Annotated in this window: 59 protein-coding genes (1 of these 59 cut by a window edge); 38 read left to right on the forward strand and 21 right to left on the reverse strand. The window is 68.3% G+C overall.

Annotated features, from left to right (window positions below; all coding sequences use genetic code 11):
* The 4 genes from BN977_RS15340 to BN977_RS15355 form a co-directional block, all read left to right on the forward strand.
* Window positions 1–260 (forward strand): DUF732 domain-containing protein (locus BN977_RS15340; protein ID WP_036399362.1); only part of this gene is annotated, 260 nt, incomplete at its 5' end.
* A gap of 14 nt (window positions 261–274) precedes the next feature.
* Window positions 275–724 carry a DUF5078 domain-containing protein gene (locus BN977_RS15345; RefSeq protein WP_036395511.1) on the forward strand — a complete coding sequence of 150 codons (450 nt, stop codon included), beginning with the start codon at window positions 275–277 and terminating at the stop codon, window positions 722–724.
* A 101-nt stretch (window positions 725–825) separates the two neighbouring features.
* Window positions 826–2073 carry an MCE family protein gene (locus BN977_RS15350; protein WP_036399364.1) on the forward strand — a complete coding sequence of 416 codons (1248 nt, stop codon included), beginning with the start codon at window positions 826–828 and terminating at the stop codon, window positions 2071–2073.
* A gap of 27 nt (window positions 2074–2100) precedes the next feature.
* Window positions 2101–2685, forward strand: coding sequence for a hypothetical protein (locus tag BN977_RS15355; RefSeq protein ID WP_131590138.1), 585 nt, complete (start codon window positions 2101–2103; stop codon window positions 2683–2685).
* 11 nt (window positions 2686–2696) lie between these two features.
* On the opposite strand, the gene BN977_RS15360 is transcribed toward BN977_RS15355, so the two are convergent.
* Window positions 2697–4526: a flavin-containing monooxygenase gene (locus BN977_RS15360; protein WP_036399370.1), complete on the reverse strand. Its 1830-nt coding sequence runs from the start codon at window positions 4524–4526 to the stop codon at window positions 2697–2699.
* A 131-nt stretch (window positions 4527–4657) separates the two neighbouring features.
* On the opposite strand from BN977_RS15360, the gene BN977_RS15365 reads away from it, so the two are divergent.
* Genes BN977_RS15365 through BN977_RS15375 form a run of 3 tightly spaced genes read left to right on the forward strand, consistent with a single transcriptional unit; the run spans window position 4658 to window position 7878 of the window.
* The gene (locus BN977_RS15365) at window positions 4658–5743 is read left to right on the forward strand and encodes a 2,3-butanediol dehydrogenase (protein WP_036399373.1); all 1086 of its coding nucleotides are present in this window, start codon (window positions 4658–4660) and stop codon (window positions 5741–5743) included.
* Window positions 5744–5754: 11 nt separating this feature from the next.
* The gene (locus BN977_RS15370; RefSeq protein WP_036399375.1) at window positions 5755–6552 is read left to right on the forward strand and encodes an acetoin reductase; all 798 of its coding nucleotides are present in this window, start codon (window positions 5755–5757) and stop codon (window positions 6550–6552) included.
* A gap of 45 nt (window positions 6553–6597) precedes the next feature.
* Window positions 6598–7878, forward strand: coding sequence for a helix-turn-helix domain-containing protein (locus BN977_RS15375; RefSeq protein ID WP_109790216.1), 1281 nt, complete (start codon window positions 6598–6600; stop codon window positions 7876–7878).
* A gap of 7 nt (window positions 7879–7885) precedes the next feature.
* Here BN977_RS15375 and BN977_RS15380 read toward each other — a convergent pair whose 3' ends face one another.
* Together BN977_RS15380 and ygiD are read right to left on the reverse strand one after the other, a co-directional pair.
* The gene (locus tag BN977_RS15380; protein WP_036400246.1) at window positions 7886–8674 is read right to left on the reverse strand and encodes a serine hydrolase; all 789 of its coding nucleotides are present in this window, start codon (window positions 8672–8674) and stop codon (window positions 7886–7888) included.
* 38 nt (window positions 8675–8712) lie between these two features.
* Window positions 8713–9474 carry a 4,5-DOPA-extradiol-dioxygenase gene (ygiD, locus tag BN977_RS15385; RefSeq protein ID WP_036399380.1) on the reverse strand — a complete coding sequence of 254 codons (762 nt, stop codon included), beginning with the start codon at window positions 9472–9474 and terminating at the stop codon, window positions 8713–8715.
* A gap of 128 nt (window positions 9475–9602) precedes the next feature.
* On the opposite strand from ygiD, the gene BN977_RS15390 reads away from it, so the two are divergent.
* Window positions 9603–10943 (forward strand): FAD-dependent oxidoreductase, encoded by a 1341-nt coding sequence (locus BN977_RS15390; protein ID WP_024451800.1) that lies wholly within the window; start codon window positions 9603–9605, stop codon window positions 10941–10943.
* Here the strand turns inward: BN977_RS15390 and BN977_RS15395 are convergent.
* Complete coding sequence (locus tag BN977_RS15395; protein WP_036399382.1) at window positions 10940–11587, reverse strand: polysaccharide deacetylase family protein; 648 nt, start codon at window positions 11585–11587, stop codon at window positions 10940–10942. The two genes, BN977_RS15390 and BN977_RS15395, sit on opposite strands and share 4 nt — an antisense overlap.
* The gene (locus BN977_RS15400) at window positions 11584–12258 is read right to left on the reverse strand and encodes a TetR/AcrR family transcriptional regulator (protein WP_234709613.1); all 675 of its coding nucleotides are present in this window, start codon (window positions 12256–12258) and stop codon (window positions 11584–11586) included. The genes BN977_RS15395 and BN977_RS15400 overlap by 4 nt, the downstream gene beginning before the upstream one ends.
* Before the next feature lie 51 nt (window positions 12259–12309).
* Between BN977_RS15400 and BN977_RS15405 the strand changes: the two genes are divergently transcribed.
* Genes BN977_RS15405 through BN977_RS15420 form a run of 4 tightly spaced genes read left to right on the forward strand, consistent with a single transcriptional unit; the run spans window position 12310 to window position 15097 of the window.
* A complete protein-coding gene (locus BN977_RS15405; protein ID WP_036399384.1) occupies window positions 12310–12963 on the forward strand; it encodes a hypothetical protein in 654 nt (217 codons plus the stop codon).
* Between the two features lie 45 nt (window positions 12964–13008).
* The gene (locus BN977_RS15410) at window positions 13009–13860 is read left to right on the forward strand and encodes an alpha/beta hydrolase (protein ID WP_051561568.1); all 852 of its coding nucleotides are present in this window, start codon (window positions 13009–13011) and stop codon (window positions 13858–13860) included.
* Between the two features lie 11 nt (window positions 13861–13871).
* A complete protein-coding gene (locus tag BN977_RS15415; RefSeq protein WP_036399386.1) occupies window positions 13872–14735 on the forward strand; it encodes a fumarylacetoacetate hydrolase family protein in 864 nt (287 codons plus the stop codon).
* A 32-nt stretch (window positions 14736–14767) separates the two neighbouring features.
* Window positions 14768–15097, forward strand: coding sequence for a DoxX family protein (locus BN977_RS15420; RefSeq protein ID WP_165576337.1), 330 nt, complete (start codon window positions 14768–14770; stop codon window positions 15095–15097).
* Window positions 15098–15163: 66 nt separating this feature from the next.
* On the opposite strand, the gene BN977_RS15425 is transcribed toward BN977_RS15420, so the two are convergent.
* A complete protein-coding gene (locus tag BN977_RS15425; protein ID WP_206666851.1) occupies window positions 15164–15787 on the reverse strand; it encodes a TetR/AcrR family transcriptional regulator in 624 nt (207 codons plus the stop codon).
* Window positions 15788–15897: 110 nt separating this feature from the next.
* Between BN977_RS15425 and BN977_RS15430 the strand changes: the two genes are divergently transcribed.
* Genes BN977_RS15430 through BN977_RS15440 form a run of 3 tightly spaced genes read left to right on the forward strand, consistent with a single transcriptional unit; the run spans window position 15898 to window position 19237 of the window.
* Window positions 15898–16728, forward strand: coding sequence for an alpha/beta fold hydrolase (locus BN977_RS15430; protein ID WP_036399391.1), 831 nt, complete (start codon window positions 15898–15900; stop codon window positions 16726–16728).
* A complete protein-coding gene (locus BN977_RS15435) occupies window positions 16725–17627 on the forward strand; it encodes an alpha/beta fold hydrolase (protein ID WP_024451809.1) in 903 nt (300 codons plus the stop codon). Before BN977_RS15430 ends, BN977_RS15435 begins: the two co-directional genes overlap by 4 nt.
* Entirely contained in the window at window positions 17624–19237 is a 1614-nt protein-coding gene (locus tag BN977_RS15440) for an FAD-dependent monooxygenase (RefSeq protein ID WP_024451810.1), read from the forward strand. Before BN977_RS15435 ends, BN977_RS15440 begins: the two co-directional genes overlap by 4 nt.
* 32 nt (window positions 19238–19269) lie before the next feature.
* On the opposite strand, the gene BN977_RS15445 is transcribed toward BN977_RS15440, so the two are convergent.
* A complete protein-coding gene (locus BN977_RS15445) occupies window positions 19270–20703 on the reverse strand; it encodes an amidohydrolase family protein (RefSeq protein WP_084172574.1) in 1434 nt (477 codons plus the stop codon).
* 138 nt (window positions 20704–20841) lie between these two features.
* Window positions 20842–21603, reverse strand: a complete 762-nt coding sequence (locus BN977_RS15450; protein WP_036399393.1) for an alpha/beta hydrolase family protein — start codon at window positions 21601–21603, stop codon at window positions 20842–20844.
* Window positions 21604–21649: 46 nt separating this feature from the next.
* On the opposite strand from BN977_RS15450, the gene BN977_RS15455 reads away from it, so the two are divergent.
* Entirely contained in the window at window positions 21650–22537 is an 888-nt protein-coding gene (locus BN977_RS15455) for a mycobacterial-type methylenetetrahydrofolate reductase (protein ID WP_024451813.1), read from the forward strand.
* Window positions 22538–22540: 3 nt separating this feature from the next.
* On the opposite strand, the gene BN977_RS15460 is transcribed toward BN977_RS15455, so the two are convergent.
* Window positions 22541–23032, reverse strand: a complete 492-nt coding sequence (locus BN977_RS15460) for a hypothetical protein (RefSeq protein ID WP_051561572.1) — start codon at window positions 23030–23032, stop codon at window positions 22541–22543.
* Between the two features lie 86 nt (window positions 23033–23118).
* Here BN977_RS15460 and hrpA point away from each other — a divergent pair, with 86 nt between their 5' ends.
* Complete coding sequence (gene hrpA, locus BN977_RS15465; protein WP_109790217.1) at window positions 23119–27057, forward strand: ATP-dependent RNA helicase HrpA; 3939 nt, start codon at window positions 23119–23121, stop codon at window positions 27055–27057.
* Between the two features lie 10 nt (window positions 27058–27067).
* Here the strand turns inward: hrpA and BN977_RS15470 are convergent, their stop codons facing one another.
* Window positions 27068–27511 (reverse strand): DUF4383 domain-containing protein, encoded by a 444-nt coding sequence (locus BN977_RS15470; RefSeq protein WP_036399395.1) that lies wholly within the window; start codon window positions 27509–27511, stop codon window positions 27068–27070.
* A gap of 86 nt (window positions 27512–27597) precedes the next feature.
* On the opposite strand from BN977_RS15470, the gene BN977_RS15475 reads away from it, so the two are divergent.
* On the forward strand, window positions 27598–28689 hold the full coding sequence (locus BN977_RS15475) for an FAD-dependent oxidoreductase (protein ID WP_024451817.1): 1092 nt from the start codon (window positions 27598–27600) through the stop codon (window positions 28687–28689).
* 3 nt (window positions 28690–28692) lie between these two features.
* On the opposite strand, the gene BN977_RS15480 is transcribed toward BN977_RS15475, so the two are convergent.
* The 6 genes from BN977_RS15480 to BN977_RS15505 are packed head-to-tail and all read right to left on the reverse strand — an operon-like array spanning window position 28693 to window position 35025.
* The gene (locus BN977_RS15480; protein WP_024451818.1) at window positions 28693–29463 is read right to left on the reverse strand and encodes a DeoR/GlpR family DNA-binding transcription regulator; all 771 of its coding nucleotides are present in this window, start codon (window positions 29461–29463) and stop codon (window positions 28693–28695) included.
* Between the two features lie 4 nt (window positions 29464–29467).
* Entirely contained in the window at window positions 29468–30478 is a 1011-nt protein-coding gene (gene pdxA / locus BN977_RS33275) for a 4-hydroxythreonine-4-phosphate dehydrogenase PdxA (protein WP_036399397.1), read from the reverse strand.
* Window positions 30475–31584 (reverse strand): four-carbon acid sugar kinase family protein, encoded by a 1110-nt coding sequence (locus BN977_RS33280; RefSeq protein ID WP_165576338.1) that lies wholly within the window; start codon window positions 31582–31584, stop codon window positions 30475–30477. Before BN977_RS33280 ends, pdxA begins: the two co-directional genes overlap by 4 nt.
* Complete coding sequence (locus tag BN977_RS15495; protein ID WP_109790236.1) at window positions 31581–32258, reverse strand: SDR family NAD(P)-dependent oxidoreductase; 678 nt, start codon at window positions 32256–32258, stop codon at window positions 31581–31583. Before BN977_RS15495 ends, BN977_RS33280 begins: the two co-directional genes overlap by 4 nt.
* Complete coding sequence (locus BN977_RS15500) at window positions 32255–33439, reverse strand: sialidase family protein (protein WP_234709614.1); 1185 nt, start codon at window positions 33437–33439, stop codon at window positions 32255–32257. The genes BN977_RS15495 and BN977_RS15500 overlap by 4 nt, the downstream gene beginning before the upstream one ends.
* A 2-nt stretch (window positions 33440–33441) precedes the next feature.
* Entirely contained in the window at window positions 33442–35025 is a 1584-nt protein-coding gene (locus tag BN977_RS15505; RefSeq protein ID WP_407661196.1) for an ABC transporter substrate-binding protein, read from the reverse strand.
* Window positions 35026–35245: 220 nt separating this feature from the next.
* Between BN977_RS15505 and BN977_RS15510 the strand changes: the two genes are divergently transcribed.
* The 12 genes from BN977_RS15510 (at window position 35246) to BN977_RS15565 (ending at window position 45008) form a co-directional block, all read left to right on the forward strand.
* A complete protein-coding gene (locus BN977_RS15510) occupies window positions 35246–36181 on the forward strand; it encodes an ABC transporter permease (RefSeq protein ID WP_036400273.1) in 936 nt (311 codons plus the stop codon).
* The gene (locus BN977_RS15515; protein WP_036399406.1) at window positions 36178–37131 is read left to right on the forward strand and encodes an ABC transporter permease; all 954 of its coding nucleotides are present in this window, start codon (window positions 36178–36180) and stop codon (window positions 37129–37131) included. Before BN977_RS15510 ends, BN977_RS15515 begins: the two co-directional genes overlap by 4 nt.
* A 1-nt stretch (window position 37132) precedes the next feature.
* Window positions 37133–37945: an ABC transporter ATP-binding protein gene (locus BN977_RS15520; RefSeq protein WP_051561576.1), complete on the forward strand. Its 813-nt coding sequence runs from the start codon at window positions 37133–37135 to the stop codon at window positions 37943–37945.
* A complete protein-coding gene (locus tag BN977_RS15525; RefSeq protein ID WP_062660444.1) occupies window positions 37942–38769 on the forward strand; it encodes an ATP-binding cassette domain-containing protein in 828 nt (275 codons plus the stop codon). The genes BN977_RS15520 and BN977_RS15525 overlap by 4 nt, the downstream gene beginning before the upstream one ends.
* Window positions 38769–39725: an aldo/keto reductase gene (locus tag BN977_RS15530; RefSeq protein ID WP_234709616.1), complete on the forward strand. Its 957-nt coding sequence runs from the start codon at window positions 38769–38771 to the stop codon at window positions 39723–39725. The genes BN977_RS15525 and BN977_RS15530 overlap by 1 nt, the downstream gene beginning before the upstream one ends.
* A gap of 7 nt (window positions 39726–39732) precedes the next feature.
* On the forward strand, window positions 39733–40497 hold the full coding sequence (locus BN977_RS15535) for an HpcH/HpaI aldolase family protein (protein WP_036399411.1): 765 nt from the start codon (window positions 39733–39735) through the stop codon (window positions 40495–40497).
* Between the two features lie 46 nt (window positions 40498–40543).
* Entirely contained in the window at window positions 40544–40984 is a 441-nt protein-coding gene (locus BN977_RS15540; RefSeq protein WP_036399413.1) for a PPOX class F420-dependent oxidoreductase, read from the forward strand.
* 29 nt (window positions 40985–41013) lie between these two features.
* Entirely contained in the window at window positions 41014–41433 is a 420-nt protein-coding gene (locus tag BN977_RS15545; protein WP_036399415.1) for an SRPBCC family protein, read from the forward strand.
* A 147-nt stretch (window positions 41434–41580) separates the two neighbouring features.
* On the forward strand, window positions 41581–42648 hold the full coding sequence (locus BN977_RS15550; protein ID WP_234709617.1) for an ABC transporter substrate-binding protein: 1068 nt from the start codon (window positions 41581–41583) through the stop codon (window positions 42646–42648).
* Window positions 42645–43469 (forward strand): ABC transporter permease, encoded by an 825-nt coding sequence (locus BN977_RS15555; RefSeq protein WP_051561577.1) that lies wholly within the window; start codon window positions 42645–42647, stop codon window positions 43467–43469. Before BN977_RS15550 ends, BN977_RS15555 begins: the two co-directional genes overlap by 4 nt.
* Window positions 43466–44239: an ABC transporter permease gene (locus BN977_RS15560; RefSeq protein ID WP_024451834.1), complete on the forward strand. Its 774-nt coding sequence runs from the start codon at window positions 43466–43468 to the stop codon at window positions 44237–44239. The genes BN977_RS15555 and BN977_RS15560 overlap by 4 nt, the downstream gene beginning before the upstream one ends.
* A gap of 16 nt (window positions 44240–44255) precedes the next feature.
* Window positions 44256–45008 carry an ABC transporter ATP-binding protein gene (locus BN977_RS15565; protein ID WP_036399417.1) on the forward strand — a complete coding sequence of 251 codons (753 nt, stop codon included), beginning with the start codon at window positions 44256–44258 and terminating at the stop codon, window positions 45006–45008.
* On the opposite strand, the gene lipE is transcribed toward BN977_RS15565, so the two are convergent.
* The 4 genes from lipE to BN977_RS15585 form a co-directional block, all read right to left on the reverse strand.
* Window positions 45005–46252, reverse strand: a complete 1248-nt coding sequence (gene lipE / locus BN977_RS15570) for a lipase LipE (RefSeq protein ID WP_036399420.1) — start codon at window positions 46250–46252, stop codon at window positions 45005–45007. The genes BN977_RS15565 and lipE overlap by 4 nt on opposite strands.
* Window positions 46249–46725, reverse strand: coding sequence for a peroxynitrite isomerase (locus tag BN977_RS15575; RefSeq protein WP_036399422.1), 477 nt, complete (start codon window positions 46723–46725; stop codon window positions 46249–46251). Before BN977_RS15575 ends, lipE begins: the two co-directional genes overlap by 4 nt.
* Before the next feature lie 186 nt (window positions 46726–46911).
* Window positions 46912–48294: an aspartate aminotransferase family protein gene (locus BN977_RS15580; protein WP_036399424.1), complete on the reverse strand. Its 1383-nt coding sequence runs from the start codon at window positions 48292–48294 to the stop codon at window positions 46912–46914.
* Between the two features lie 13 nt (window positions 48295–48307).
* Window positions 48308–49801: a CoA-acylating methylmalonate-semialdehyde dehydrogenase gene (locus BN977_RS15585; RefSeq protein WP_036399426.1), complete on the reverse strand. Its 1494-nt coding sequence runs from the start codon at window positions 49799–49801 to the stop codon at window positions 48308–48310.
* 107 nt (window positions 49802–49908) lie between these two features.
* Here BN977_RS15585 and BN977_RS15590 point away from each other — a divergent pair, with 107 nt between their 5' ends.
* The 4 genes from BN977_RS15590 (at window position 49909) to BN977_RS15600 (ending at window position 53049) form a co-directional block, all read left to right on the forward strand.
* The gene (locus BN977_RS15590; protein WP_036399428.1) at window positions 49909–51528 is read left to right on the forward strand and encodes a PucR family transcriptional regulator; all 1620 of its coding nucleotides are present in this window, start codon (window positions 49909–49911) and stop codon (window positions 51526–51528) included.
* Between the two features lie 78 nt (window positions 51529–51606).
* On the forward strand, window positions 51607–52416 hold the full coding sequence (locus tag BN977_RS15595; protein WP_024455764.1) for a dienelactone hydrolase family protein: 810 nt from the start codon (window positions 51607–51609) through the stop codon (window positions 52414–52416).
* Window positions 52417–52587: 171 nt separating this feature from the next.
* A complete protein-coding gene (locus tag BN977_RS32885; RefSeq protein WP_165576339.1) occupies window positions 52588–52740 on the forward strand; it encodes a hypothetical protein in 153 nt (50 codons plus the stop codon).
* Window positions 52741–52815: 75 nt separating this feature from the next.
* Window positions 52816–53049 (forward strand): hypothetical protein, encoded by a 234-nt coding sequence (locus tag BN977_RS15600; RefSeq protein WP_024455763.1) that lies wholly within the window; start codon window positions 52816–52818, stop codon window positions 53047–53049.
* A 7-nt stretch (window positions 53050–53056) separates the two neighbouring features.
* Here BN977_RS15600 and BN977_RS15605 read toward each other — a convergent pair whose 3' ends face one another.
* Complete coding sequence (locus tag BN977_RS15605) at window positions 53057–54220, reverse strand: GGDEF domain-containing protein (protein WP_051252063.1); 1164 nt, start codon at window positions 54218–54220, stop codon at window positions 53057–53059.
* A gap of 70 nt (window positions 54221–54290) precedes the next feature.
* On the opposite strand from BN977_RS15605, the gene BN977_RS15610 reads away from it, so the two are divergent.
* The 4 genes from BN977_RS15610 to BN977_RS32890 all read left to right on the forward strand — a co-directional run.
* Window positions 54291–55208: an SDR family NAD(P)-dependent oxidoreductase gene (locus tag BN977_RS15610; RefSeq protein ID WP_024455761.1), complete on the forward strand. Its 918-nt coding sequence runs from the start codon at window positions 54291–54293 to the stop codon at window positions 55206–55208.
* 52 nt (window positions 55209–55260) lie between these two features.
* Window positions 55261–55740, forward strand: coding sequence for a GtrA family protein (locus BN977_RS15615; protein WP_024455760.1), 480 nt, complete (start codon window positions 55261–55263; stop codon window positions 55738–55740).
* A 79-nt stretch (window positions 55741–55819) separates the two neighbouring features.
* Window positions 55820–56311, forward strand: a complete 492-nt coding sequence (locus tag BN977_RS15620) for a hypothetical protein (RefSeq protein WP_131590140.1) — start codon at window positions 55820–55822, stop codon at window positions 56309–56311.
* Window positions 56301–56455: the 5' end (the start) of a DUF6529 family protein gene (locus BN977_RS32890; protein WP_024455758.1), read on the forward strand. Its footprint extends 427 nt past the window's final position; the window shows 155 of its 582 coding nt (coding positions 1–155); the start codon lies at window positions 56301–56303; its stop codon lies off the right edge, out of view. Before BN977_RS15620 ends, BN977_RS32890 begins: the two co-directional genes overlap by 11 nt.

The raw sequence follows: 56455 nt of genomic DNA on the forward strand, positions 1-56455 counted from the left end.
ACACCAACTTCGCCCACGAGTTGCACACCTACGGCATCTACGGGCAAAAGGACTACAACGCCTGGATCGGCAAACTGGTCTGCAAACGGCTCTACAACAACGTCGACCACGACGCGTTCGCCTCGGCCAAGTTCATCGGCGACAACCTCGACCGGCACAACACCACCCAACAGAACTGGCAGTTCCTCGGCGCCGCCCTGAACTACTACTGCCCGGAAAAACGCGTCATCCTCGACCAGGCCGCCGCCGCCCAGCACTGAACCGGAGAAACACCATGGCATCCACCGCAATCCGCTTCGGCATCGCAGGTCTGGCCCTGGCCGGCGCCCTGACCACCTCGGGTATCGCGTCAGCCGATGCCACCGATGACTACCCCATCCCCAACCGCATCCTCAAAACCCCCTGCACCGCCGAACAGATCATGGCCGCCGCCCGCGACGTCGAACCCGTCTACTACGAGCGCTACATGATCGACTACAACAACAAACCCGCCGCCGACCAACAAGGCGCCCAAGACCGCATCCACTGGTTCTTCTCCCTGGACTACGCCGGCCGACGCCAATACTCCGAAGACACCGCCACCAACGCCTTCTACGAACAAATGTCCTGGCGCTGGCCCAACTGGGCAAAACTGTTCTTCAACAACAAAGGCGTCGCCGCCCACACCACCGACATCTGCCAGAACTACCCGCCCAATGACATGTCGGTCTGGGACTGGCACTAGCCTTACGCCTGTTACCGCAGTCACATCCGGGTGTCGCGGGCGGCGAGTATCACAGCTGTCCGCATGCGCGGAAATTCTTTGGGACATGGTGCAATTGACGGGTGTCAGTACCCGATACCGGCGGTCCCGAGCTCCTCGACGAGGGTCCTTTCAACGACGCGAAGGAACCGCCGTACCGGATCGCCGGCGCCGTGTTGCTTGCGGTCGTTGTCCTCGTCTTCGGGCTGACCTGGTTCCAGTTCCGCGGGTACTTCGACGAGAAATCGACCGTGGTGGTGATGGCCGAGCGGGCCGGGTTGTCGATGGATCCCGGGTCGAAGGTGACGTTCAACGGGGTGCCGATCGGGCGGCTGAAGTCCGCCGACGCCGTCACCGACGGCACCGGCCCTCGGGCCAGACTGACGCTCAATGTGCAGCCGCAGTATCTGAACATGATCCCGGCGAACGTGGACGCACAGGTCCGCGCGACGACGGTGTTCGGCAACAAGTACATCTCGTTCCTGTCGCCGGCCGATCCGTCCGCGGACAAGCTCAAGCCGGGCGCGGTGATCGACGCGACCGGTACCACGACCGAGTTCAACACGTTGTTCGAGACGATCATGGGGATCGCTCAGCAGGTGGATCCGGTGAAGCTGAATCAGACGCTGACCGCGGCGGCGCAGGCGTTGGACGGGTTGGGTGAGCGGTTCGGTCAGTCGTTGGTCAACGGTAACGACATCCTGGGTGAGCTCAATGCGCGGATGCCGTCGATCCGCCGGGATACGCGGGGGTTGGCGGATCTGTCGACGGTGTATGCGGATGCGGCGCCGGATCTGTTCGACGGGCTCAAGAGTGCGGTGGTGACGGCGCGCACGCTCAATGCCGAGCGGGGGACCATCGATACGGCGTTGATGTCGGCGGTGGGGTTCGGTAACAACGCCGGGGATGTGTTGGAGCGGGGTGGGCCGTATCTGGTGCGGGGTGCCCAGGATCTGTTGCCGACCACGAAGTTGTTGGACTATTACAGCCCGGCCTTGTTGTGCACGCTGCGCAACTTCCACGACGTCGCGCCGCGCTTCGCCGACATGCTGGGCGGCAACGGGTACTCGCTGGTGCTCGCCGACGAATTGGTCGGCGCCGGAAACGGTTACGTGTACCCGGACAACCTGCCGAGGGTCAACGCCCGGGGTGGGCCGGAAGGCCGGCCGGGCTGCTGGCAGCCGATCACCCGGGACCTGTGGCCGGCACCGTATCTGGTGATGGACACCGGGGCCAGCATCGCGCCGTACAACCACTTCGAGCTCGGGCAGCCGTTGGCCGCCGAGTACGTCTGGGGCCGGCAAGTGGGGGAACGCACCATCAATCCGTGACGCTCGAGCATGGACTAGGTTGACCGGGTGGCTCGTCGCAAACGATCGAGCGCCACCACCGTGGCGATCCTGACCCTGATCGGTGCCGTGTTGTGCACCCTGGCGGTGGGCGGATTCCTGCTCTACCCGTATTACCTGCTGCGCCCGTGGATCTATCATCCGGTGTGGTTCGGCGTGCCGGGTTTCCTACTGCTGGCGCTGGCCTGCTGGCTGGGGCTGGGCCGTGCCGCGGTGAAATGGGCGGGCGTGACCGTATGCGTGCTCTCCGGCGCGGCACTGGGTTTCATCGGCTGGTTCGCCGCGGCATACGCCAACCCCATGAATGCTGTGGGAACGTATCGCGCACCCGACGGTGGCGTGGAAGTGGTGGTCTACCAGAGCACGGCCGGCTTGGCGCCCGACCTCACCTGGGAATTGCGCCTGCACACCCGCCGTGGCCCGCTCTCGCGGGAGAGCGATCTGGGCTGTGTCAACTCGGATGTCATGGCGCTGAACGTCATTCAGTGGATCGGTCCCCGGACGGTGCGGGTGGGCCTGTCCCGGGCCGGGGCCGTCGACGTCGTTGTCGACGACCAGGGCAGGCCCAACCGCACCGTGAATGGGGGCTGCTGACCGGGCGCGGGTCAGGACAGGTGGTGCACCTCCTGCAGGCCGTACACCGGGGTGGGCAGCCCCGCGTGCCGGGCCTTGAGCTGCAGCGCCAGATACAGGGAGTAGTGCCGGGATTGATGGAGATTCCCGCCGTGGAACCACAGGTTCTCCTGCTGGGTCGGCTTCCACATGTTGCGCTGTTCACCCTCCCACGGTCCGGGATCCTTGGTGGTGTCCGAGCCGAGGCCCCAGACCTTGCCGACCTTGTCGGCGACGTCCTGACCGATCAGATCGGCGGCCCAGCCGTTCATCGAACCGAACCCGGTGGCGTACACCACCACGTCGGCCGGCAGCTCGGTACCGTCAGACAGCACAACGGAATTCGCGGTCAGGTGTGACACGTCGCCGTGCGCCAGCTTGATACTGCCATCGGCGACCAGATCGCACGCGCCGACGTCGATGTAGTAGCCCGAGCCGCGGCGCAGGTACTTCATGAACAGACCGGAGCCGTCGTCGCCCCAATCCAGGTCGAAACCGGCGGCCTCCAACCGGGCGTAGAAGTCCTTGTCCCGCTCGCGGATCGCGTCGTAGATCGGGATCTGGAACTCGTGCATGATGCGGTACGGCAGCGATGCGAAGGTCAGATCGGCCTTCTCGGTGGTCATGCCGGCGGCCAGGGCCCGCTCCGAATACAGGTCTCCCAGGCCGAGGTCCATCAGCGAGTCCGATTTCACGATGTGGGTCGAGGACCGCTGCACCATGGTCACGTCGACACCGTTCTCGTACAACGCCTTGCAGATATCGTGCGCGGAGTTGTTGGAGCCGATGACCACCGCCCGCTTGCCGACGTACTGGTCGGGTCCGGGGTGGTGGCTGGAATGGTGCTGGTCGCCCAGGAACTCGTCCTGCCCCGGGAACGACGGCACATTCGGCTTGCCCGACATCCCGGTCGCCAGCACCAGATGCGCCGGCCGCAGGGTCACCGACTCGCCGTCACGGTCCACTTCGACGGTCCAGCGCTTCTCGTTCTCGTCGTAGGTGGCGGACAGGCACGTGGTCTTCGACCAGTACGGCACCTCCATGACCTTGGTGTAGAACTCCAGCCAGTCGCCGATCTTGTCCTTGGGTGCGAACACCGGCCAGTTCGACGGGAACGGCAGGTACGGCAGGTGGTCGTACCACACCGGGTCGTGCAGGCACAGCGACTTGTACCGCTTGCGCCATTGATCGCCGGGGCGGTCGTGCTTGTCGACGACGATCGCGGGCACGCCGAGTTGACGCAGCCGCGCCCCGAGCGCGATCCCGCCCTGCCCACCGCCGACGACCAGGACGTAGGGCTGCTCGGAGTAGCCCAGGGTGCGTTCCTCGTCCTGTCGCTTCTCGGCCCAGGACCGGGTGTCGAGGTCGGATCCGTGCACCGCACCCAGCGGCCGGGTGGTGCCCTTGCCCTCCTCGTGCCCCTTGAGTTCCTGCAGTGTCGTCAGCAGGGTCCACGCTTGATCACCCTTGAGCCGCAGATGTCCGACCCCGCGGCCCACCGCGGTTTCGAACTCGATGAACGCGGTGGTCACCTCCCCATCCTGCGTGGGCGTCTCGCGGGTCCGGAAACCGGACGGATCGGTACCGGCCAGCCGCGTCGTCAACATGGCGCCGATCGCCTCGCGGCCCTCCAGCGTCTTCAGGTTCCAGGTGAAAGCCACCAGGTCACGCCAGAAGCTGTCGACGGCGAACTTGCCGACGACGCGGTCGATATCGCGGGTGACCAGTGCGTGCTCGAAATCGGCGAGCCACGCGTCGACCCGCTCCTGCGGCGACGCCTCCTCGGGGGAAGACGGTGCCGGTGCGTCGATAGTTTGAGTCATGTGAGGCAGCACACACCCGGTGCGGCGCACGTCACAAGGGTTGCAGAGGGTTGCACCGTTGCCCACGTCAGGACGCGTGCAACCCCCTGCAACTCTTTCCCGCTGTGGTCCAGGCCACATAGAACCGTGGCATGAAAGCAGCTGTGTACTACGGACCGAACAAGCTCGACGTCACCGAGGTGGCCAAACCGGAGCCGGGTCCGGGCACCGTCCAGATCAAGGTCGGATTCAACGGCATCTGCGGCACCGACCTGCACGAGTACTTCGCCGGACCGATCTTCGTCCCCACCGCGCCGCACCCGCTGACCGGCCAGCAGCTGCCGTTGGTCATGGGCCACGAGTTCGCCGGCACCATCACCGCCGTGGGCCCCGGGGTGGCGGGCTGGGCCGAAGGCGACCGGGTCGCCGTCGAGCCCATCTACCGGTGCGGCAAGTGCAGCCCGTGTCAGGCCGGCAACTACAACATCTGCGCGCAGATCGGCTTCCACGGCCTGATGTCCGACGGTGGAATGGCCGAATACACCGTGGTGCCCACCAACATGCTGCACAAGCTGCCCGACAACGTCTCCCTGCAACTCGGCGCGCTGGTCGAGCCGATGTCGGTGGCCTACCACGCCGCCACCCTGGGCGAGCTTCCCCTCGGGGGCAGGAGCGAAGCGACTCGGGGGAGTGGATTGCCGCAGGGCACGGCCATGGTGTTCGGTGCCGGGCCGATCGGTATCGGGTTGTGGTTTGCCCTGCGCGGCAAGGGGATCGAAGACATCTACGTCGTCGAACCGGCGCCCACCCGCCGCGCGGCCATCGAGGCGCTCGGCGCGCGCACACTGGACCCGACCGCGATGGATGTGCCGGCCTTCATCGCCGAGCACACGTCCGGGCGCGGCGCCGACGCCGTCTACGATGCGGCCGGCGTGGCCCCCGCGGTGGAGACCGCGCTGGCCTGTGTGGGTGCCCGGCGCCCCATGGTCAGCGTCGCCATCTACGAAAAGCCCTTGACCACACCGCTTTTGCGGCTGGTGATGAACGAGTCCCGGATCCAGGGATCGCTGTGCTACACCTCCGCGGACTTCGAGGCCGTCATCAACCTGATGGCACAGGGCACCTACGACACCACCGGTTGGGTGACCTCGATCGGAATCGACGACGTCGTCGACGAAGGCTTCGAGGCGCTGCACGCCGGCGCCAAGATGAAGGTCCTCGTCGACCCGTCCAACTGAGAGGAAAAGACATGACACGCACCATCGAAGCCCCGCTGCTGGACAAGGTCGCGCTGGTCACCGGCGCGGGCCGCGGCATCGGCCGGGGCGTCGCCCTCGAGCTGGCCCGCCAGGGCGCCGATATCGCCCTGGTCGACGTCAACCTGGACGGCATCGCCGCCGTCGCCGACGAAATCGCCGAAATCGGCTCGAAGACCACCACGTTCGTCGCCGACGTGTCCGACCGCAATGCGGTGTTCGCCGCCGTCGAGCATGCCGCCACGGCGCTGGGCGGATTCGACGTCATGGTGAACAACGCCGGCATCGCACTGGTGGGCCCGCTGGCCGACGTGACCCCGCAGCAGCTGGCGCGGCTGTGGTCCATCAACGTCGACGGCGTGTTGTGGGGCACCCAGGCCGCCGTCGCGAAGTTCAAGGAGCTCGGTCGTCGGGGCAAGATCATCAATGCCTCGTCCATCGCCGGGCATGAGGGGTTCGCGATGCTGGGCCCGTACAGCGCCACCAAGTTCGCCGTGCGGGCCCTGACCCAGGCCGCCGCCAAGGAGCACGCCGCCGACGGCATCACCGTCAACGCCTACTGTCCCGGTGTGGTCGGCACCGACATGTGGGTGGAGATCGACAAGAGGTTCGCCGAGCTCACCGGCGCCGCCGAGGGCGAGACGTTCGAGAAGTTCGCCAACACCATCGCCCTGGGCCGGCCGGAGACACCCGAAGATGTCGCCGGCTTCGTCGCCTACCTGGCCGGTCCCGGCGCCGACTACATGACCGGCCAGGCCGGCCTCATCGACGGGGGCATGGTCTATCGCTGAGCCCCGCGCGTGACACGAACTGTGATGGGGAGCACAATCGGGGCAATGCCCGGTTCGTCGGTTCCCGAACCCGCGGTCGCACTCGGCGATGACCCGCGGAGCTACGCGCTGCTGTTGTCCGAGGTGTACGACGCGACCATGGCGGGCGGACGGGCCCCCGCCAAGCCGCGGCTGGTGATCGAAGAGTCCTGGAACAGGTTGTTGGGGAAGGGGATCGACCCCGAACACCACAGCCCGCCGGATGTCGACCGCAGCGGGCTGGATCTGCTGCGGCAGTCGTCGGGGCTGCTGTCGGTGCTCGACGACATTTCCCGCGGGTTGGAGTCCGTGCTGGCCGACGGGAACAACATCCTGGTGGTCGCCGACGCGCGCGGTCGGGTGCTGTGGCGCTCGGGCGCCTCACGCGTGCTCATGCATGCCGACCGGCTCGGCTTCATGGAGGGCGCCAACTGGGGGGAGACCGCCGTCGGGACCAACGCCATCGGCACGGCGCTGGTGTCCCGGCGCGCGGTGCAGATCTTCTCCGCCGAGCACTTCCTGCGCAGCCACCACTCCTGGACGTGCGCCGGCGCCCCGATCCGCGACCCGCGCACCGGTCAGGTCATCGGGGCGGTCGACGTCTCGGGGCCGGCGTCCACGGTGCACCCCACCACCATCGCGCTGGTCGACCTGGTGGCTCGCCTTGCCGAATCCCAATTGCGTGAGGCGCACGACCGTACGCTCAACCAGCTCCGCGCGGTCGCGGCGCCTATCCTGGCCCGCATCTCCGCGCCTGCGCTGGCCGTCGACGCGGAGGGCTGGGTGGCCGCGGTCGGCGCCTTGCCGCCTCATCATCGGATTCTGTTGCCGCAGAACGTGGCTCCGGGCCGGGCGTGGGTTCCGGCGCTGGGCCCCTGTGATCTGGAGCCGCTGAGCGGTGGCTGGCTGGTACGCCCGGTCGACGACGAGGACACCGCGCCGGCGGCGACCCGGGCCGTCCTGGATCTGCGCGACACCAACGCCCCGACGCTGGAGATGACCGGGCAATTCGGGTCGTGGCGGCGGGAAATCTCGCCCCGGCACGCCGAGATCCTCTACGTGCTGGCCACCCGTCGGTCGGGGCGCTCCGCGCCGGAGCTGGCCGAGGATCTCTACGGCGACAGGTCCCGCGTCGTCACCGTACGCGCCGAGATGTCGCGCCTACGAAAGCAACTCGTCGGGGTGATCGCGGCGCAGCCGTACCGGTTCGCCGAATCGGTGGAGCTGCAGGTGCGGTATCCGGCGGACATGCGCAACTTCCTGACGGCCTCGAACGCACCGGCCATCCGGGCCGTACGGCTCGCCTGATCGGCCCTCAGCCGAGCAGGATCTGGCTCAGCCTGGTGGTCGTCGCGACGCCGTCGTCGTAGCCGCTCTCGCCGCCGAGCGCGTTCATGATGGCCAGCGTGAACCGCTGACCGGGGCCGGCGAAGCCGACCGAGTTGATCACCCAGCCGCCCTGCTCCTGGGACCAGCCGTTCTTGTTGCCCGGGCTCATCGCCGGTCCGGCGCCCCACACTCCCCATTGCTGGTCGGGGGCGACCCGCTGCATCTCGCCGGCGATCGCCGCCGCGTCGGCGGAGTTCATCTGGCCCAGAATGTAGTTCATCAACCGGTCCAGGTCGTTGGCCGTGGCCTTCTGGAAGCCCCAGTACGGGAAGATGTCCCCGAATCCCGGTTGGGGCGCCAGCGAGGTCATGCCGTAGCGCGGGAAGTCGGCGTTGAACGCCCGGTGATCGGGTCCGCCGTAACGCGACCACAGCGTGTCGGCGGCGTCGTTGTCGGAGTCGCGCAGCATGGCGACCATCAGCTGCCGGTCGGCCGCGGACAACCGCAGGGCGCCGGCACGTTCTCGGGTGAGCAGGTCGACGACCATGGCGAGTTTGATGGTGGAGGCCGTCCAGATCATGCTGTCGGCGGCCGCGTTGGCATACCGCAGCCCGGTGGATCGATCGCGCAACACATAGCCGATGACACCGGGCCGCCCGGTCAGATAGCTGTCCGCGGCGGCGATGCGGGCCCGCAGGTCACAGGTGGCGTCGGTGCACGCGGCGCGCGCGGACGGCGCGAGCAGACCGGTGAGCGCCACCAGTGTGGCGACCATCAGGACGAGACGGTTCACGCGCACACCGTAGCCGCCAGTCACGCCGCGTACGACGACATCGACAGCGAGCCGTAGGTGTAGCCGTCGACCAGGCGGGAAGCGGCGGTGTCCGATGCGGCGAGCAGGCCGGCGAAGTACAGCCCGGGAATGAAATGGTCCGGGGTGGGGACCGCCGCGGCGTAGTCGGGATGTTCGGACAGCCGCACCAGGTCCGCCGGTGCCGCGGCGAGCAGGTCGTGTGCCGCGTCGTCGAACCGGCGAGCCCAGTCGAATCCGGCGTCGGGGGTGCCGGGACTCATGGCTCGCAGATTGTGCACGATATTGCCGCTGCCCACGATGAGCACGCCGCGCTCGCGTAGCGGGGCCAGGCGGGTGCCCAGATCGAGGTGGTAGTCCAGTGGTTTCTCGGCGTTGATGGACAGCTGGACGACCGGGATGTCCGCATCCGGGAACGCGTGGGCCAGCACCGACCAGGTGCCGTGGTCGATACCCCAGCTGTCCACGTCGGCACCCACCCAGGTGGGCTCGACGATATCGGCGATCTCCCCGGCCAGCTCCGGCAAACCCGGTGCGGGATACTCCATTTCGTACAGTTCGTGCGGAAAACCGTAGAAGTCGTGAATGGTCCGTGGGCGCGGCATGGCCGTCACCGCCGTGGCGTTGATGTACCAGTGCGCGCTGATCACCAGGATGGCGCGCGGGCGCGGCACCGATGTCCCGAACTGCTGCCAGGAAGTGGTGTATCGGTTGCTCTCCAAGGCGTTCATCGGGCTGCCGTGCCCGAAGAACGCGACGGGCATACTCATGGCCACCTTCTCATGATGACCATTGTCCCCCGGGCCGTCGTGTGACGCGCATCTCCGAGGTAGGCCTTGCGGTGCCGCCGCGCCAAATTAGGCTCGCCTTACTTACTGGAGTGAGGTGCTGAGTGCGTGACATCCGTGTGGCAGTGGTCGGGGCCGGTCCGGCCGGGATCTATGCGTCGGACATCCTGACCGGGGAACATCCCGGTGCCCGGGTCGACCTGTTCGACCGGTTGCCCGCACCGTACGGGCTGGTGCGCTACGGCGTGGCACCGGACCACCCGCGGATCAAAGAGATCATCAAGGCTCTGCGTCGTGTCCTGTCCCGCAACGAGATCCGGTTCATCGGCAACGTGCACTACGGAACCGATCTGACGCTCGCCGATTTGCGCAGGCACTACGACGCGGTGATCTTCTCGACCGGAGCCAGGGCCGATCGCCCGCTCGACATTCCAGGTATCGACCTGCCGGGTAGTTACGGCGCCGCCGATTTCGTGTCCTGGTATGACGGCCACCCCGACGTGCCGCGCACCTGGCCGCTGGAGGCGGAAAGCGTCGCCGTCCTGGGCGCGGGCAATGTCGCACTGGACATCGCCCGGATGCTGGCCAAGCCCGCCGACGAACAGCTGACCACCGAGATCTCCGGCAACGTGTATCAAGGTCTGGCCATGAACCGGGCCACCGATGTGCACGTGTTCGCCCGGCGTGGGCCGGCCCAAATCAAGTTCTCACCCATGGAGTTCCGCGAGCTGTCGCATTCGCCGAGTGTGGACGTGATCGTGCATCCCGAGGGATTCGAGATCGACGAGGCCAGTCAGAAGGCCATCAACTCCACCAAATCGGTCAAGCTCGTCGTCGACACCATGATGCGGTACATGGACAAGGAACCCACGGGGGCGCCGCACCGCATCCACCTCCACCTGTGTCAGGCCCCGGTCGCGGTGCTGGGCACCGACCGGGTCGAAGGGCTGCGGACCGAACGAACCGAATTGGTCGGTGACGGAACCGTCCGGACCACTGGGGAATTCACCGATTGGCCGGTGCAGGCCGTCTATCGCGCGGTGGGGTACCTGTCATCACACCTGGCCGATCTGCCGTTCGATCACCATGCCGGTGTGGTGCCCAACGACGCCGGCCGGGTGCTCGACGCGGACTGGATGGTGGTCGACGCCGCCTACGTCACCGGTTGGGTCAAGCGCGGTCCGATCGGGTTGATCGGGCACACCAAATCCGATGCGGCCGAGACGATCAGCAGTCTGCTGGCCGACCTGCCCGGGCTCCGCCCGCCGGAGGTCACCGATCCGGACGCCATCCTGGAACACCTGTCCGCGACCGGTGTCGATTACACCACCTGGGCCGAATGGGAACGCCTGGACGCCCACGAGATCGCGCTCGGCGCGGCACAGGGCCGGGAGCGGGTCAAAGTGGTTCCCCGGGAGGACATGATCCGCGCGGGGCGCGGCTAGTTGTCGCTCGTTGTCAGATGGTCGAGGTTGACGGTTCGGATTCCGTTGCGGATGGGCGTGCATGACTCGGGGAAGTCCTGGACGATATCGGCCCCGCGTTCGGCAAGTTCGTCGAGCAATCTCGGGAGGTGCTGCATAGCTCCGGTGGGCAGGTCGTGGATGACCACGACACTCCAATCCTGGCCGGCAATGTCATCGAGACATCGTTGTACCCAGCGGTCGGGCTGGTCCCAGTCGTGCGGCACGCTCGTCCACAGCACACAGGTGTAGTCCTGCCGTTGCAGGTAGTCGATCGCGGCAGGGCTGAAGACGCGTCGGCCCAGCACGCCGCCACCGGCGTAAGGCCGGAACAATTTCACCGGTCGGGCCAATGTGCCGATGATCTTCTCCGCCTCGCCGATCTCACTGGCGACCAGATCCAGGTCTGTTGGGGCATCACCGAACTGGACGCTGTGGGTCAGGGTGTGATTGCCGATCCAGTGGCCTTCGGAGGCTGCTCGTTCCGACAGGGCACGCGCACTCGGCTCGGTGAGTTGGCCGGCGACCACGAAGAACGTGGATTTGATGTCCCGCTGACCGAGAATGTCGAGAACCTCGGCCGTCGTTTCGGTAGGGCCGTTATCAAAGGTGATGGTGACTCTCACGGCGTCCCCCTTGCCACCACCCGCGCCCGCAGGCCCGCGATGAGCATGTCGGCGACAAACTCGGCGTGGTGCTCGATGGCGGCAGGCTCGGTCGGGTCGTGAGGTTCCAGCATGAGGGCAAACGGCACCAGGCTGAACGGCGCGGTGCCCCCGTGGGCAACCAGGAAGTGCAGGCTGCGCACGTCAGCGGCGTTCAATACGCCACAGTCGACGAGCACCTTCAGGGGCTCGGTAAGGCGAGCGTAGAGCGGCTGAACATGAACCTCGTGGAGGTAGGTGAGCCGGGCGCTGGGGGTCGCGCCTTCGACGGTGACCAACCGCAGAAGCTCCGGGTGGTGGGCGTGGCTCACCAGGAACCGCACAATGGCCTGACGTGCCGCCTCCATCAGGTCCCGCTCGGCCAACTCTGTGTCGACGTTGATCTGCTCGTGCACCTCGCCGAACGCGAAGTCCACCGCGGCGTACCACAGACCCTCCTTGGATCCGAACCTCTGATGAATCAGGTTGTGGCTGACCCCTAGTTCGCGGTTGAGCGCAGCGACCGACGTCCCGTCAAAACCGTTCTCGGCGAACATCTTCAGCGCCTTGGACAAGATATCGGGCAATGCCGCCGGGGCCTCGGCGGCCGGAGGCCGGCCCTGTCGTTTGGCAGTCGTCATGTCACCCAGCATAACCGTCGATGTTGACGAACATCAACATCAGGCGATAGCCTTCGGTCCATCATGTTGATGATCATCAACAATTTGCGGGAGGATGCAATGGCGCGGAAACCAGGGACGCGTTCGTCAGTCCAGGTCTTCAATATCCTGGCCACGCTGGGCGGCGCAGGCCACAATTGGTTCGAGCGGTGGGCAGGTCTCGGGGTTTTCCTGGAGCCTTGGCTGGGCCGGCGGGTGACCAACGTCTTGTGGGCGGCCGCGCCACCGCTGCTGTTGCGCAGCGCCGCGCGGGGTCGCTCGCGCGGGGAGGACGCGGCGCTGGCATTCAACGCCGGCATCTCGCTGGCATCGGTGGTCGTGCACTTCATCGATTGGCCTTGGACACGGCGGCTCGGGCTGTTCCCGTGGCTCGACGAGGCCGAAGGCCTACCGCCGGAGTTGGTAGGCCCCTATAACGCGGTGTTGTGGGTCTGGGGCGCGGGGGGTGCCGGCAGCATCCTCTTCGAGACCCGCCGTGCCGACCTGAAATACGCCGTGATCGGACTCGTCGCCGGTCCGTTGCTGTTGGCATCGGCCCGGCACCATTTCACGTGGGCGCGCGAGCAGGCTGCCGCGGACACAAGCGGCCGGTGGAGTTCGGTGTTTTCCGCCGGTGAGTCGGCGGCGCCGTCGCGTCGGCAGAGCTCACGCGCCACTCAGAAGGCCGAAACACGTTGACCCACTGATGAATCTGCTGCCAGACACGCGACGAGGAGCTGCGAAATGCAACGCGAAGAACACATGATCGGCGACACCTTCGCCTACCGGTATGCCGGACCCGGGGCTGACCACGCCCTGTTGGTGCAGCACGGGATCGGAGGCCACGGGGGGATCTACGACAAGTTCGGGGCACACTACGCCGAACAAGGTGCCGACGTGTGGTGCATGGACGCTCCCGGCCATGGCCGATCGTGTGTCGATCGTCGTGCCGGCCAATTCACCTTGCAGGAGTGGGTGGACGCCGCGCTGGACGTGACCGAGCACATCGCCACCCACACCGGCTTGCCGGTGTTCATCAAAGGTTCGTCGTTGGGCGCAGCCGCCGCCTACTGTGCCTACGCGGCGTCCGACTCGCACGCCGGCGCCATTTTGATGGGATTCGCCATACCGTCCTCGCCACTGATTCCCGCCGACAACCCCTTTCGCTCCGAGGCGTTCGAGCAGATGACCGCCTTCTTCGGCACGGCTTTGCGGTTCGACATCGACCAATACATCAACTTCGACGAGGACTACGGGTTCCGTGGAGCGGGCGTGCAGAAACACGATGACCCCCTCAACACCTGGAGTTATGACCTCGCCGCCTGGGGGTCGATCCTGCGTTACGACCCGGCCGTCGCGCTGGCCGACAACACCAAACCGATCCTGTTCGCCGTCGGGGAGAAGGACCCCATCTTCACACCCGAGATCGCCAAGATGGTCGCCGATGCCACCGGCGGACCGGTCCGGCTACACATCCACCCTGACGCCGTCCATCAGCTGATGCTCTTCCACACCCGCGACTACGCCGACGTGGTGCGCGGCTGGTGCACCGAGCAGCTCAGCTCATCGCACCAGAACCGGACCCCTGTCGCCTGAAAAGGAATGCCATGAAACTCGCCAACCTGGCCGGCCGCGCCGTGTTGATCACCCCGGCCGGGATTGTCGATCTCGCCAAAGCGTCCGGAGGGTCTCTACCCAGTCAACCCGACGCGGCGATCGCCAATCTCGACGACATCCGGACGTTCTACGCGACCGCGCAGCCGGAACCGGACGTCACCCTCACCGAGGCTGACCTGCTCGAAGATCTCAGGCTGCTCGGGCCACCCGTGACCGCTCCCCGGCAGATCTTCGCCGTCGGCCTCAACTACGCCGACCACAGCACCGAGACCGGCCTTGCCGTTCCCGACCAACCACTGATCTTCACGAAATTCGCCTCTTCACTGGCCGGTCCCGGCTCCACCATTCCGCTGCCCGCACACACCTGCGACTGGGAGGTCGAGCTGGTGACGGTCATCGGCCGCGGCGGCCGCAACATCCCGCCAGAGGCCGCCATGAGTCATGTCGCCGGATACTGTGTTGGCCAGGATATTTCGGAGCGGGCTTCCCAGATGAAAGGCACGCCACCGCAATTCAGTCTCGCCAAAAGCCATCGGGGGTTCAGTCCAATCGGCCCGTGGATCACCACCATCGATGAACTCTCCGACCCGAGCGACCTGGCCATCATGACCACGCTCGACGACGAGGTCGTACAGCAGGCCCGCACCAGCGAGATGATCTTCACCGTCGAAGACCTCGTGAGTCACCTGTCCGGCATCTGTGAACTGATGCCCGGCGACCTCATTTTCACCGGCACCCCGTCCGGCGTCGGATACTCGCGCACCCCACCGCGTTACCTCACTCCCGGCAGCATCGTGCATTCGGCCATCGAAGGCCTGGGCCGACTCCGCAACCCCTGCACGACCGCCGGCTGAGGACGCACATGCATCTGACAACGACCATCCTGATGGGGCTGTCGGCGCTCCTGCTGATCACCACGGGCACGATGAAACTGCTCAACAACGCCACCGCGCGCGGCAACGCGGATCACCTGGGGATCAGTTCCAATCTGAGCCGCGCGATCGGCCTCGCCGAAATCGCGGCGGCGGCAGGTCTCATCCTCGGCATCATCGTCGTCCCACTCGGCATCATCACCGCGACCGCGGTCCTGATCCTCTTGATCGGCGCCATCGTCTACCACGCACGGGTGCAGGACAACTTCACCGCCATGCTGCCGGCGGTACTGACCGCTGCCGCCGCCTTGGCGATCATCGTGCTGAACACTCTCAAGCTCTGACCGCCAACGGCACACCGGGCGTTGCGCCACATCAACTCGTAAATGCATCGGACGGCCGGCGGGAACTCACCGCTTCCGGCGTGGCGGTGTCGCCGGAGCGAGGCCGGTGAGCCCGTCGAGAAGCAGACTGAGCCCGAAGGCGAATTCTTCGGCCAGCGGGATGGGAAGGTGTTCGGCGACCGCGGCGGTGTGCGGGTGAGTGTCGGGATCGATGGTTGCGGCAGCGGCCGAGGGGTCGTCGTCCGCGTGTGTGCCGCGAGCCTGGATGGCGAAGCCGAGGACGAATCTGCTCAACGTGGTGTAGGTCTTGGCCGCATCGCGAGGGCTGAAGCCGCCGGCGAGCAAAGCACCGATGATCTGTTCGCGCGCCGCCGCGGCATGGGGCCCGGACGGGATCTGGTCGATGAGTAGCGGTGCGACATTGGGGTGCCGGTTGAAGACGGTGAACAGCGTGTGTGCGGCGCCTTCGCACGCGTGGCGCCATGAGGTGTCCGCCCAGGCGGGGGCCTCGGCAGACACCTCGCCGAGCACGGCGTCGACGACGGCGGCGACCAACTCGGCGCGGGATGCGAAGTGTCGATAGAGCGTGGCGGTGCCCGATCCCAGGGCGCTGGCCAAAGACCGCATGGACAGCGCATCGGCGCCATGTTCGTCGACGATGGCAATCGCGGTCGTGATCATCCGCTCCAGTGGCATCGGTGGGCGGCCGCGGCCCCGCGCCGGCGACGAAGTAGTGGTCACAGCCCCAGTATTACCGACACCTTGACAGCCCACAAATTAATGGTGACACTGTATCCATTATGTTGGAAGACGACGACGTGCAGCCCGACTCCCTTTTTGCTTCGGTGGACGGGATGCGGGTGCACTACAAGCGCTCGGGGCAGGGCGCCTCGTTGGTGCTGCTACACGGCAGTGCGTCCTCGTTGTGGGGCGTAGAGGATGTGGCGCGCCGCCTGGAACCCTTCTTCGATGTCATCCGCCCGGATCTGCCCGGGCATGGGGTCACCGGCCCCCGCAGCGGTGGGGACTACCGGGTGCGCACCTACGCGGGCACGGTGGACCGATTTCTCGGTGCGATCGGCGTCGACAGCGCGGTGATCGTGGGTAACTCACTGGGCGGCAACATCGCCTGGAATCTGGCGGTGATCCGGCCGGAGCGGGTCGTGGCATTGGTCTTGATCAATGCCACGGGCTACCCAGAGAAGGAGCTGCCCGCGTCGATGCGGTTGGCGCGCAATCCGATCGCCGGTTACGTCTTACGACGATTCATGCCCCGGCGGGCAGTCGAACGCAGCCTACGCCAAGCCGCAGCACCGAACGTCGAGGTGATCACCGAAGCGGTGGTGGACCGAGCGCACCGGCTGTGGAACCGGCCAGGCAACCGGGCGGCGTTTGTGGATCTGGTGTGCACCGATCAGCCCGACCACAGCGCCGAGATCTGCTCCATCGCGGCGCCGACCCTGATGCTGCGCAGCGCGGGGATGGGCGGGCAATATTTCACCCGCGATATCCCTGGCGCGATCGAAGAGGTGCACCCCCGCGGCGGACACCTTCTGCCGCAAGAGGATCCGGACTGGGTGGCCGCGGCCATCACCCGGTTCGTCAGCACTAGGGTCGGCGGCATCCGATGAAGTACTTCGTCGCATCCGGGGAGGATCGGCGTCTCACCCCGGCCGCACGCGCAGAGCTACGCGGGCAGTTCATCGCACTATCGGACGGCGTCACCCACTATGAGCTGTCCGGCCCCGAAGACGGGCAGCTGGTAGTCATGGCCGGCGGGCTGACCGTCCCGTTGTTCTACTGGGACGAAATGGCGGCTCACCTGCACGGCCGAGGGCTGCAGACGTTGACCTACAGCGCCTACGGCCGCGGCTATTCCGACCGTGTCGACACCGCCTACGACCAAGAGCTGTTCGTGCGCCAGCTTGCGGAGGTCATCGACATGGTGGGCGAGGGCCGCCCCCACCACCTGGTGGGCACGTCCATGGGTGCCCTGGTGGCGATGGCCTACCTGCAGGCGGTCCCCTCGAACACCGCGTTGACCCTGACCTTGGTGGGGCCGGCAGGGTTGAGCCGACCGCCGTTGACTCAGCGCCTGCTCCTGGGCAGCGACCTGATGACCACCGTGGTGGCGCGCACGATCGGGAGCCGGGTCCTCGATCAACACCTCGGTCACAATGTGCGCGAACCTGGCCGCGCCGCCGCGCTGAGCGACATGGTCGGGCAGGCCTTCCGCTACGAGGGCTCGCTGTACGCGTTCTTTTCCACCCTGCGCAACTTCGGACTCTTCGATCGCGGCGAACTGTACCGGCGCACAGGACAGTTGGCGGTTCCCGGCCTGCTGGTGTGGGGCGATGACGATGAGGTCACGCCGATCACCGCGCTGGACCGCGTTGTCACCATGCTTCGCCCCGAAGACACCTGCATCATCGACAATTGCGGCCACATGGCCCCCTTCGAACAACCACGTGAAGTCGCCACCGTGCTGGCGGATTTCGCGGCCACACACACCGAACGGCTCACATCATGACCACCACGACTCCTTCCACGTCCTCGACGACCGACGTTCTGATCGTCGGCGCCGGCCCTACCGGCTCCGCACTGGCCATCGACCTGGCGCGCCGCGGTATTTCGGTGCGCATCATCGACAAAGCGACCCACGGTTTCGCCGGATCGCGGGCCAAGGGCCTGCAGCCGCGCACCCTGGAGGTGCTCTACGATCTCGGCGCCCTGCCCGACATCACCGCCGGCGGCTCCCTCTACCCGCCCATGGGCCTACACCTGGGCCCGGTGACCGTCCCGCTGCGCATGATGGCCAAAGGTCAACGCGGGCCGGATGTCCCGTTCCCCGACACCTGGCTCATCCCGCAGTCGCGCACCAACCAGGCCCTGCACGACCTTCTCGAAAAACACGGGGTACGCGTCGAATTGGGCAGCGAACTGGCCGACTTCAGCGACTCCGGCACCTCGGTGATCGCGCACATCGTGTCACCGCGGGGCCTCGAGGAGGTCACCGCCCGCTACGTCGTCGGAGCCGACGGGGGTAGCAGCGCCGTACGGAAACAGGCCGGCATCGAATTCACCGGATCCACCGATGACGCCGACCGGACCCTCATCATCGACGCCCCGGTAGCCGGCAAGCTGTCGCGCAAGTACTGGCACATCTGGCCGGGCCTGGGCGGACGTTTCATCGGTGCCTGTCCACTGCCCCACAGCGATCTGTTCCAGTGGATGATCCGGTTGGCGCCAGACGAAGAGGCGCCGTCGGGTATCGACGCCATCAATGCCCGTATCCAATCGCACACGCGTGACAAGCATCTCAGCATCACGAGCATCTCCTGGGAATCGGTTTTCAGGCCCAACATCCGACTGGCCGCGCGCTATCGCCACGGCCGCGTCCTGCTGGCCGGAGACGCCGCCCACGTGCATCCACCCGCCGGTGCGCAGGGCTTGAACACCGGCATCGGGGATGCCTACAACCTGGGCTGGAAACTGGCGCAGGTGTTGGCAGGTGCACCGGAATCGTTGCTGGACACCTACGAACAGGAGCGTCGCCCGATCGCGGCCGGGGTGCTGGGGCTCTCCACCAAGAAGTACGAAGGGATCGGCAAGCTCGACCCCAGCAGCTACCGTCGCGGTTCTGATGAAAAGCAACTGACTCTGACCTACCGGGGCGGTCCGCTGGCACCATCGGCTGCCGACCACACCGCGACCCTGCGGGTCGGCGACCGGGCACCCGATGCCGATCTGCTCAGCCGTGACGGCGACAGAGTCCGGTTGTTCGATGCTTACCGCGGAACACATTTCACCGCCATCGCCTATGGGCCGCACGCCGCCACGTCCTTGGCCGCTCTGCGCTGGCCCGCTACCGGAGCGCCGCTGCAGCGCCTCAACATCGACGCCGGGACGACCGGAACGTCAGTGGATCCGCGGGAAGAAGGGCCGGCGACCGACGATCTCATCGACGCCTCTGGAGGATTCCGTAAGGCCTACGGCGTCAGCGGCGACGTGCTGCTCCTGATCCGGCCCGACGGCTATATCGGCCACATCGCCCGACACGACCTCACGCGCAGCACGCAGGCCGTCATCGATACGCTGACCCCTGCCGCCGAGGGCGCTGCTGCGGCGCCCCCGTATTGACCGGGAGCCTGCTTCGCGGTTGCGCTACATCGTCACCGAACCTGCTGGCGCAGTTGGCGATCGACGACGCACCGTACCACACGCTGACGCACCTTGCCGACCACGGAGGGGAACTTGAGTTGGTGGGCCAGCCGCTGCCCGCTGGTATGGAGTTCGTCTTTGACGGCGTCCAACCCGCCGTGCGTGAGCCGGCCGTCGCGCTTGCGCCACACACCGCCGACCATGACCGCTTCGATATTGCCGGGGTGGGCGTACAGCGCGGCAGCGGCCGCGTCATGCATCGGCCACAGATTGAGGGCTCGGGCATCGATGACCACCAGGTCGGCGTACATCCCGGCCGCAATCTGGCCGATGCGATCAGCCAGACCCAGCGCCCGCGCCCCTTCGACCGTGGCCCATGACAGCGCCTGCTTGGCCGTGACGGGGATGGTGGTCGCACCGAGACCGGTGGACGCCACCGCCGCGTCGTGACCGACACCGCGCTGCAACGCCAACAGCATGCGCGCAACGAAGAGGACGTCAGCCGGAGTGGCGGTCTCGGTGTCGGTGCCCAGCGAGGGCGCGGCCCCCAGGGCCAGCAGCCGATCGGGAAGGGTCGTGGTGTGGCCCTGTCCCAGCTCGTTTTCCGGGGTGGAGGTGAAGGTGACGCCCTGCGCGAGCAGCGCTTCGACGTGACCGGTGCCCAGCCCCGTGCCGTGCACGATGTTGACCAGCGGGCCCCACAGGCCTGCCTCGGTGATCGCCTGCCATCCCGGCCCGGGTGAACCTGCGCTCTGGTGCATCGACACGACCAGGTTGCGCTCGGCACTGGTGCGGAAGTCGGCAATGGCGACCTCCGGTTTGGACAGCTGCGGGCCCTTGATGGCCAAGCCGAGGGACACCAGGTCGGTGCCGGCGATCGGCCCGGCCAGCAGCCGGTCGATCTGGCGGACGTCCTGGGGACGGTCGCGCAGACCGTAGGGAGTGCCGTAGAGGAAGACCGCACGGACACCCGTGCCGGTGAGGGCTTCGATCGCCGCGTCGGCATGCTCGGGGGTCAGGCAGTTGTGCGACCAGTCGCCAATCGTGGTGACGCCGTGGTCCATCTGATTGAGGGCCCCGGCCAGGGTGCCGCGAAACAGGTCGTCGGGACGATAGTGGTGGCCGACGCCGCCATGGGCGTTGGCCAGGTACTCCGGCAGCGTCCAGTCCGCGCCGAGAAAGCGCAAGGCGGTCTGCCAGGTGTGCAGATGGGCGTTGATGAGTCCGGGGATGATGATGCGACCGGACATGTCCAGCGTGCGGGCGCCTTCGGCCGCGAGGCCCGGGCCGATCTCGGTGATCCGCTGCCCGTCGACCAGCACGTCGAGGGTCTCCCAGTCGGGGCGGCCCGGGGTCATGGTGACCACATGGGCTCCCCGCAGCAGCAGGGGCCGCTTGTCGTCGGCGACCGCTGCCGCGTTGCTTTCTGGCTGCGAGTGCGCCATCACACCACCTGTCCCGCGGAATTGTTATGGATACAGTGTGACCGTAATACGACGGTCCGTCAATGTACCCGCGCGACCAATGGCTTCACGCGTACCGAGGTACGCCCTGCCTCAGCGCGTACCGAGGTACGCCGTGCCTCAGCGCGTACCCAAGTACGCGTCGGCCCACGCGCCGATGATCCGCCCCGCCCGGTGCGCCTGACCGGGCCCGGTCAGCAGATGCTCGGAACCCTCCAGCGACACGAAACTGCGGGGGTGCCGAGCGGTGCGGAAGATGTCACTGGCGTTCTGGATGCCGACGGTGTTGTCGGTCGGGGAGTGCAGGATCAGCAGCGGCAGCTTGAGGCCCTTGATCTTGTGGTGCAGCTTCGCCTCCCGGACGTCCTCGACGAAGGCGCGCTTGAGGGTCAGCGTCTTACCGCCGACCATCCACTGGCCGCTGCCCTCGGCGAACACCTGCTCCAGGCAGGCGTCGTACTGATGCTCGACGTGCGCCGGATCGATCGGGGCACCCACGGTCACCACGGCACGCACCCCCGGGCACTCACGTGCCGCGGCCAGCACCGCCGCCCCGCCCCACGAATGGCCGGCCAGGACATCGGCGGGGGTACCGCGCTCGGCCATGAACTTGCAGGCCTCGATGATGTCGTTGACCTTGACGGTGAAGGACCCGTCACCCCAGTCGCCCTCGGAACCACCCAGCCCCAGCGCGTCGAAACGCAACATGCCGATGCCGTCGGAGGCCAGCTGCTTACAGATCCGTGCCGCGGCCGGCGAGTCCTTGCCGAGGGTGAATCCGTGCGAGAACACGCCCCAGCCCCGCGCCGGGCCGTCGGGCAGGTCGATCACGCCGGCCAGCATCGGGCCGGTTGCGCTGGGAAATGTCACCCGTTCAGCCATGGGGGAGGTTTACCACGACCAGGTGCGTGATCCGTAGGGTGTGGGGGTGCCTCTGAACACCATCGCGCTGGAACTGGTGCCGCCGAACGTCGAGCGTGGCCCGCAGTACGCCGTCGACGAGGCCCACAAGGTGCTCGAGCTGGCGGCGGCGACCGGCCTGACCGGCAGGTTCGGCCACATCATGATCCCCGGCATGATCGACGAGGACGACGATCGCCCGGTCGAGATGAAACCCAAGATGGACGTACTCGAATACTGGACGCTCATCCGGCCGGAACTGCCCGGCATGCGCGGCCTGTGCACCCAGGTGACGTCGTTTTTGGGGCGCGACGCCCTCGGCCGGCGGCTGACCGATCTCAGCGGCGCGGGGTTCGACGGCATCGCCTTCGTGGGCGTGCCGCGAACCATGAAGGACGGCGAAGGCGAGGGCGTGGCCCCCACCGACGCCCTGTCCATCTATGCCGACCTGGTGCCCAACCGCGGCGCCATCCTCATCCCCACCCGCGACGGCGAACAGGGCCGGTTCACCTTCAAGTGCGGGCAGGGCGCCACCTACGGCATGACGCAGCTGCTGTACTCCGATGCCATCGTGGGCTTCCTGACCGAGTTCGCCAAGACCACCGAGCACCGCCCGGAGATCCTGCTGTCCTTCGGCTTCGTCCCGAAGATGGAGTCCAAGGTGGGGCTGATCACCTGGCTCATCCAGGACCCCGGCAACGCGGCGGTCGCGGCCGAGCAGGAGTTCGTGTCCAGGTTGGCGAGCCTGGAGCCCGCGGACAAGCGCATCCTGATGCTCGATCTGTACAAGCGGGTCATCGACGGCGTCGCCGATCTAGGGTTCCCGCTCAGCGTGCACTTCGAGGTCGCCTACGGGGCGTCCAAGCCGGCCTTCGAGACGTTCGCCGAGATGCTGGCCTATTGGTCGCCGGCCTGAGCGTCAGGCCGCGAACGCTGGGGTGAGCTGCACCCGCACCACCGGATCGGTGTCCAACCGCTCGCGCAGCGCCTTCTCGAACTGCCAGATTGACGCGAGATCATGGTCCAGCCGGCAGTCCACCGCAGCCACCGCTCCCGCCGGTGGCGGGCAGTCGGCGACGTGGTCGGCGACCGTGTCGAGCAGGCTGCGCGGCGCCGCCAGGTAATACAGCGGCTGGGGTCCCGCCACCGCAGCGCCGAACAGCAACCCGTGCTCGGTGATCACCAGATGGGTGGTCACGACCTGGACGGGGCGCTCGTGCGTCTCCTCGACACCCCACTCCGCGGCCGCCAGCCGGCTTTGTAACGCGTGCAGCCGGACGTCGTCGGTGAGGAACCGGGTGTAATCGGCGGGACCGATCCGTGGCGACGACCGCGGGTCGCAATCCAGACAGGCGCACAGCGTGGCACCCACGTAGTCGAACCACCGCTCGTCGAACCACCGATCGCTCATGACGACACTCCCATCGGGTCGATTCCTCGAGCCTGCACCCGGGCGCAGCCGCGGGTCAACGGGTGCGGGCACCTATCCTTGACCAAATGTCCGGATTGTCTGCAGCGTCCGTCCCCGAGCTGCGCGCGCGCCTCGACGGCCTGACGATCCGGGATGCGTCGCGGTTGGGCCGGCGGTTGAAGAATCTGCACTCGGCTCCCGACGAGAAACTGCTGGCGCAGTTCGCCGCCGCCGAAGGCCTGATCGCCACCCGGCTGGCGGCGGTCCCGGAGATCAGCTACCCAGACCTGCCGGTCAGCGCACATCGTGACGAGCTGGCCAAGGCCATCAGCGAGCATCAGGTGGTCGTGGTGGCGGGGGCGACGGGCTCGGGCAAGACGACCCAGTTGCCCAAGATCTGCCTGGAGTTGGGTCGCGGCATCCGCGGCACCATCGGGCACACCCAGCCGCGCCGGCTGGCGGCCCGCACCGTCGCGCAGCGCATCGCCGACGAACTGCATGTGCCGCTCGGCGGGGCCGTCGGCTACACGGTTCGCTTCACCGACCAGGCCGATGACTCCACGCTGGTCAAGTTGATGACCGACGGCATTCTGCTCGCCGAGATCCAACGCGACCGCCGGCTGCTGCGCTACGACACCATCATCATCGACGAGGCCCACGAACGCAGCCTCAACATCGACTTCCTGCTCGGCTATCTGCGCGAATTGCTGCCGCGCCGGCCGGATTTGAAGGTCATCGTCACCTCGGCGACGATCGACCCGGGTCGGTTCGCGCAGCATTTCGGCGGTGCGCCCATCGTCGAGGTGTCGGGGCGCACCTACCCGGTGGAGATCCGGTACCGACCCCTGGAAGTGCCTGTCGGCAAAGATGATTCGGACGACCCGGACGATCCCGACCACGAGATCGTCCGCACCCCCGTTGCCGGTCTTCGCGCAAGCGGCTCATCCGAGCTACGCGACCCCACCGAGGCCATCGTCGACGCGGTGCGCGAACTGGCCGCCGAACCGCCCGGCGACGTGTTGGTGTTCCTGTCCGGGGAGCGCGAGATCCGGGACACCGCCGACGCCCTGCGCGGCGTGGTCGGCACCAACACCGAGGTGCTTCCGCTGTACGCCCGGCTGCCCACCGCCGACCAGCAGAAGGTGTTCACCCCCAGCCGCACCGCCCGCCGGATCGTGTTGGCCACCAACGTCGCCGAGACCTCGCTGACGGTGCCCGGGATCCGGTACGTCGTCGACCCCGGCACCGCCCGCATCTCCCGCTACAGCCGGCGCACCAAGGTGCAGCGGCTGCCCATCGAACCGATCTCGCAGGCGTCGGCGGACCAACGGGCCGGCCGGTCCGGCCGCACCGCGCCCGGCGTGTGCATCCGGCTGTACTCCGAAGAGGATTTCCAGGCTCGCCCGCGCTACACCGACCCGGAGATCCTGCGCACCAACCTGGCCGCCGTCATCCTGCAGATGTCGGCCCTGGGTCTCGGTGCGATCGAACGATTCCCGTTTCTGGACCCGCCGGACGCCCGCAGCATCCGCGACGGTATCGGCCTGCTACAGGAGCTCGGCGCCTTCGACGGCACCGGCGCGCTGACCGATATCGGGCGCCGGCTGGCACGGCTGCCGCTGGATCCGCGGATCGGCAGGATGATCCTGGCCGCCGACACCGAGGGCTGCGTCCGCGAGGTACTGGTGCTGGCCGCGGCGCTGTCCATCCCGGACCCGCGGGAGCGCCCCGCCGACCGCGAAGAGGCGGCCAGGGGCAAGCATGCCCGCTTCGCCGACGAGCACTCCGACTTCGTCTCCTATCTGAACCTCTGGAACTACCTGCGGGAGCAGCGAAAGGACCGCTCCAGCAGTGCCTTTCGCCGGATGTGCCGCGACGAGTTCCTGCACTATTTGCGGATCAGGGAATGGCAGGATCTGGCCGGGCAGCTGCGTAGCATCGCGCGGGATATCGGTATCCAGGAATCCGATCAGCCCGCCGACCCGGCCGGCATCCACGCCGCGCTGGCAGCAGGATTGCTGTCGCACATCGGCCTGCGCGACGAGGCCAAGGCGCGCGATTCCCGGGACTACCAGGGCGCCCGGAACACGAAGTTCGTGTTGGCGCCGGGCTCGGTGCTGACCAAGCGGCCACCCCGCTGGGTCGTGGTGGCGGACCTGGTGGAGACCAGCCGGCTGTTCGGCCGCACCGCCGCTCGCATCGACCCGGAGACATTGGAACGCGTCGGCGCCCACCTGGTGCAGCGCACCTACAGCGAACCGCACTGGGATGCCGCGCGGGCGGCGGTGATGGCCTACGAACGTGTCACGCTGTACGGCCTGCCGCTGATACCGCGCCGGCGGGTGGGATACGCCGCCGTCGACCCGGTGGTGGCGCGCGAGCTGTTCATCCGGCACGCCCTGGTCGACGGCGACTGGCAGACCCGGCACCACTTCTTCCGCGACAACGCCGCCCTGCGCGCCGAACTGGCCGAGATGGAGGAGCGGTCGCGGCGTCGTGATCTGCTGATCACCGACGACGAGATCTACGCGCTGTACGACGCCCGGATACCCGCGACGGCGGTGTCGGGCCGGCATTTCGACGCCTGGTGGAAGAAGCAGCGGCACAAGACGCCGGATCTGCTCACCTTCACCCGCGACGAGCTGCTGCGGGTCGACGACTCCGTCGACCACCCGGACTCCTGGCGCACCGATGACCTGGAGCTGCCGCTGTCCTACCGGTTCCAGCCCGGCGCCGCCGACGACGGCGTCACCGTGCACGTGCCGGTGCAGGTGCTGGCGCGGCTGGGCGGTGACGGATTCGCCTGGCAGGTACCGGCTCTGCGCGAAGAACTGGTCACCGCGCTGATCAAGTCGCTGCCCAAGGATCTGCGCCGCAATTTCGTGCCGGCCCCCGACACCGCCCGCGCCGTCCTGCCCCGGCTGGAGCCGGGCGCCGGCTCGGTGCTGGAGGCGCTGCAACGAGAACTGCGGCGGATCAGCGGCATCCTGGTGCCGATCGACGCCTTCGACCTGACCAAGGTGCCCCCGCACCTGCGTGTCACCTTCGCGGTGGAGGACAACGACGGAACCGAGGTGGCGCGAGGGAAAGACCTTGGCGCGCTTCAGGAAACACTGGCCGCGCCGATCCAGCGGGCTGTCACCGCGGCGGTGGCCGGCGAATGGGAGCGGTCCGGTCTGACGGGCTGGCCCGGTGATCTCGACGAGCTGCCCCGCACGGTGGAGCGGATCACCGGTGGCCACCCGGTCCGCGGTTACCCCGCCTTCGTCGACCGCGGAAGGTCGGTGGACATCCGGGTGTTTGCGTCGGCCGCCGAGCAGCAGGCCGCGATGGGCCCGGGGACCCGGCGGTTGTTGCGGCTGAGCGTGCCATCGCCGGTGAAGGCGATCGAACGCGGCCTGGACATGCGAACCCGGTTGGCGCTCAATGCGAATCCGGACGGTTCGTTGGCTGCGCTGCTGGACGACTGCACCGATGCGGCGGTCGATGCGTTGGTACGCGCACCGGTGTGGACAGCGGCCGAGTTCGGCGCGCTGCGGGACCGGGTGGCCCGCGAGCTCGGTGCGATGACGCGCGGCATCGTCGGCCGCGCGGAGAAGGTGCTGACCGTGTACCACGAGGTGCAGGTGGCCCTGCCCGACCGTCCCAGCCCGGTGCAGGCGGCCGCGATCGCCGACATCCGCGCGCAGCTGGATCGGTTGCTACCCAACGGCTTCGTCGCCCATGCCGGGGCCGGCCGGCTGGCCGACCTGACCAGATACGTCACCGCCATCGGGCGCAGGCTGGAGCGGCTGCCGCACGCCCCCGCCGCCGACGCCGAGCGGATGACCCGGGTGCATGCCGTCGAGGACGCCTATGACGCCGTGGTGCAAGCACTTTCGCCGACCCGCGCGCGGGCCGCAGATATCCGCGATATCGCCTGGCAGATCGAGGAACTGCGGGTCAGTCTGTGGGCCCAGCAGCTGGGCACGCCCCGCCCGGTGAGCGAACAGCGGATCTACAAGGCCATCGACGCGATCGGCTGACCGGCCCTGCTCAACGGTGCAGGTCGGCGAGGCTGGCGCGCAGGCCACCGTCGCGCCGGATCTGGATGCCGGCGACCGCGGCCATGACCGCGGCGGTGATGAAGTGCACGACGGCGTCGGTGATGTTGTTGGGAAAGGTGAACACGTAGGCCACCTGCTGGGAGAACAGCGCCCAGACGCCGGGCAGGCCGCCGGCGACCGCGGCTGCCAGCAGGTAGAGCACCGCCCAGGAATTGCGCAGGCAGAACACCAGCCCGGGTCCGAACAGGGCCACGCCGGCCAGCGCGTGCCAGCCGTTGTAGTCCATGCCGAGGATCTGCACCGTCGGTGCGCCGGGGCCGACGGCGAAGCTGGGTTCGGCGATGAAGCCGATGACCGCCTGGGCCAGGTGCACGACGCAGATGATCAGCAGGCCCCACTGTGCGAAAGTCCAGCCACGACGGGGTTCGGTCATTACTACTCCCTGTAGTAGATCCGTTCTTCGACGGTACGACGACGAATTGGCCGGGTCAAGAGGCCCGCACCGGTTAGCGTGTCGGGGTGCAGCGCGTCGTCATCGCCGGTCTCGGGGATACCGGCGTGCTGACCGCGTTGCGGCTGGCGCGGCGTTTCGAGGTGGTGGGCATCTCGGCCAAACCCGGCCTGCTCAGCGGTCAGGAGCTGGGTGTGCGGGTGGCCCGACCGCAGGAGTGGTCCCGCGACTACTGGACCACCTTCGACCGGTTCCGCGGCCTGGACCGGGTACGCACCGTGCACGGCACCATCACCGGTGTCGACCTGGCCGCCCGCTCCGTCGATGTCGACACCGGCCCGGAACCCTATGACGTGCTGGTGATCTCCACCGGCGTGACGAACGGTTTCTGGCGCCGGCCGGACCGCCAGACCGCCGAGCAGATCGACGCGCAGTTGCTGGCGGTACACGCCCGGCTCGCGGCAGCATCGACCATCGCGGTCATCGGCGGCGGGGCGGCAGCGGTCAGCGCCGCGGCCAACCTGGCGTCGGCGCTGCCGAGGGCGGCGGTCGACTTGTACTACCCGCGCGAACACGCGCTGCCCCAACATCATCGACGGGTGTGGCGCCGGGTCGAGCGCCGGTTGGCCGCGGCCGGGGTGGGGTTGCACGGCGGCCATCGGGCGGTGGTGCCCGACCATGCCGACGAGATCACCACCGGCCCGGTCGAATTCAGCACCGGGCAACCCTCCGTGCACGCCGATGCGGTGCTCTGGGCGGTGGGGCGGGTGCGGCCCAACACCGGCTGGCTGCCCGCCGAGCTGCTGGACGAGCACGGTTTCGTGCGGGTCACCCGGCATCTGCAGGTTCCCGGCCATCCGGAGGTCTTCGCGATCGGTGATGTCGCGGCCACCGATCCGCTGCGCGCCTCGGCCCGCAGCCGAGCCGACGCCCTACTGGCCCGCAACATCGCAGCATTCGTCGACGGGACACCGCTGCGCGAGTACCGTCCGCCGACCCGGCGCTGGGGTTCGGTGCTCGGCGCGCAACGCGACGGCCTGGAGGTGTTCACTCCCGGCGGCCAGGCTTTCCGATTCCCGGCCTGGGCCGTCCGGAACGTGTTGCAGCCCTTGATCGTCAAGCGGGGGATCTACCGCGGGGTGCGCACACCCGGCGAGTGACCGTCACGGGGCGCGCTGGGTGAGCACACCCGCGGCCCGGAAGGGCTTGAGTTGAGACTCGGTGGCCGACTCGTCGGTGACCAGGACGGCGCCGGGCGGGATCGGGGCCCAGGCATGGAACTGTCGTTGGCCCAGTTTGGCGGCGTGCGCCAGGATGTAGACCGTGCCGGCCCGCTCGATCATCAGCTCCTTGAGCCGGGTCTGTTCCAGCTCCGCCTCGCAGATGCCCAGCTCGGCATGCACCGAGTCGGCACCGAGGAACGCCCGGTCGAAGGTCAGCCGGGCCAACGTCGCCTCCGCCAGCGGCCCGACGAACCCCTGGCTGAGGTGGCGCAGCGTGCCGCCGATGCATTCGACCCGGACATCGTCGGCGTCGGCGAGCTCCTCGAGCGCGCTCAGTCCGGCGGTGACCACCGTCAAACCGGGGATATCGCAGAGGAATTCCCCCATCGCACCGACCGTGGTGCCGGCGTCGAGCAGGATGGTCTCGCCGGGGCGCACCTGCGCGGCGGCCCATTGGGCGATCTGCCGTTTGGCGGCGTAGCCCTCCTGGGCGCGCTGCCGGAACGATGATTCGGGGTGCGGATCCAGCGCGATGGCGCCGCCGTAGGTGCGCGCGATCAACCCCTGTTCGGTGAGCTGGCCCAGATCGCGGCGGATGGTGGACGCGGTGACGCCGAACTGTGTGGACAGTTCCTCCACGCTGGCCAGCCCGCTGGACCGCGCGAGCCGCACGATCTCGGCCCGGCGTGCCTGCGACCCGCGTACCGGCAAATCCCTATCCTTTGACAGTCGTTGTGCTGCTTGCCAATTCGGCGGCCTGCCGAAGAGCTTCGACCATACTACCGGCCTCGGCGATACCCTTGCCCGCGATATCGAAAGCCGTGCCGTGATCCACCGAGGTGCGGATCACGGGCAGACCAACGGTGATGTTGACCCCGGCCTCGATGCCGAGCACCTTCACGGGGCCGTGCCCCTGGTCGTGGTACATCGCCACGATCAGGTCGTAATCGCCACGTCCGGCCAGGAAGAACGCCGTGTCGGCGGGCAGCGGACCGTGCACGTCGATCCCGTCGGCGACCAATTTCTCGACGGCGGGGATGATCTTCTTCTCCTCCTCGCCGTACCCGAACAGGCCGTTCTCCCCGGCATGCGGGTTGATGCCGCACACCCCGATCTTGGGGTCCGGGTTGCCGGCGCGCACCAGGGCGTCGTGGCCGCGGCGCACGGTGCGCTCGACCAGTCCCGGCTCGATCCGCCGGACGGCGTCGATCAGGCCGATATGGGTGGTGACATGGATGACCTTGAGCTTGGGCGTGGACAGCATCATCGACACCTCCTCGGTGCCGGTGAGATGCGCGAGCAGTTCGGTGTGCCCGGGGAACACGTGCCCGGCCGCGTGTAGCGCCTCCTTGTTCAACGGTGCCGTGCAGATCGCCTGGACCTCGCCACGCACCGCCAATTCGCTGGCCACCCGGATGTACTCATAGGCGGCGTGCCCGGCCGCCGCCGACAACTGTCCCCAGGGCAGGTCGTCGGGCAGCAGGTCCAGGTCGATGACGTTGATGCGGCCGGGCAGCTGGCGGGCGTCCGCCACGGTGGCGACGGTGACGATCTCGGCCGTGCTGCCCAGCAGGGCGGCCGCCTGCGCCAGCCGCTTGGCATCGCCGATCACGACGGGATTGCAGCGGGACTGGGTGGCCGGCTCCAGCAGCGCGGGCACGATCACCTCCGGGCCGATACCGGCACCGTCGCCCATGGTCACGGCGACAACGGGAAGTCCTGTCATGAATTGTCCTTCAATTGGGGGTGGACATGCTGGGGACTGGCCAGATAGTCGGCGATGGCGACCAGACTGTCGCCGTCGCCGAAACTGCCAGGACGGGTGGCGACGCTGCGCCCGTCGGATGCGACCGACACCACCGCACCGTGGTGCACCTGGTGGATGGGCCGCAGATCGGTGAGACCGAGGGCGTCGACGACCGCGCGGGCGGTCTCCCCACCGGTCAGAATCAGGTCGGGCCGCCGAGCGCCGAGGGCGGGCAGGGCAGAGGCCACCAAACGCCCGATGACGCAGGATAATTCGCTGGCGTGTTCGGGCCGGACTTCGCCGTCCACCGTGACCACCGCCGGTCCCGCCTCGAGGGCGCGGCACACATCGGCGGGATCGGCGGCACCGCTGAGCAAGTCACCGGCAGCCAGCGGCACGTGCCGCACACCGGTGCCGACCAGCCGGCGAACCTGTTCGGCCGCGTGCGGATGCGCCGTGCCGATCACGGCGAGCAGGCCGGCCGACGGCGCCCGGCACGCGAGGGCAGGTGCCTGCTCCGGCAGGGTGCGGGCCAGCGCGGCGGCCAGCGCCGACGTTCCGACCAACTGGGTGCCCGGTGCGACCGAGCGCACGATGGTGTCGAGGTCGCCGTCACTGGTGGCGTCGCGGACGGTGACATGGGGCCCGAGCAGCTCGGCCAGGGAGTGCGGCGGTGCACCGGATTCGGCCGCCCACGCGTCGGTGCGGTGCAACGGCACCCCGTCGACGTGTAACACCCCGCCGATCACGCTGCGGCGCAGCGCGGGCAGGGCGGCCGCGACCACCACCGGGCCGCGCTCGGCCAGCACGTCGACCTCGGCGCGCACATTGCCGCGCAACAACGAGTCGATCTTCTTGACCACCAACACATCCGGTGCCAGCCCAGTCAGGGTCGCGCGGTGCACCCGCCGGGCGTCCTGTGCCGTCATGGTGCGGGTGTTCAGGTCGAACACGGTGACCCCGGTGGCCGGGACAGCCCCGGCCGCGAGGCACAAGGTGACCGGGATGCCGCGGTCGAGGAACGCCGCGGCGGTTTCGGCCGCCCCGGAGAGGTCGTCGGCCAGCACGGCGATGGTGCCGGTCACAGCGACGCCCCCGCGCACTGCACGATGGTCTGGCCGGTGATGCTGCGGGCGTCCGGGCCGAGCAGGAACGCGACCAGTCCGGCCACCTCGGCCGGATCGATGAACCGGCCCAGCGGCGGCAGTTTCGGTGGGGTGTGCGAGCGGGCCGGGTCGGCCAGCATCGGGGTGTCGGTGGGGCCCGGGGCGACGACGTTGACGGTGATGCCGCGGCCGGCGAGTTCGGCCGCCCAGGACCGCGCCATCCCCACCAGCGCGGCCTTGGTTGCGGCGTACTGACTCTTGCCGGGATTCCCGGTCATGGTGCGGCTGCCGATCAGGACCACCCGGGCGCCGTCGGGCAACATCGGCGCCAGCGCGTCGACGAGCGCCTCGGCCGCACCGACGTGGATGCGCCACATCCGCAGCCCGTGGGCGGGATCCAGCGCACCGAGCGGCGCCGAGTACTGCAACCCCGCCGCGTGGACGACGGCGTCGACCGCGCCGAGGTCGCGCGCCCACCCGCGCAGCGCATCCAGATCACCGAGATCCGTTGTGACGGAGTCGAAGCCGGTGTGCCGGATATCCGGCACCCGACGGCTCAGCCCGATGACGTGCCAGCCGTCGTCGAGTAGGCGGCGCGCCACGGCGGCGCCGATACCGGAACTGGCGCCGGTGACCACCGCCGTGCCGGTCATGTCGGCATCCATGCCGGGCCGACCTCGACGTACTCGATGGCCTGGCGGAACCGGGTGAACGCGATGTGCAGGGTGTCGCCGGCGGTGGTGATGCTCGGGTAGGAGTACTCCCGGTTCAGGCCGTCCCGGGAATTGTTGGACAGGCAGTACCCGTCACCGACTTCCAGATTGCGACGCACCGGCCAGGTCAGTCCACCGTCGTCGGACAGCGCCAGCGTCATCGGGGCGCGCGGTGCACCCCAGAACGCGGTGCGGGAGTCGCCGTCGACAGGTACCTGCGCCGCGGGGGCCGGCCCGTCGGCGGCCAGGCCGTCGTCGTCGATCTCGTCGTAGAGCGATGTGCGCCGTGCGGTGGCATCGGCGGCGCTGGATTCGTTGCACACCAGGGCCAGCCGGTCATCGGGCAGCACCACGAACTGGATGGACGAATTGTTGTTCGGCAGTTCGGTGGGCTGCGGTGCCGACCACGTCTGGCCGTCGTCGGTGGAGACGCTGCGGTAGACGAAATCGGCCCAGCGGCTGCGATACAGCGCGACCAGACTGCCGTCGCAGCGCCGCCCGATGTTCATGTGCACCGCCCCGGTGCTGTCGGGCACCACCACCTCGCGCCAGGTGCCGCCGTCGTCGTCGGAGATCATCACGCCGCTGTAATCCTGGTCCCCCACCCAGCGCTGTCCCGGGACGCGCACGCAGTGGAAGATCGGCAGCAGCAGCCGTCCGCTGGGCAACCGGACCAGGGGTTGGCGGACGAACACCCCGCCCTCCTCGGTCTCCGGCAGCAGCACATGCGGTTCGCCCCAGCTGTGCCCGCCGTCGGAGGAGATGCGGCGCAGCACCCGCGCGGTGTCCTGGTTACCGGCGTGCTGTGAGGTCCACAGCAGCCAAACGTGGTGCGAATCATGCACGTACAGAATCGGATTCTGCTCCGACCGGGTCGGGTCGTCCGACAGTGCGACGGGTGGTGACCACACCCCGTCGGCGAGCCGGGAGAACCACACCCCGATATCCGGGACACCCTCCTGGGTGCCGGCGAACCACACGCAACCCAGCGTGCCGTCGGGCAGCACCGCCAGATTGGCGGCATGGTTCTGCACCCGCGGCGCGGGCAGTAGGGCGTCACGGCGGCCGGGCTCGGCGGTCGCGCGGACGATCCCGTCGGTGCGCAGCGATACGGTGTCCACGGTCAGTCGCCCTTCAGTGACACGGTGGCCAGGTTGTAGGAGTTGGTGGGGCGCAGCGCAATCCCGTCGATGCGCGATCGCCTGCCGAGCACCGCCTTCGGCACGAACGACCACAGCATCGGGCAGGTTTTCCAGATGTCGTGCTGCGCCGTGGCCAGCAGTTCGGCGCGGCGCTCCGCATCCGGTTCCTCCGAAGCTCTGGTGATCTGGGCGGTGATCTCCGGGAACAGGTAACCGTGGTAGGTATCGCGGGTCTTCTCCTTCTCCTGCGTGCCCGCGTACATGCCCTGCATGATGGTCAGTGCCAACCCGGTCGGGCTGGGGAAGCCGTTTCCGAGGACGTCCCAGTCACCGGCACGGCCCTGGCGCCACTGGGCGATATCGCCGCCGGGTTCGAACTGGCGCAGGGTGGCGCGCACACCCACGGCCGACAGCATCTGCACCACCGATTCCATGATGTCGGTGTCGGCCGCGAATTCCCCGCTCTCCCAGATGATCTTGAGCGACAGGTCACGCAGGCCGAGCGCGTCCAGCTCGTGCCGGGCCCGGTCCGGGTCGTAGGTGTACTCGCCGGTCTCTACGGCGCCGTCCAGGCTCAGCGGGATGACACCCTTGGAGGCGGTGGCCGATTTCTGCAGCACGTTGTCGATCAGTGACGTGCCGTCGATGGCGTAGGTGAGCGCACGGCGCACCCGGACATCGGCGGTCGGCGCGCCGGGCGGCTTGCGGAAGTTGTAGAACAGCTGATTGAGCCGCACCCCGTCGGCATGATCCACTGCGACACCGGTCAATCCGGCCAGCTGATCGGTGGAGTCCGGCGTGATGGAGTCGATGACGTCCACCTCGCCACTGCGCAGCGCCACCACGCGGCTGGATTCGTCGGGCATGAACCGCACCCGGACCGACTCGACCGACGGGCGCGGACCCCAGTAGTTGACGTTGCGTTCCAGGCTGTAGTTGCCCAGCCCGCGGTCGGCCGCGGTGACGATGAACGGCCCGGTGCCCACGCCACCCTGCAGATCCTCCGGCCGGTTGGCCGCAGCGGGGGTGACGAGGATGTTGGACATCAGGTAGTCGAGCACCGGAACCGGGCGTTGGGTGTTCAAGGTGAAACTGGTGGCGTCGATTTTCGCGACGGTCGGCCACTCGGGGAAGAAGCCGCCGACGAACCCGCCGTGCACCTGGCTGTACATCTGCAGGGCGGTCGCGACGTCTTCGACCTGTACCGGCGATCCGTCGGAGTAGCGGATACCGCGGCGCAGCCGGACGAACCACTGAGTGGGTGTGGTGAGCCGGAACTCCTCGGCGAGCACCAGCCGCGGGCGCAGGTTCTCGTCGATCTCGGTGAGCGCCTGGCGCACGGCGCGCTGCACGGTCAGCGCGGCGTCGTACTGCAGGAGCTTGTTGTCCAGGGTGGTCATGGACCGGTTCATGGCGAGGCTGATCGTGGTGGGACCCGGCCGGCCGGTGGGGGTGGCGCACCCGGCGGCGGCCGAACCGACGGCCAGGCCCGCACCCAGCAACACCCCGGACCGGAGCAGGTTGCGGCGCGAAAACTGCCGTTGGAGAACGGGTTTGGTCATCATCGACCCTCCGGGCGAGACTCTGCTGTGACGGCTGACACAACCGAACTCTACGCCCTAATGCGCACAACGCGCAATCGACTGCGCATACTTGCGCAAAACACGCAGGCGTGACATTGTGAGCTGAGTAACAGCACCTCCTCGTTCGACGAAGGACGTCTCGATGACCCAACAGCTCGACGCACCGGCCCGCCGGCCCGCGCGCCGCTGGTTCACCGCCGCCATGCCGAGATACATCATCCGGCGGCTGGGGCAGAGCTTGCTCACCGTGTTCCTCACCCTCACCACGGTGTTCGTCCTGATCCGGTTGGCGCCGGGGGACCCGGCCGACGCCATCGCCGGGCCGCTGGCCACCACCGAAGACCTGGCCCGCATCCGCACCGATCTGGGGCTCGACGAGTCGCTGTTCATCCAGTACCTGCGCTACCTGCAGGGAATGCTGCACCTGGACCTGGGCACCTCGTACTCGTTCCAGGCCCCGGCCTTGGACGTCGTGCTGGGCCGGCTGCCGTACACGATCACGCTGTCGGTCGCCGCGATCCTGCTGACCACCGCGGTGGCGGTGCCACTGGGGGTGTGGATGGCCCGCCGGGCCGACACCCGTCGCGAACTGGCCGCCAACGCCGTCACGATCACCGGGCAGTCCATGCCGGACTTCTGGACCGGGCTGATGCTCATCACGCTGTTCGCCGTGCTCATCCCGGTGTTCCCGGCCGCCGGTTTCACCACCTGGTCCAGCCTGGTGCTGCCGACGGTCACCATCGCGGTGCTGCAGGTCGCGCTGATCTCGCGGATGGTGCGCCGTGAGATGGTCGGCGCGTTCAACTCGCCCTACATCATCGTGGGCCGGGCCCGAGGGGTCTCCGAGCGCGAACTGATCTGGCGGTACGCCATGCGTAACTCGGCCATCCCGGTGCTCACCGCGCTCGGCACCCGATTCGCGTCGATGCTCAACGGTGTCGTCGTGGTGGAGGTGGTGTTCGCCTGGCCCGGTGTCGGCTCGCTGGTGGTCCGCGCGCTGGAGACCCGGGACTATCCGCTGATCCAGGCCACCGTGCTGGTGACCGCCGTGCTGGCGGTGCTGGTGCAGCTGGTGGTCGACCTCTGCTATCCGGTGCTCGATCCGCGGGTACGGCTCGGGAAGGGAACCGCCAAATGACCGCATCGCCGGCCACCATCGTCTATCCGACCCCCACCCAGGAGCGCCCGTCGGCCGTCACCGCGCGTGATATCGCGCGCGCCGGTGCCACGCGCCGGGCCAGGGACAGCCGGGTCAAGATCTGGATCGGCGGCATCGCCGCCCTGATCGTGATACTGCCGGTGGCGTTTGCCCGCATCCTGCCGGTGCCCTCGCCGGACGCCACCGACCTGGCCGCCCGCCGGCTGCCGCCCCTGACCGACGGGCACCTGTTCGGCACCGACCAGCTGGGCCGCGACCTGCTGGCCCGGGTGCTCTACGGCGGGCAGGTGTCCCTGGCCATCGGCATCCTGGCCGTGGTGGTGTCCGGCCTCATCGGCTTGACGCTCGGCGCCCTCGCCGGCTATCGCGGTGGCTGGGTCGACACCGTGGTCAGCCGCCTGCTGGAAGCCCAGCTGTCGCTGCCACTGCTGATGATGCTGCTCCTGGTGGTGGCCCTGTTCGGGCCGTCCATCCCGGTCATCACCTTCGTCATCGCCATTGCGCAGTGGCCCGAGATCGCGCGCCTGACAAGGTCCTTGACGTTGGTGGAGCGGGAGAAACCCTATGTGGCGGCCGCGCACGTACTGGGCCTCGGGCGCACCGCGATCCTGCTGCGCCACATCATCCCGAACATCGTCAAGCAGGTCTCTCTGGTGGTACTGCTGCTGCTCGCGCAGGCGGTGCTGCTGGAAAGCGCGCTGAGCTACCTCGGTGCCGGCCCGCAGCGCCCGTTCGCCACCTGGGGCCGCATCATCTCCGACGGCCAGGATTACGTCACCACCTCGTGGTGGCTGGTCACCCTCCCCGGGTTGGCCATCGCGCTGTTGGTGGTCGGGGTGAATCTGCTCGGCGACGGCCTGCGAGATCACGCCGGCTTCCCCAAAACCGGTCTGCTGAGCCGGTTCTCGCTCCGAAAGAAGGCGGCCTGAGATGGCGAAACTGCTCTGCGTCGAGGAACTCCAGATCGAGCTGATCACCGCGGCGGGCGTGATCCGCGCCGTGGACGGCGTGTCCTTCGACATCGAGGCCGGTGAAACCGTCACCATCATCGGCGAATCCGGATCGGGGAAGTCCACCACCGCGATGGGCATCCTCGGGCTGTTGCCGGCGGACCTGGCCGTGTTGTCCGGGTCGGCGACCTTCGGGGGCCGGCCCATCCTGGGGGACGACAGGGCGCTGTGTGCCGTTCGCGGTCGGCATATCGCCCTGATTCCGCAGGATCCGATGACGGCGCTGAGCCCCGTGCACACCATCGGCGCACAGCTGCGTGACGCCATCCGGCACAGCGGTGTCAGCGGCCGGGCCCGGCAGCGCGAGCGCGCGGTGGAACTGCTCGAACAGGTGAAGATCCCGCGCCCCGCCGAACAACTCGGCAAGTACCCGCATCAGCTCTCCGGCGGTCAGCTGCAGAGGGTGCTGATCTCGGCCGCGCTCGCCGCCGGGCCGGAGTTGATCGTCGCCGACGAACCCACCAGTGCACTCGATGTCACCGTGCAGGCCAGCATCCTGGACCTGTTACTGGAACTGCAGGAGCGCACGGGTATCGGCATGCTGCTGATCACCCACGACCTCGGGGTGGCGCGGTTGATGTCGGACCGTATCTTCGTGATGCGCAACGGGCGGTTCGTCGAGGGCGGAGCCGCCGAGGAACTGCTGCGCGCCCCCCAAACCGAGTACACCCAGCGGCTGCTGGCCGCGGTACCGCGGCTGGACAATGCGGCCACGATCGGAGTTCCGGCATGAGCGAGCTCTTGACGGTGACGGACCTGGTCGTCGAATACCCCAACGGCAACGGCGTGTTCCGCGCGCTCGACGCCGTCAGCTTCACCGTGCAGCGCGGCACCACCCTGGCCGTCGTCGGGGAGTCGGGTTGCGGCAAGTCGACCCTGGCAAAGGCCATCGTCCGCCTGCTCACCCCGACGTCGGGCCGGATCGTGTTCGACGGCACCGATATAGCGGCGCTGTCCGAGCGCGCCCTGCGGCCGCTGCGGTCGCGCATCCAGATGGTGTTCCAGGACCCGTACGGATCGCTGGACCCGCACCTGGATGCCGTCGACATCGTCGCCGAACCGCTACGCCTGCAGGGCATCAGCAGCCGTGCCGCGCGCCGGCAGCGGGCCGCGGAACTGATCGACCGGGTGGGGTTGCCCTCGACGGCGCTGCACCGCAAGCCCGCCGAGTTCTCCGGCGGACAGCGGCAACGCATCGGGATCGCCCGCGCCCTGGCCAGTGGACCCGACCTGCTGGTCTGCGACGAGGCGACCAGCGCACTGGACGTGTCGGTTCAGGCGCAGGTGCTCGGCCTGCTGCGCGAGATCAAACGCGACACCGGCCTGACCTACCTGTTCATCACGCACAATCTCGGGGTGGTGCGCGAAATCAGTGACAGCATCATCGTGATGCGGGGCGGCGCCATCGTCGAGCAAGGCGCGAGCGCCGAAGTGCTCGCGCATCCGCAGCAGTCCTACACCCGCGCTTTGCGCGCGGCGGCGCTGGACCCGACCGCCATGGTCGGCGTCAAACCACGAAACGTATTGCGTATCAACCAGGAACAGGGAGTCGCATAGTGTCCGACCTGCAGTTGTCCCCGCTCGTCCTGGGCACGATGACCTTCGGCGACACCGTCGATACCGTGGGCGCCCAACGGATGTTCGACGCGGCATTGGATGCGGGTATCACCCACGTCGACACCGCCAACGGGTACGCGGGCGGCGAGACCGAACGCATCCTGTCCGGGCTGCTCAAGGAGCGGCGGGACCGGGTCACCCTGGCCACCAAGGCCGGGATGCCGCACCCGGATGCGGGCGGGCACGCGCCGCTGTCGGCCGCCGGATTGCGTGCCAGCATCGAAGGCAGCCTGTCCCGTCTGGGCACCGACCACGTCGAGTTGTTCTACCTGCATCAACCCGACCGCGACACACCGCTGGCCGAAACCCTGTCCACCGTCGCCGAATTGGTGAAGGAAGGCAAGATCGGCGCGTTGGGGGTGTCCAACTACGCGGCGTGGCAGATCGGCGAGATCAACCACCTCGCCGACGAGGTGGGGGCGCCGCGGCCGCTGGTCGCCCAACAGCTCTACAACCTGCTGGCGCGCCGGATCGAGGACGAGTACGCGGAGTTCGCCGCGGTCACCGGGTTGACCACCATGGTGTACAACCCGCTCGGAGGTGGATTGCTGACCGGGCGGCACACGTTCGACGCCGACCCCGCCGACGGACGGTTCGGAACGTCCCGGTTGGCCCAGATGTACAAGCAGCGCTACTGGAACACTGCGATTTTCGAGGCGATCGAGGCACTGTCGGTGATCTCCGAGAAGGCCGGTGTGCCGCTGACCGAACTGGCGCTGCGCTGGCTGCTGTCCAAGCCGGTGACCGGGCCGATCCTGCTCGGCGGCTCGAAAGTCGGCCATCTGCAAGCCAATATCGCGGTGCTGGCGAAGGGACCGCTGCCCGCCGACGTGGTGGAAGCCTGTGATGATGTGGGTGCGGCACTGCGCGGCCCGATGCCGAACTACAACCGATAGGTCGACGATGAGCGCACACGAATTCGCCGCCCGGCTGCGCCGCCGGGAACGCATCCTGGGTTACTGGTCGGTGCTGGACTGTCCCGTCGCGCACGAGTGGCTGGCGCACGTCGGCTGGGACTACCTGGCCCTGGACCTGCAGCACGGGCTGATCGGCTACTCCGGCATGCTGGCCGGCCTGACGGCCATCGACGCCGCGGGCGGGCCGGTGGGGCTGGTCCGCGTCGAAGCCAACGATCCGACCCCGATCGGGCGGGCGCTGGATGCCGGGGCCGCCGGGGTGATCGTCCCGCTCGTCAACACCGCCGACGAGGCCGCGGCCGCCGTGGCCGCGGCGACCTACCCGCCCAACGGAATCCGCTCCTACGGTCCGATGCGCTCCCAACTGCGGATCGGGCCGCTGCCCGCCGACGCCGACCGGGACACCGTCGTGCTGGCGATGATCGAGACCCCGCGCGGCCTGGCCGAGGTGGCCGAGATCTGCGCCGTGCCCGGCCTGGACGGCGTCTACGTCGGCCCGTCGGATCTGCGGCTGGCCGTCGGTGGTGCGCACTCCAACGACCCCGCCGTCGCCGACGAGTTCGAGGCCGCCCTGCAGAAGGTGCGCGAGGCCGCCGCGGCGGCCGGTATCGCCGCGGGCATCCACACCCCCGACGGGGCGACCGCGGCACGACGGCTGGCCCAGGGCTTCACCTTCGCCTCGGTCGCCTCGGACGTCACCCACCTCAAGGCGGTCTCGGCCGGGCATCTCAAGGACGCGCTGGGCGGGTAGCCCCGACCCGGAATACGGGACACGGGCGGCACGGTTGCGCTCCGATGTGACCGCTTCCACACCCGAGACCTTCGATCCGCATGCCCTGCTCGCCGAAGCCCGGCTCGGCGTGCTGGCCACCATCAAGGCCAACGGCCTCCCACAGCTGTCCCCGGTGACGCCGTTCTACGACCGAGCGGCCGGCGTCATCTACGTCTCGATGACCGACGGCCGGGCCAAGACCGCCAACCTGCGCCGGGACCCTCGGGCGGCGCTGGAGGTGACCAGTGCCGACGGCTGGGCCTGGGCCACCGCCGAGGGCGCGGTGACGCTGACCGGCCCGGGCACCGATCCGGACGGACCGGAGGTGGCCGCGCTGGTCGACTACTACCGTGCCGCGGCCGGGGAACACCCGGACTGGGACGAGTACCGGTCGGTGATGGTGTCCGACCGGCGCGTGCTGATGGCGCTGCGGGTGCAGCGCGTGTACGGCGAGAAGCTGCGCTGACCGGCCGCCCGGGGCGATAGCCTGGGCCCATGCATGTGACATCGCAGGCGACCGTGGCCGCACCGATCGACACGGTGTGGGCCACCCTCACCGATCACGTCGGGATGGCGTCCTGGGTGCCGGGCCTCAGCGTCAGTTTGGGCCGGCCCGGCTCGCCCGAACCCAACGGGGTCGGCGCCGTCCGGCGGATCAAGACGCCGGGGCCGGGGCCCGATATCGTCGAGGAGGTCGTCACCTTCGAGGCGCCGCACGTGTTCGGTTACAAGGCGCTGTCCGGGACGCCGTTTCCCGGCTACACCGGTAAGGTGCGGTTGACGCCGGTGGGCACCGGCACCCGCATCGACTACACCGTCGCGTCCACGGCCTCGTTCCCGTTGGTCAAGGCGCCCCTCGCGGTGATCGCGCAGGTGTTGCTGCGGTTGCTGGTGCGGGCAGCGTCGCGCGCCTGATCTCAGCCGCTCCACCCGTCCTGCGGGTCGATCCGGCCGGCGCGCCAGGTGCGTTCCCGAGCCTGTGTTCCGACCGACATGGCGGTCAGCACAAGAGTGTTCGGCAGGACATTGTCGCGTGGGCTGTATCACGGTCATCGTGTACTCGTGATCGCCATCACAGGAACTCGACTTGTCAGGATCGCCGTTGCGTTCGCATCGGTCATCACCGTCGCCGTGTCCACGGCGTGCTCGGCCGGACTCGGTGGGCCGGCCTCGTCGCGAGCGGCGCAGGACGGCGTCATCCGGTTCACCTTCGCGCCGGACCCGATCTGGGACTACATGCACGACACCGGCGTGATCGAGCAATGGGAACGCGATACCGGCTATTCCATCGAAACCAGCGCCACCTGGGACGAATTCGGGCTGTTCGCCGGCGGGCACGCCGACATCATCTCGTCGGCCTCCTTCGAGGTGCCCGCGCTGGAGGAACAGACCCGGCGCGAGACCGTCATCATCGGTCGCTACAACGCCGAACGCAGCCGCATCCTGGTTCGTGCCGACGACCCCGCCCGCTCACTGGAGGATCTACGGGGCCGCCGGCTCGGTGTGTTCACCACGGTCTCGGGCACGTTGGTGTGGAGCGCGCTGGTCCAGCAGATGCACGGTATGAACCTCGTCGACGCCGGCGAGCGGCCCAGCGATTTCGACGTGGTGGTCGCCGACATCCAGAACCTGTCGAACCTGGTGGCGCGCGGCGAGATCGACGCCTGTATCTGCTATCCCGACCTGTCCGCGCGCGAGCTGCGCAACGGCTCGGTGCGCCCGCTGTACGAGGGCAAGTCGTCAGCCGACCTGTTCGCCGAACTCAAGGCGCCCGGGCACGACGGCCCGATGGGCAACGTCTTCGTCGCGCGCAAGGACTGGGTGGACGGGCATCCCGGCGAGGTGTCGGCATTCCTGGACCTGTGGGACCGCGGGCTGGCCGAATGGCAGGCGCACCGCGACGACATGATCGAGCGGTATCCGCAGCACTTCGCCGTCGCCTCCGAAGAGGACATCGCGTTCATGAAGGACTATGTGGCCCAACATGACTGGGTGGTCGACGAAGTCCGCTTCGGTCAGAAGTGGGCCGACGACGAGAGCTCGATCTTCGACCTGATGCGCAGCACCGGCGTCATCGCTGGCGATACCGCCGATCCGCAGTTCCTGCCCACCGAAGGAGTCCGCCAGTGACCCAGACCTTCCCGGACGCACAGGTCCGGCCGGCAGCGCCCGCCGCCCGGCGTCCCGTCCGCGTGCCGCTGCAACACCGGCGCTGGCTGGTCTCCGGCCTGGCGCTGCTGTCCGCGCTCGCGCTGTGGGAGCTGGCCGCGGTGATCGTCGACGACCCGATCCTGCCCGACCCCGCCGATGTGGCCGACCGGGTGATCGGCATCGTCGTCTCGGGCGAGGCGTTCACCAATTTCGCCGCCAGCATCGGCAAGATCGCGGCCGGCTTCGCCATCGCGATGGTGACCGGTCTGATCATCGGATTCGCCATGGGGCGTTCACCATTCATGACGGCCTACTTTTCACTGCCGCTGTTCGTCCTGGGCAACATGCCCGGCCTGACCTACGCGGTGTTCGGCCTGCTCATCTTCGGTGTCGGTGCCGGCGGACCGATCGTGGTGTCGGCTTTGGTGGCCACTCCCTTCATCGCGATCAACGTGGCCGAGGGAGTGCGGTCGGTGGACGGCAAGCTGCTCGCCATGTGCGCTGCCTTCCAGCGCAACCGCACCGACATCCTGCGCCACCTCTACCTGCCGGCGCTGACCACCTTCGTATTCGCCGGTGTCCGTTACGGATTCGCCATGGCCTGGAAGGTCGAGGCCCTCACCGAGGTGTTCGGTGCCAGCAATGGCGTCGGATTCATGATCCGCAAGGCCTACCAGGAATTCCAGGTGGCCGACATGCTGGCCTGGACCGCGCTGTTCATCGTCACGATGGTGCTGATCGAACGCGGCCTGGCCCACCTGGAAACCCGGTTCTTCGCATGGCGCAAGGAGATCGCATGACCACCGTGACCCTTCGACAGCTGCGGGGCCAGAGCACCACGGCCGCAGCGGTTCTGGCAGCCGTCGCCACCATCGTCGGAGCCTGGCAACTGGCCGTGCTGGTCGGTAACCGGGTGCCCTCACTGTCTGAGAGCATCGGCCGGTTGGGGTCCGAAGCCGCCATCGGCGAACTGTGGACCAACCTGGCCATCAGCATGAACCGGTTCCTGCTCGGGTTGGTCGCCGCGCTGGTCGTGGGCGCCGCGATCGGCGTCCTGATGGGGCTGTCCCGGGTCGCCGATCTCGCGTTCTCCGATCTGAATGCCGCCGCCCTGGCGATCCCCGCCGTGATCTGGGCGCTGCTGACCACGATGTGGTTCGGATTCGGCTGGCTGACCCCGGTGGTGACGGTGTTCCTGTCCGGATTGCCGTTCGTCATCGTCAACATCGCCAAGGCGACCAGGGCGGTGCCCGCCGAACTGGTACTGATGGCGCGGGCATTCGGGGTCCCCCGGACCCGCGTGCTGCGTGAGATCGTCGCCCCCGCCGTCGCCGGATCCACCGTGGCGGCAGTGCGTTTCGCGATCATGAGCGCCTGGAACGGCCTGCTGCTCGCCGAATGGTTCGGCTCCACCTCCGGGGTCGGCTGGCGGTCCCGCTACTGGTATGACGCCAACCAGCTCGACGGCTTTCTGGCCTGGGTGCTGGTGTTCATTCTGCTGCTCGTGATCGCCGACCTGCTGATCCTCGGACCCATCGAGCGGTACGCCACCCGCTGGCGCACCGCCTGAACGTAAAGGAAACACCATGGCCACCATCGAAATCCGGGACCTCGTCAAGGAATACACCGACCGGGGCGGGAACGTCACGCGCGTCATCGACAAGGTCGACCTGACCATCTCCGGCGAGACCTTCGTCTCAGTCGTCGGACCTTCCGGCAGCGGTAAGACCACATTGCTCAACATCGTCTCCGGCATCGAGACGCTGACCTCGGGCAGCGTGGGGTTGCGCTCCGGGGCCGATGAGGCCCGGGTCGGCTACGTGTTCCAGGATCCGCGGCTCCTGCCGTGGCGCACCGTGATGGCCAACCTCGGCTTCGTCCAGCACGAACGCGACGGCTGGCAGCAGCGTGCCGAGCACTACCTGAACCTGGTCGGATTGGGCCACTGCGCCAACCGGTTTCCCGGCCAGCTCTCGGGCGGCCAGCAGCAGCGCATCGGCATCGCCCGGGCCTTCGCCGTCGAACCCGACGTCCTGCTGATGGACGAACCGTTCAGCCACCTCGACGCCATGACCTCGCGCACGTTGCGGGAGCACCTGGAGCGGATCTGGCTGGAATCGCGGCGCACCGTCATGTTCGTCACCCATGACGTCACCGAGGCGGTGCAGCTATCGGACCGGATCGTGGTGCTGGCCCCCGGCGGACGGATCCACGAGATCATCGACGTCGACCTGCCCCGGCCGCGTAAGGCATCCGACCCCGCGGTGGCGGTGCTGCAGGCGGAGGTGCTGGCCCGATTCGAGACACTCGAGGCGATGGCCTCCGCCCACTACGTCTAGACCCGCGGGATCTCGGCGTTGATGGTGTCCAGCAGCGCGGGGTAACGCTTGGCCTCGGGGTGACCACTGGGCTTTCCGCTGCTGACCACGGCCACCGACAGGGCCCGCTCGGGATCGGCCCACACGGCGATATCGGTCAGCCCGGTGTGCCCGAACGCGCTCGCCGCGTCCCGCCCGAAGGGCCCGAACCGCTTGGACCCGAGCATGTACCCGGTGCCCCACCGCATCGGCGCCAGGCCGGTCGCCAGGTCGGGTCGCAGGCGGCGCGCCTGCCGGGTCGCGGCGCGCAGGGTTTCCGGCCGCATGATCCGTACGCCGTCGAGTTCGCCGCCGCGGCAGAGCATCTCGGCGAACCGGGACAACTCGTCGGCGGTGGAGACGGTGTTCGACGACGGGACGACACCGGTCAGGAACTCGGGTGTGTTCGACAGCGGGATGATCTGCTGCGGTGTCCCGCCGACGGCGAGCTTGAATGCCCTGGCGATCGGCGGGGGCAGCGGCTTGCCGGTCACGTGGCTGGGTGCCACCAGCGGAACGTCCTCGGGCGCAACGCCATAGTTGGTCCACCGGAATTGCAGCGGGGCGAGGATCTCGTCGCGCAGGATGTCGCGGACGCTGCGACCGGTGGCCGCCGAGATGATCTCGCGCATCAGCGGGCCCCAGGTCAGCCCGTGGTAGATGTGCACCAAACCCGGCCGGTAGACCGGTTTCATCCTGCCCAGCATCTCGCGGGCGTACTCGCTGTCGTCCATGCGCCGCAGGTCGGGCTTCGGGCCGGTGGCGAACGGGATACCCGCGCTGTGGGTGAGCACATGCCGGATGGTGGTGCGGTCCTTGCCGTGGCTGGTGTAACTGGGCAGGTACTCGCAGACGCGGTCGTCCAGCGCGAACGTGCCACGCTCCACCAGCATGTGGGCCACGGTGGTGGTGATCGCCTTGGCGGCCGAGTACACGCAGAACGGGGTGTCGGTGCGGACCGGGATCTTCTCGGCGTCAACGGGATCGGCGGGACCGTTGCCCCAGCCGTGCCCGATGGCGCGGTTGAGCACCACCTTGCCGCGATGACGCAGGCAGACCTGGATCGCGGGCTGCATCCCGGCCTGATACCAGTGCCGGGCCTTGTCCCAGATCCGTTCCACCGCACGGGGATCGATATCGGAGTGGTCTTCGGGCGCGCGGTCGGTCACCTCGTCGAGATCGGCGGGTACCCGGATCCGGCCGTCGAGTGGGGTGGTGGTCGTCATGACTGCCTCCGCAGGGTCGCCGACAGGTGGTGCTGCAGCGGTTGCCCCACGGCACCCATCTGCACGGTGTAGCTCAGCTCGTCATCGGTCAGTGCGAACGAACGGGCCAGTGCCGTCACCTCTTTGGCGGAGGCCGACCGGCCGATGGTGGTGGCGGTGACGTCGATCCGCAGTGGCTCGGCGTCGAGGGAACCCTCCAGCACCTCCACGATGCCGGTCGGATGCGCGAGCAGGAACTCCACCCGGCCCGGTGCCGGCACCCGGACGTACCCGGTCTCGGCGTGCAGCGGCCGGCCGTCGTCGGCGGCCTTGGTGCGCTGGGAGTACGTCAGGAAGGGCTTGCCGACGTGGCCGAACGTGACGGTCTCCAGATAGCCGAACGGCTCGATGGTCGGGTATTCACCCGCGCCGGGTCCGGCCCAGGTGCCGAGCAGGGGAGCCAGGACGGCGACTGCGGGATGAAGATCGGGCACGCCCGCCAGCCTACGGCGTGGCGACTCACAGGTTGACTTGGCGCTGAGGGCGGGGTCTTCTCGAACTTCTGCGCCATGGGTTCCATGTCAACGGGTAGCCGGCGCCCAACACGCTCGCCGAACACTGTCGCCGAACACCGGAGGCCCGCCCCGACGGGTCGGAGCGGGCCTCAGGCGGAATGCGAACTACAGCGCGGCGTCCGCCACGTCCAGCGCGGAATCCAGGATCGCCAGACCCTCGCGCACCTCGTCCGCGGACACGTTGCACGGCGGCACGACGTGGATGCGGTTGAAGTTCGCGAACGGCAGCAGGCCGCCGGCCTTGCAGGCGGCGATGACGGAGTTCATCGCCGGGCTGGACCCGCCGTACGGTGCCAGCGGCTCGCGGGTCTGCTGGTCCTTGACCAACTCCACGGCCCAGAACACCCCGGCGCCGCGGACCTCGCCGACGCTGCGGTGCTTGGCCGCCAGTTCGGCCAGGCCGGGACCGATGACCTCGGTGCCGATCCGGGCGGCGTTGTCCACCATGCCCTCGTCGGCCATCGCGTTGATGGTGGCGACGGCGGCCGCGGTGGCCAGCGGATGCCCGGAGTAGGTCAACCCGCCCGGGTAGGCCCGGTGCGCGAACGTCTCGTAGATGGCGGGGCTGATCGCCACGCCACCGAGCGGCACGTAGCCGGAGTTGACGCCCTTGGCGAACGTCATCAGGTCGGGGACCACGTCGAAGTGGTTGATGGAGAACCACTTTCCGCTACGTCCGAAGCCCGCCATCACCTCGTCGGCGATGAACACGATGCCGTAGCGGTCGCAGATCTCCCGCACCCCGGCGATGTAGCCGGGCGGCGGCACCATGATGCCCGCGGTGCCCGGGATGGACTCCAGGATGATCGCGGCGATGGTGGACGGACCCTCCAGCTGGATCAGCTGGTCCAGATACTCCAGCGCGCGCTGCGACTCCTCGGCCTCGGTGGTGGCGTGGAACTGCGAGCGGTATAGGAACGGCCCGAAGAAGTGCACCACCCCGGCGTTGCCGTGGTCGTTGGGCCAGCGCCGCGGGTCACCGGTCAGGTTGATCGCCGTCTCGGTGCCGCCGTGGTAGGCCCGGTACCGGGACAGCACCTTGTATCGGCCGGTGTGCAGCCGGGCCATCCGCACCGCGTGCTCGACGGCGTCGGCGCCACCGTTGGTGAAGAAGATCTTGTCCAGTTCACCGGGGGTGCGCTCGGCGATCAGCCGAGCGGCCTCCGAGCGCGCCGCGTTGGCGTGCTGCGGCGCGACGGTACAGAGCTTGGCGGCCTGTTCGGCAATGGCGGCAACCACTTTGGGGTGCTGATGCCCGATGTTGGTGTTCACCAGCTGTGAGGAGAAGTCGAGCAGGCGGTTGCCGTCGCCGTCCCACACGTAGGACCCCTGTGACGCGGTGATCGTCATCGGAGCGATCTCGGCCTGGGCGGACCAGGAGTGGAACACATGCTTGCGATCCAGTTCGAAGGCGCGGGCGGCCTCGGCGCGCGCGGCCTCGACGGTCAGACCGTTGGGCAGCAGGGTCGACTCTTCGGTGACAGTCATATCGTGCAGTCTCTCACTTGTTCTCGGGGAAGCCGAGGTTGATGCCGCCGTGGGAGGGGTCGAGCCAGCGGCTGGTGATGGCTTTGGCGCGGGTGAAGAAGTTGACGCCTTCGGTGCCGTGGGCGTGGCTGTCGCCGAACAGGGAGGCTTTCCAGCCGCCGAAGCTGTAGTAGGCCATGGGGACGGGGATGGGGACGTTGATGCCGACCATGCCGACCTCGACCTCGTTTTGGAAGCGTCGGGCCGCGCCGCCGTCGTTGGTGAAGATGGCGGTGCCGTTGCCGTAGGGGTTGGTGTTGATCAGCTCCAGGGCTTGGTCGTAGGTGTCCACCCGCAGCACCGAGAGGACGGGGCCGAAGATCTCGTCGGTGTAGACGCTCATGTCGGGGGTGACGTTGTCCAGCAGGGTGGGGCCCAGCCAGAAGCCTTCAGCACCACCGTCGGGGTGGACGGTGCGGCCGTCGACGACGACCTTGGCGCCGTCGTTTTCGCCGGCGTCGATGTAGGAGGCGACCTTGTCGCGGTGGGCTTTGGTGACCAGGGGGCCCATGTCGGAGTCTTTGGTGCCGTCCCCGATCTTCAATCCGGTGGTGCGCTCGGCGATCTTGGCGACCAGGTCGTCGGCGATGGGGCCGACGGCCACGGCGGCCGAGATGGCCATGCAGCGTTCCCCGGCGGAGCCGAAACCGGCGTTGACCATGGCGTCGGCGGCCAGGTCCAGGTCGGCGTCGGGCAGGATGACGGCGTGGTTTTTGGCCCCGCCCAGGGCCTGGACGCGTTTGCCGGCGGCGGTACCGGTGGCGTAGACGTACTGGGCGATCGGGGTGGACCCGACGAAGGACACGGATTTGATCTTGGGGTTGGTGAGCAGTTCGTCGACGGCGGTCTTGTCGCCTTGGAGGACGTTGAACACGCCGTCGGGCAGTCCGGCTTCGGCCCATAGTTGGGCCAGCCACAGGGAGGCCGAGGGGTCTTTTTCCGAGGGCTTGAGTACGACGGTGTTGCCGGTGGCGATCGCGATGGGGAAGAACCACATCGGGACCATGGCGGGGAAGTTGAACGGGGAGATGATGGCGACCGGGCCCAGGGGCTGACGGATGGAGTAGACGTCGACCTTGGTGGAGGCGTTTTCGGTGAACCCGCCTTTAAGTAGGTGGGGGATGCCGCAGGCGAATTCGACGACCTCCAGGCCGCGGGACACTTCGCCGAGGGCGTCGGAGACGACTTTGCCGTGTTCGCTGGTGATGATCTCGGCGAGTTCGCCCTTGCGGGCGTTGAGCAGTTCGCGGAAGTTGAAGAGCACCTGGGTGCGTTTGGCCAGGGAGGTGTCGCGCCAGGCGGGGAAGGCGGTGGCGGCGGCGTCGATGACGGCGCGGGCGTCTTCGACGCTGGCCAGGGCCACCTGCCCGGTGACCTGACCGGTCGCCGGATTCGTCACCGGCGCCGTCGCACCCGAGGTGCCTTCGAAGAACTTGCCGTCACGCCAGTGCTGAACGGTGGCTTGCATCGCGATCTGCTCTCTTTCTGTCGGAGTGCTCTCAGTGTGTGGCCACCGACACCCGACCGACCGTTACAAATCGTCTCCGAAATGCGCGTGCTCGTTACGATGTGTAAATGATCATCACGGTGGCCGATATCGTCCGGCTGCCGGTGCTGCAGGCAGGCGAGCCCGAGATCCTCAGCTCGCGGCGATTCGACGAGCCGATCCGCTGGGTGCACGTCAGCGATATGGCCGACCTGTCCACCCTGGTCCAGGGCGGGGAACTGGTGCTCACCACCGGAGCGGCTCTGCGCGCCGACCCGGCCCGGTACTTGCGCGGCATGGCCCAGGCGGGGGTGCTGGGCGTGGTCGTCGAACTCGGCGGGCATCAGCTACCGGCCGGCACCGGCGCGATCGCCGAGCAATTCGACCTGGCCCTGGTGGCGCTGCACCGGCAGGTCCGCTTCGTCGAGGTGACCGAGGCGGTGCACCGGATGATCGTCACCGATCAGTTCGACCGGGTGGACTTCGACCGCCGCGTGCACGAGACGTTCACCGATCTCAGCATGAAGCGCGCCTCGGTGGGCGGCATCGTCGACGCCGCCGCGGCCATGCTGGACGAGCCCGTGGTGCTGGAGGACCTGGCGCACCGGGTGTTGGCGGTGTCGGCGCGTGGGCACACCGCCGACCTGCTGCACGACTGGGAGCGCCGATCCCGGCGCAGCGCGGACACCGAGCACTGGGCCGTGACCGCGGTGGGGCCGCGCACCGAGGAATGGGGCCGGCTCATCGTGCCGCGGCCGCCCGCCGACGCGGCCCGCACGCAGATGGTGCTGGAACGGGCCGGGGTGGCGCTGGCCCTGCACCGGATGATCGAGCGAGACCGCTCCGGGCTGGCGCACCAGGCCCAGACCGGGTTGTTCGACGATGTGCTGCGCAGCCGGATCACCGACGAACGCGAGGCTGCCGCCCGCGCGCACGCGCTGGGGCTGCGCTCGTCGGCGCGGTACGTGCCGGCCACCGTCCGGGTGGAGCGGCCGGCCGCCACCGATCCCGTTGCGGGGCAACGTCGCAACGTGTCGTTGCTGGACACCGTCACCCACACCGTCAACGCGTCCGGGCATACCGGACTGTTCTCGGTGCGGCGCGACGGTGAGATCGGTCTGGTGTTGTCGCTGGGCGTCGCCCGCTCGGCGGACACCGCGCTGGCGGCGCTCGGCACCGATCTGCGCCGCGAAATCCGGCGCGTGGAGGGCATTTCCGACGCGGCGCTGGCGGTCGCCGAGCCCGTCGAGCGGGTGATCGACGCCATCCACGGCCTGGCCGAGGCATCGCACATCGCCGAGGTGGCGCTCTCGATGGCCGAGCCGGCGCGCCCGTACTACCGCGCGGCCGATGTGCGGTTGCGCGGACTGATCTCCTTGCTGCGCAGCGATCACCGCGTGCAGGCCTTCGCCGAGACCGAACTCGGGGCACTGTTGTCCGGTGACCCCGCGAATATGGAGGTGCTGCGGGAGTATCTGCGCTCGGCCGGCAACAAAGCGGCGGTGGCCCACCGGCTGCACATGAGCCGGCCGGCGCTCTACAAGCGGCTGGCCACGATCGGAGGCGCCCTGGGGGTGGAACTCGACGACGGTGAATCGCGGACGTCGCTGCACGTGGCGCTGATGGTGCTGGACGCGCAGAAGCTCAGGCGCCCGGCCGGTTCCGCCGTCGAACCGATGCGGGCCGAGATCATCGATCCGTACACATGAGCCGCGACGCCCGATGCGTCGAGACGACGGTATGGTGACCGCTATTGCCGGTGTCTGGTACGGGAGAGGACCACTGCGGTGCCCAATGACGATCTCGCCGATTTCGAGCACACCGAGTTCACCCACGAGGGCACCACGCGGTCGATCTTCCGGAAGGGCAGTGGGCCCGCGGTCATCGTGATCGCCGAGATCCCCGGGATCACCCCGAAGGTGCTGGACTTCGCCAGGAAGGTCGCCGACATGGGATGCACGGCGGTGCTTCCGCATCTGTTCGGTGAACCCGGCTTCGACCCGAATCGCAGCACGCTGGCAGCACTCGGCAGTTTCGCCAGGACCATGGTGCCGGCATGTGTCAGTAAGGAATTCGTCACGCTCGCCACCGGGCGGACGTCCCCCGTCATCAGCTGGTTGCGGGCGCTGGCCCGGGCCGAGCACGCACGGTGCGGCGGCCCGGGCGTGGGTGCGGTCGGGATGTGCTTCACCGGGGGATACGCCCTGGCGATGGCCGCCGACGACGTGTTGCTGGCGCCTGTGCTGTCGCAACCGTCGATGCCGATGGCGCTCACCGCGCGGCAGAAGCGCTCGATCGACATCTCGCCGGCAGACCTGGCGGTGGTGAAACAGCGTTGCGCCGCGGGGCTCACCGTGCTGGGTCTGCGGTTCAAATCCGACCGCATGGTCCCCGCCGAACGGTTCGACTTCCTGCGCGAGCAGCTCGGTGACGCGTTCATCGCCGTCGAGCTCGAGGATGCCGACGCCAATCCCGATGCGCTGCTGACCCCGCACTCGGTGTTGACCGAACACCTCATCGACGAGCCCGGCCAGGCCACCAGGGCCGCGCTCGATCAGGTTCTCGACCTGTTCCGCAGCCGGCTGCTGACCGCCTGAGCGCGCCGTCCCCCTCGAGGGCGGGCCGGCAGGAATGACCGGCCCGGCGCCTGGCGTTGGCAGGTGTATGAATCACCGCGCCGGTGTGACAAGGACCCGGAGATCGGGCGACGGAGTGTCCTCACTCACAAACGCCTTGTCAGGCGCGTTGCTTAGGAGGACTATCTAGTCATGCTAACCATAAAGCGCTACGTGGAAGCGGCGTTGCTGTCCGTGGTCGCGCTGGTGGCGATCGCCACTCCGACCGTGATGTTGCTGCAGGACGGGCCACACGTTCCCGTGCAGATCGTCGTCAACGAACCGCTGCCCGGTTCCACTCGCTGAGTCGAGAGAGGGTGCGATATGTTGCGCTCACCTAGATGGCTGACGGTATCCCTTTGCGCCGCAGCGGCATTCGCCATGCCGGCGGCGGCCGTGAGTGCCGCCGCGATCGCGCCGGCGCCGGTCACCTCGGTGGTGGCCCAGCCCACCGGTAGCGGTGGCCCGGACGGTCACGGCGGTGGCGGCGGCTGCGGCAGCGGTCCCGGCTGGCACGGCTGCGGTGGCTGGAATCCACAGCAGGGTGGATTCGGCAGTGGGTGCTTCAACGGCATCTGCGGCGGCTGGGACGGCGCCCGCGGCTGGGGCAGCTGATCCCGGCTTACGCCGTGCGGCCGATATCGGGGTGATCTTCCGGATCGTCGTGCACGGTGGCCAATTTCGGCGACTCCAGCAGACAGGACTGATTGCCACCGGCCTTACGCGCTTCGTACATGGCGTTGGTCGCGATGGTCACCAACTCGTCGAGCACGTCGTGCGACGTATGCCGGGCCAGCGGTTGCAACGGTGTGCTGACCACGCCCAGGCTCGCCGTCAACTGGAACGGCGCCGATTTGATGGTGCTCAGGATGCGGTCGGCCAGTGGCGACGGATCGGCATGGGTGAACACATCGGCGATCAGGTACTCACAGTCGCCGAGGTGACCGATCACCGCGTCGCCGCGCACGGTCTCGCGCAGGCGCTGCCCGATGGCCACGCGGGCACGGTTGCCACCGGTCTTTCCCGTCATGGCCGTCAGGAGCGAGAAGCTGTCCAGATTCGCGACGATGAGGACGAAATACCGGTCGTCCCGCCGGCTCCGCGAACCGATCAGGGTGGCGACCTCGTCGTAGAACGTCTGCCGGTTCAGCAATCCGGTGAGCGGTTCGATGCCGCCGTGGCTCATCTCCGACCCGGCGATCTTGAGCGCGAGCTCGCAGGCGAAGGCCACCGTCGCGTTGATGGTCAGCACCAGCGCGACCGACGACAATGCCATCACGGGGTCGGCGACGAACAGCCGCCACGCCAGGCTGGCCAGCGTCGCCGCTTGGATGCCGCCGATGATCAGCAGCAGTTGGCGGGAATGAAAGAAGACCGTGTACGCGGTCGTGACGACGAACGCCGTCGAACCCACCAGCGCCAGGATCGGATTGGGCAGCAGCACGCATGACGCCGCAATCAGCAGGGTGCCGAGCACGACGCAGAACACCGACTGCCGCCACGTCGGCCACTCCGAGCGAAGCCAGACACCGGCCATCGCGCCGGTGCACAGGATGACGATCGCGATGCCGACCGGTGCGGACATCGCCGTGTACTGGGACGTGGACACCGCGACGGGCAAGGCGATGACGCCCAGCCCGATGATGCTCCACGCCACCACGCGGCAGGTCAGGGTCTGCAGATCGCGCGCCGCCAGGAATGACGTCAGCCACTGGTAGTGATCGCCGCGGTGCCGCCAGCGTCCCGGGGTAAGCATCAGATGCCCGATCGCGCCGGGCCGCAACACTGGGGCATACCGAACGGTACCAGTTACAGCCGCCTCGGCGAGGGGCGAAATGGCCGGTTAGCCTCGGCCTATGACATCGCAGTGGACGCCCGGACGGCTGGGCGACCTGACCGGAAAACGGGTCGTTGTGACGGGTGCGACGAATGGGGTGGGATTGGCCACGGCGACGGCACTCGCCGGTGCCGGCGCCCGGGTGATCCTGGCGGTCCGCAACACCGAGTTGGGTGCGCAGCGGGCGACCGAGATGGGGGGTGACACCGCTGTCGCCCGGCTCGATCTCGCCGACCTGTCCTCGGTCCGGGCCTTCCCCGGCCGACTCGACGACCTCGGCGTCGCGGAGATCGACATCCTGATCAACAACGCCGGCGCCCTGACCCGGCAGCGGACCGAGACCGTCGACGGTTTCGAGACCACCATCGCGACCAACCTGCTCGGGCCGTTCGCCCTGACCAACCTGCTGCTCGATCGGGTGCGGGAACGGATCATCACCGTGGGGTCCGAAGCGCACAAGTCGGCCACCCTGTACCTGGACGACCTGCATCTGCGCCACCACAGGTGGACCGTGATGGGTTCGTACGCGGCGTCGAAACTCGCGGTGATGCTGTGGGGGCTGGAATTGGACCGCCGGCTGCGGGCCGCGGGCTCGCCCGTCGTCTCCCAGTTGACCCACCCGGGATGGGTCGATTCGAACCTGCCGCAGGTCAGCGGTGGCCCGCTGCTGGGGGTCGTGCAGCGCGGGGTGAAGCTGGTTGCCGGAGTGCTGGCCAACGACGCCGACGCCGGTGCCGCCACCACGTTGTACTGCATCACCGAGCCGATCCCGCCGGGCAGTTATGTCGGCGTGCAGGGCCGTTTCGGTCTGCGGGGCGGACCGGTGCTGATCGGCCGCTCGGCGCAGGCCTGCGATTACGCGACCGCGGCGCGTATCGTCCAATTCGCCGAACACGAAACGGGCACAGAACTTTCGGTGACCGAGCCCGCGCGCTGATTGTTTGCCGACACATAACGGGACGGACATCTGACGATGTCATGGTGGCGCGGTGACCGTCGAATCGGCGCCAGCAACGGTCCCGGGCCGACTCGCCGACCGGTTTCACCGCTGCTGTGAACGCATCGCCGCGCGCCTGCCGCTGCGCCTCGACCGCGTCGTGGCGCCCACCCTTCTGGGTTTCGCGCTGATCAACAGCTTCACCTTCGGGGTGGACCTGGCGATACTGACCTTGCTGCACAGCGGGTTTGGTGCACCCCTGCCGGTCGCCCTGACGGTGGGCTACGTGTGCGCGTTCGCGCTGAGCTATGTGCTGAACCGGACGCTGAACTTCCGCTCGCACGCGGTGGTCGGACCGCAACTAACGATCTATGTCGTGGTCGTGGCCGCCAACTACCTGGCCTTCATCGTTGCCCTGCCCACCGCGCTGGCCTCGTTCGGGCTGGAGTACCACCTGGCGCGCCTCATCGCCGGCGGCGGTGAGGCCGTCTTCATGTACAGCGCCATGCGCTGGGTGGTGTTCCGGCGCTGAGCGCGGCCGCCGTGAATCTCCTGCCGATCTCCACCTGATCTCCACGCAACCGGGCCGGCCGATCGCCATGCTCGAATGCATGAAAAGCAAAGGCCCATTGGTGACATTGGCCGCGGTGGTGGCCCTCGGCGGGGGGTTGTGGGCGGTGAACGTGCAGCACACACCCCCGGAACCTGCATCAGCAGCAGCAGCAGCCCGGCCGGCGGCCACGGCCGCGGTGAGCCCAACGCCGAAGCCGGCACCACCGCCACCCGCGGCGCCGGACCCGTTCGCCGCCAAGGCCAACTTCGCCGGCAAGATCCCCACGGCGACCGGCACGATCACCTTGGAGATCACCGTGCGCGGTACCGAGGCCGTGGCCTACGCCTGCGACGGCCGGGCGATCGAGGCGTGGCTGCGGGGCAGCGCCCGGGGCGGTGCGCTGGCCCTGAGCAGCAAGGGCGCCACCAGCAGCCTCACCGGCGAACATCATGGGAACACGGTCACCGGCACCTTGAAGATCGGCGAAAAGAGCTGGAAATTCACCACTTCCGAAGTGGACCGGGTGCAGGGAACGTCCAATGCCCCGTGACTACGCCGAGGCGGATACCCGCCTGCTGGCCGCACCGCAGAAGGCCGATGCGGCGCTGCTCGGCGCGGTCGGGATCGGCGCCGCGGTGGCCGTCGCGCTCGGTGCGTACGGGCGCCTGCACACCCCACAGTTCTTCGCCGTCAA

Origin of the sequence: Mycolicibacterium cosmeticum, assembly GCF_000613185.1 — a bacterium.
In the GTDB taxonomy this organism is placed as follows: domain Bacteria; phylum Actinomycetota; class Actinomycetes; order Mycobacteriales; family Mycobacteriaceae; genus Mycobacterium; species Mycobacterium cosmeticum.

Coding starts and splice junctions, on each gene's coding strand:
- BN977_RS15435 (WP_024451809.1), top strand. CDS start 16,725: ATGAAGTACTTCGTCGCATCCGGGGAGGATCGGCGTCTCACCCCGGCC.
- lipE (WP_036399420.1), bottom strand. CDS start 46,252: ATGACGACCACCACCCCACTCGACGGCCGGATCCGGGTACCCGCCGAT.
- BN977_RS15580 (WP_036399424.1), bottom strand. CDS start 48,294: ATGACTGTCACCGAAGAGTCGACCCTGCTGCCCAACGGTCTGACCGTC.
- ygiD (WP_036399380.1), bottom strand. CDS start 9,474: ATGCCCGTCGCGTTCTTCGGGCACGGCAGCCCGATGAACGCCTTGGAG.
- BN977_RS32885 (WP_165576339.1), top strand. CDS start 52,588: ATGCTAACCATAAAGCGCTACGTGGAAGCGGCGTTGCTGTCCGTGGTC.
- BN977_RS15400 (WP_234709613.1), bottom strand. CDS start 12,258: ATGCTGGGTGACATGACGACTGCCAAACGACAGGGCCGGCCTCCGGCC.
- BN977_RS15610 (WP_024455761.1), top strand. CDS start 54,291: ATGACATCGCAGTGGACGCCCGGACGGCTGGGCGACCTGACCGGAAAA.
- BN977_RS15510 (WP_036400273.1), top strand. CDS start 35,246: ATGCCGAGATACATCATCCGGCGGCTGGGGCAGAGCTTGCTCACCGTG.
- BN977_RS15380 (WP_036400246.1), bottom strand. CDS start 8,674: ATGGTCGCCACACTGGTGGCGCTCACCGGTCTGCTCGCGCCGTCCGCG.
- BN977_RS15505 (WP_407661196.1), bottom strand. CDS start 35,025: ATGATGACCAAACCCGTTCTCCAACGGCAGTTTTCGCGCCGCAACCTG.
- hrpA (WP_109790217.1), top strand. CDS start 23,119: ATGTCCGGATTGTCTGCAGCGTCCGTCCCCGAGCTGCGCGCGCGCCTC.
- BN977_RS15440 (WP_024451810.1), top strand. CDS start 17,624: ATGACCACCACGACTCCTTCCACGTCCTCGACGACCGACGTTCTGATC.
- BN977_RS15460 (WP_051561572.1), bottom strand. CDS start 23,032: ATGAGCGATCGGTGGTTCGACGAGCGGTGGTTCGACTACGTGGGTGCC.
- BN977_RS15545 (WP_036399415.1), top strand. CDS start 41,014: ATGCATGTGACATCGCAGGCGACCGTGGCCGCACCGATCGACACGGTG.
- BN977_RS15565 (WP_036399417.1), top strand. CDS start 44,256: ATGGCCACCATCGAAATCCGGGACCTCGTCAAGGAATACACCGACCGG.
- BN977_RS15365 (WP_036399373.1), top strand. CDS start 4,658: ATGAAAGCAGCTGTGTACTACGGACCGAACAAGCTCGACGTCACCGAG.
- BN977_RS15600 (WP_024455763.1), top strand. CDS start 52,816: ATGCCGGCGGCGGCCGTGAGTGCCGCCGCGATCGCGCCGGCGCCGGTC.
- BN977_RS15405 (WP_036399384.1), top strand. CDS start 12,310: ATGTTGATGATCATCAACAATTTGCGGGAGGATGCAATGGCGCGGAAA.
- BN977_RS15360 (WP_036399370.1), bottom strand. CDS start 4,526: ATGACTCAAACTATCGACGCACCGGCACCGTCTTCCCCCGAGGAGGCG.
- BN977_RS15470 (WP_036399395.1), bottom strand. CDS start 27,511: ATGACCGAACCCCGTCGTGGCTGGACTTTCGCACAGTGGGGCCTGCTG.
- BN977_RS15520 (WP_051561576.1), top strand. CDS start 37,133: ATGGCGAAACTGCTCTGCGTCGAGGAACTCCAGATCGAGCTGATCACC.
- BN977_RS15420 (WP_165576337.1), top strand. CDS start 14,768: ATGGGGCTGTCGGCGCTCCTGCTGATCACCACGGGCACGATGAAACTG.
- BN977_RS15450 (WP_036399393.1), bottom strand. CDS start 21,603: ATGGCTGAACGGGTGACATTTCCCAGCGCAACCGGCCCGATGCTGGCC.
- BN977_RS15410 (WP_051561568.1), top strand. CDS start 13,009: ATGCAACGCGAAGAACACATGATCGGCGACACCTTCGCCTACCGGTAT.
- BN977_RS15560 (WP_024451834.1), top strand. CDS start 43,466: ATGACCACCGTGACCCTTCGACAGCTGCGGGGCCAGAGCACCACGGCC.
- BN977_RS15585 (WP_036399426.1), bottom strand. CDS start 49,801: ATGCAAGCCACCGTTCAGCACTGGCGTGACGGCAAGTTCTTCGAAGGC.
- BN977_RS15445 (WP_084172574.1), bottom strand. CDS start 20,703: ATGGCGCACTCGCAGCCAGAAAGCAACGCGGCAGCGGTCGCCGACGAC.
- BN977_RS15525 (WP_062660444.1), top strand. CDS start 37,942: ATGAGCGAGCTCTTGACGGTGACGGACCTGGTCGTCGAATACCCCAAC.
- BN977_RS15620 (WP_131590140.1), top strand. CDS start 55,820: ATGAAAAGCAAAGGCCCATTGGTGACATTGGCCGCGGTGGTGGCCCTC.
- BN977_RS15590 (WP_036399428.1), top strand. CDS start 49,909: ATGATCATCACGGTGGCCGATATCGTCCGGCTGCCGGTGCTGCAGGCA.
- BN977_RS15515 (WP_036399406.1), top strand. CDS start 36,178: ATGACCGCATCGCCGGCCACCATCGTCTATCCGACCCCCACCCAGGAG.
- BN977_RS15370 (WP_036399375.1), top strand. CDS start 5,755: ATGACACGCACCATCGAAGCCCCGCTGCTGGACAAGGTCGCGCTGGTC.
- BN977_RS15535 (WP_036399411.1), top strand. CDS start 39,733: ATGAGCGCACACGAATTCGCCGCCCGGCTGCGCCGCCGGGAACGCATC.
- BN977_RS15495 (WP_109790236.1), bottom strand. CDS start 32,258: ATGACCGGCACGGCGGTGGTCACCGGCGCCAGTTCCGGTATCGGCGCC.
- BN977_RS15345 (WP_036395511.1), top strand. CDS start 275: ATGGCATCCACCGCAATCCGCTTCGGCATCGCAGGTCTGGCCCTGGCC.
- BN977_RS15415 (WP_036399386.1), top strand. CDS start 13,872: ATGAAACTCGCCAACCTGGCCGGCCGCGCCGTGTTGATCACCCCGGCC.
- pdxA (WP_036399397.1), bottom strand. CDS start 30,478: ATGACAGGACTTCCCGTTGTCGCCGTGACCATGGGCGACGGTGCCGGT.
- BN977_RS15430 (WP_036399391.1), top strand. CDS start 15,898: ATGTTGGAAGACGACGACGTGCAGCCCGACTCCCTTTTTGCTTCGGTG.
- BN977_RS15375 (WP_109790216.1), top strand. CDS start 6,598: ATGCCCGGTTCGTCGGTTCCCGAACCCGCGGTCGCACTCGGCGATGAC.